Below are 43,875 nucleotides of genomic sequence, written 5' to 3'. Positions count from 1 at the left end.
GGACTGGCGCTGGCGGACTATCGCGCCCGATCGGACCAGAAGACGAGCGCGTCACCGGACTAAACGCCGCACGCGCTAGACCGCACCGGAGCGCATCGTCCCCGGCACGGGCGCGCTGACGCTGGCGCCGCACGACGCCGTGGCGCGGCAGGCGTGGGCGCCGCGCGGCGGCGATGAGTCGGAACAGGACGGCGCCACCGCGCGCAGCGGCGCCGTTGCAGCGCCTGCTGGACAGAACACTGCGCCGCCGGGGCGGCCTCCGACGGCGCCAGCCAATCCGCAGGCGCTCAATCGCTACGCCTATGCGCTGAATAACCCGTTGAAGTATGTGGATCCCACGGGGCATTGGGTCATTACTATCACGCTTCCTTCGCTCAGACTTGGAGCAGGAGTCGGCGGGTCGTTGAATTACGGCATCGCTATTGATGGCTATGGACAGATCCACACATTCAGCGGCAGCAGTCACGGGGTGACGGTGGGATGGATGGCAAGCCTATCCGCTGGCATGATGGTCTATCCGCAACTGGAACGAGTCGACGCCATCGGCGGCGATGGCGTCCAGATTGGGACAAGCGGCGGCTATCTTGGCCGACTCGGATTTGATGTCGCTAATCCTAACGACCCGAACTGGGGCATCGGTCTCAGCCTGGGCGTGTCGCCGCCCGTGGCAATGGGGGAATACCACATCGAAGTCACACACACTCTGGTTGATCCTGGCGGTGAGTATCCGCGACCTGGACAACGTGATCCATGTGTGGATCGACCAGGATACTGTGGTGATACTGGCGTGCCGCTTTCGCCCCGGATCGCGATCCATCCCGCCCGCACTCCTACGCCGCTGCCACCATAGGGTGCATGGGTTGCGAATGGGGCATATGGCAGGACCCAATTCTGCAACGGATTGGAAGCGCTCTGCTGCTTCAGAATGATGATAACCAAGATGATTGCGCTAACGACCCAACTCTCGTTGAGCGAATGCGTCAACCGTATCCAGCAGGCGACTGGCGGCCATGGATTGGCTGGAGGATTCCTCAAGGGCGGCCAGATGATCGGTGATGTGCATCATCGAATGGTGCGTCTTCGTACCACGAAAGGGTACTACGCGAATAGTTTCTCACCGGAGTTCGTAGGTCAATTCGTGGAACGCGACGGAGCAACGCTCCTGGTTGGTCGCTTTCGGCGGCGAACAATTATCCTGGCGCTGATCGCCGGCATTGCCGCAATGCTTCTTTTTATGAGCATCTCTGGGCAATCGCTGGTTCCCTTGCTCTTCCTGCTTTTCTTTGGTCTGTTTGTCCTGGCTGGATTTGGTCTGGCCAAGGATGAAGAACGGCAGATTATCGCGTGGCTCTGCACAACGTTAGATGCAACGATGACAACACCAGAAAACCTCTGACAGAAGCAGATGATGCGAGGCAAACTGAGGCGCTGACAATGCCCCGGCGCGGGCGCGCTGACCCTCGCGCCGCACGACGCCGGGGCGCGGCAGGCATGGGCGCAGCGCGGCGGCGTTCCCGCGACGCCGCAGGAGCTCAACCGGTACGCCTACGCGCGGAACAACCCGCTGCGGTACACCGATCCGGCGGGGCATCATCCGTGCGTCGCGCTGCTGGCGGGCGGTCCGGTCGGCGCGGGCGTCGCTGCGAGTTGTGCGCTCTTCTTCCTGGGCGTCGTTGCCATCGGCTACTTTACGGGCGAGGCGATCCGCCACGCGGTGGAGGAGGGGGCGGGACTGCCGCCGCCGCTCAGCGCTGATACCGGCGGGCAACCGGCGAGTCCGGGCGGGTTGGATCCGAACGATCCCGATAACCTTTCCTCATTGGCAGCCAATCGGGATGCCGTCGAGGTGCGCCAGGCGCAACATCAGACCTCAGGCAGCGGGAAGGAGTACGAAGCGTTTCTCCAGCGCCGCCTCGGTGGATGCGGACCCTTCGAGGCGCGCATCGTCAGGCAAAGCTTCCGTGAATTCGATGGCGCCTATGCCAACAGTCGTATCTGGTATGAAGCCAAAGCCTGGGATTGGTCACAGGTGGACATCCAACGTTTCTTCTCCATTACGGGACAACAAATCCGAATCGCCCACACTGCCGGACGGGAATTTCAACTCGTCTCGCGTCATCCCATTCCTGATGCCGTCAAGCAATGGCTCACAAAACAAGGAGCGACATTTCTGGAAATGCCAATGCCATAATGCCATAACACACGCGGGTTCTTTAGCATCGCTGCAGTGGAAGCGCATTGTTCTCGTTCCATAGCCCTGAATAGGTGATAGTATTCATCAAGGAGCGTCACATGACCTGGCACGCCAGCATTGCGATTGATTTCGAGGATCCTGTCAGCAACCCACTCGATGTGATCGCCGAATTATTAAATCACGGATGGAAAACAGGAGGGATGTATCTTCCTCTCGGAGACGATGGGATGTATAAATGGGAAATAGTCGACCACGATGAATGGACGCACGCAATCGAAGAGATGAGGCATAAAGTTCAAAAAAGAGAAGATATTGGAGTTATTCTTCAGCACAACAGTGCAGATGACATCGTAGGCGTGCAGTTTGTGTTTGTGCAAGAATATCGTCGTATGTTTGCCAATATCAATGGATCAACACGTGTTATGCTGCCCGGGAGCGGCGGAGTGACCGACTTCAGCTGGTATCTCTCAAAAATAATACCATCATTGGTTGCATCACAAGTAACGATTTCTCGTCTGGAATGCATCGATCTCCCCTAACGGACGCAGACCGGCGCGCAGCGCCGTCTGCTTATAGCAGCGACCACAGTGACGGATCTCCCGCGTATAGGCGCTGGCGCCGCACGACGCGGGGGCGCGGCAGGCGTGGGCGCAGCGCGGCGGCGTCCCCGCCACGCTGCAGGAGATCAACAGCTGCCGGAGCGACCTGATCCTGACCTTGATACCGATAAACCGCACGAAGCGCCAACCCGTGTGCGCATTAAGGATGAGTTTGGTGTGCGGTTGCAACGCCTTGATCCGCGCGCCGCAGGGGACTGGGTTGATCAACACGGTCGCGTTTGAGAAGGCGTAACCGCCGTTGTACGACAAAAGGACGCGCAGTTCATTCGTGCTGTTCAGCGTCATTTCCTGAAGGATGTGGACTATGTTGTGATCGATCTCACCGACATAGCCTAGGCGGATTTCAGTCGAGCACTAGTGTTGCGTGACTCGATCCTGCGTTCATCACCCCAATGGAGGCAACGGGCGGGAGAGATCAAGTGGTTAGGCGTGCCGGTTCCATAGCAGTCGACGCGCACCGGCATTGATGGCGGATCGCCGTAGCGCGGCGCATCAACCGTTCCGTAAATAGTCCCATGCCAGTAGAGATAGCGAAGGGTATAAGCATGCTTTCCAAACCCTGTCTTACCTGGTTGCATTGTGTGCTTGTAGGAGGATCCTATGTCAGGAACGCTTATCATTCGCGAAGATGCGGTATGGATGCCTGCTTCGGCATACTATATACCTGTAATGACATTAATTGCAGGCAAAGTGTCAACGGTTGATCCGGCGTTGGCGGCACGGATTGATGTTTCGCAAGCAGGGGAGCATATTTCCATCGAAGATCTGACAACCGAGGAGATGCGCCTGCTCTACCAGTCAGTTAGTCTCATCGTCGTCGATCTGCTGAATCGATCCGATGAAGACAGTCTATGGTACGTGTTTTATCTGATAGAGATGATGGCGTTTCCGGCGAGCGATCATCGCGTAAATATCAATAAGGAGGTCATTATCCCACAGAATAATGATAGTTTCGTTGTTATTCCGGGAATGGTCGTTTTCATTTTTCTAGCGATTTGTATGCTCGTTGCAGCAAAACACCAAGAAGATGTCACTAAATACCGAAAGATATTAAGAGAATGTCTCAAGGATGTTGATCATTTCAGGAGTCAGATGCACAATATTCCACAGGCGCTCTATCTCAGGGCGCTTGAATGGCTCAGAAGCAGATATCGAGAAGGCGGCGATATTCAGGATCCGCAGTTTCTCCACACCCTGCAAGCGGGCATGCGCACGCTGTGGAACGTGCTACATGCTCGTGAGTGATAGATCATCAATCGCGGCGCATTCTTCCGCGAAATACCCTAGACAGGAGGGATGTGTTGAGTCGAATGTGCAGCATCGAGGTCCGGCTCTATCACCGACTGGCGCAGCCGACCCGGGTGTTTCTGCGCCTGCTCGCAAGCGGATGGCGCCTCAGTTATCGTCCTGGCGACCTTTTCCTGTACATCCCGTTTGGTACTGACGATGACGACCTGGCAGCAGCGCCCGCTAACGCCTTTGCTGCGGTGGAGATGGACCGCAAGGTTGCGGCGCAGCAGCGGCTGGGCGTGGAGATGCGTTTTGACGAGACGGGCGCTCTGGTGTATGCGCTTCCCCATACGATCGGATCGGGATGTACATCAACAATCCAGGGAGAAAACGCATGTCGGAGGACTCGCCGGTCACCGATTACAGCTGGTATCTCCGGCATCTCATTCCAGCGCTCGTTGACCACGAGCGGGAAGTTGCCGAAGTGATCTGCAATGATATGACCTAAAACACATTGCCGGGTGCAGCGCAAGACACGGGAAAGGAAACCATGATGCCGCGAGTCTGTCGCATCAAGACACTCCTGGATCACCCCCTCGCGCAGCCGATCCAGACGTTCACACGGCTCCGCGAAGGCGGGTGGCAGCCTGGGTTCGCCCCCGATGGACGGATCCAGTATCTTCCGTTTGGCGAGGATGATGACGATTGGCAAGAGGCTGACTCTGATGCATTTGCCAGGGTGCTGCTGGAGATGGAGCGCAAAGTTGCCGCCCAGCAGCGCTTAGGGCTGGTCATGCACTACGATGCGACCAGTTGCTCCATCAGTGTGCTTCCCCCGTATGACCGGATTGAATGGGTGGGAGGCAGAGGTTGGCGTTATCGCCTACGTGCTTCCGCCGTATGACCGGATTGAATGCCACATCGACAGGCCAGGGCGCAAACGCCTCACGGCAACCTCGGCGATCACCGATTACAGCTGGTATGTGCGTCATATCACGCCGGTTATCGTTGCGGACGAACGGATGATATCCGAGGTGCACTGCCACGACATGGCGTAGAACCGCGATGCTCGCCCGAATCGACATCTGAACCAGGGAAGCGCAACCCTTGCAACGCGCATCCCAACCAGGTATACTGACCGCGCGACAACCCGCGTGGCGAGGGAAAGACGGCTATGACTTCCGTATCGTATACACCACAACTTCGCATAGCCACAGAAGACGATGAAACCATCGTCAACCTCCAACCGCTCCAGGGACTCTGGACGGTGGAGCAATACCTGGCGCTCACCGACCATAGCCGCCGCTTACTTGAGTATGTCGATGGCATCATCGAGGTTTTGCCTATGCCAACCGACCGGCATCAGGTCATCTCGCGATTTCTGCTGTTCGCTCTTTATGCGTACATTCAGCCGCTGGGCGGCACGGTCTTGTACGCTCCCCTCCGCCTCCAGATCCGTGAGGGCAAGTTTCGCGAACCGGATCTGCTGCTGGTGCGCCGCGCCGATGACCCGCGACGTCAGAACCGGTACTGGCGGGGCGCCGACCTTGTGATTGAAATCGTGAGCCCTGATGATCCCGAACGTGATACTGTCGTCAAACGCACCGACTATGCCGAAGCTGGCATCCCGGAATACTGGATTATCGAACCCCAGGACGAACGCATCTCCGTGCTTACGTTGCACGGCAACTCCTATGCAGAGGACGGCGTCTACCATCGGGGTGAACAGATCAAATCTGCGCTCTTGCCAGGGTTGACGATTGCAGTGACTGACCTCTTCGACGCCAGGTGATGGGCGTTGAACGTATCGTTGTCTTCATTACGCCCGTTCCTCCACCCTGGCGTGCAGGCGGTTCATCTCACCGGAGAGCATTGTCCCTGGCGCAGGTGCGCTGACACCGGAGCGAGGAGAGACGGTTGAACTCGGAAGCGCTATCAACGACAGTGCGCTATCTCAAGGTGATGGCGCGCGCAACCCGCCTCCGTATCCTGGGCATTCTTGCCGATGGGGAGCGGCGCGAACTGATCGCAGCCGGGCTTACGCAGCGCGATGGCGGCATCTACTGGCGCGTGGATTGACGTATGCCAGACGGATGGCATGCGATGGCGCAATGATCATATATAATTGCCCTCAGACAGCGCGCACGTTCAGCCTGCGCGCCTGCATCCGCGTCTATCACCCTCCAGGAAGACACCCATGGCGATTGATATCGTTCTGCCGCAGATCGGCGAAAGTATGACCGAAGCCACGATCGGGCGCTGGCTCAAGCGCGTCGGCGACCGCGTCGAACGCTTCGAGGCGCTGGTGGAAGTCGAAACGGATAAGGTCTCAACTGAAGTCACCTCGATCACCAGCGGCGTTTTGCTCGAAATTATCACCCCGGAAGGCGCCACTGTGCCGGTCGGCACGTTGCTGGCGCGCATCGGCGAACCGGTGGAAGCGACTGGAAGTGCGGCGCCGGCGCCGCTTCGGGAAGTAATAGCCACGCCAGAACCGGCTCGCACCCGCCGCGGCAATGGCCCGCCAATCACGCCGGTTGTGGCGCGTCTTGCTGCCGAGTATGGCATCGATCTGAGCCAGATCCGCGGCACCGGCGCCGGCGGGCGTGTGAGCAAGAAGGACGTGCTGCGCTATATCGAGATGCAACAGGCGGCTGCCGCTCCAATGACTGAAGCGCCATCCGCGCCTTCACCCGCGACACGCGAAGCGCCCCCTGCCGCGCCTTTTCCCACAGCGCCTCCTCCGGCGCACGAAGCGCCCCCCGCCGCACCTGTCTCTGAAACGCCGCCTGCTCCGCCAGCCACGCCGCGCGCGCCTGCTGCGCAACCGCTGCCCGATGATGCGACCCTCACACCGTTGACAACCATGCGCCGTGTGATCGCCGATCATATGGTGCGCTCCCTGCGCGACGCCCCGCAGGCAACGACGGTTTTCGAGGTCGATATGGGGCGCGTGCTGGCGCACCGCGACCGGTATCGCGCTTCCTTTGAACAACAGGGCATCCGGTTGACCCTGACGGCGTATGTGGCGCAGGCGGTTGCGACTGCGCTGCGCCGTGTTCCGGCATTGAACACACGCTTCACCGATGAGGGGATCATCACCTACCGGCATATCAATATCGGCGTGGCAGTCGCGCTCGAAGACGGATTGATCGTTCCTGTGCTGCGCGATGCCGACGAGAAAAGCCTGGCCGGTATTGCGCGCGCCCTCAACGACCTGACTGAACGCGCCCGCACACGCCGGCTGCAACCGGACGACACCGAAGGTGGCACGTTCACCATCTCCAACCACGGCGTTGGCGGCAGTCTGTTTGCCACACCGATCCTTAACCGCGGGCAGAGCGGCATTCTGGGAGTCGGCGCAGTGGTCAAACGGCCGGTCGTTGTGACCCATGAGGGGAGTGATGCGATTGTCATTCGTCCGATGTGCTACCTGTCGCTGACGTTCGACCACCGCGCCTGTGATGGAGCGACCGCCGACGCGTTTCTGATGGCGGTCAAAGAGGTTCTCGAAACCTACCCGGAGCAGTGATGCTCTCGCTTACGGCGCCACTGTCGGCGTCGGTTCGGCGCGCGGCACGACGCACATCAATTCAGTTGGAACAGTAGTTGGGGCCACACTGCTGAGATTGATCAACCGCTCCGTGCCATACTGATAGGTGCGGATCGGAAGCGGGCGGTCGCTTAACCGCAAGCGGACGCTGACCTGGTACTCACCCGGCCGCTCCGGTCCAACCAGCATGTCGATCCGGTAGATGCCATTGGGCGCCACGCTTCCTCCACTGACCGCACGCTTTCCAAAGTAGAGCAGAAATGACTCACGCGGCGGTCCAATGCCGGTGATTACAATCCGGTCGCCCGAACGACACTCGAACCGCACCAGTTCCGCCAGCGAAACTTCTGGCGTGGGCGTCGTCGCAGGCGGCGCCGGAGGCGGCTGCGGCGGCGGTGCAGGAGGCGGCGCCGGCGCGACGGTTGGCAGTGGAAGCGGCTCGGCGGTTGGCGCCGCAGTTGGCGGAGGCAGTGTGGCAGTCGGTTGCGGCGTAGGGGTTGGCGTCACCACAGCGACGGCAACCGACGCCTCTGCGCGAATGCCAAAGCGACTGACCGCCAGAATGCTCAAATCGGGAGGAATAGCCGTCGCGTCGAGAAACTCGAAGGTGCGGCGACCGGATGCAGCCGGCGCCGGCACGCCAAGCGGCAACAATTCGACGCGCTGTGCATTGTCGATTTCATAGATCAGGCGCGCCGGCTGACCGGCGATCTGCGGCGAACGCTCAAAGCGCGGATTGCGAATAATCGGCGGGCGCGTCACGAAATAGACAATCGCCAGCAACGCCAGCAGCGCTATCGGGATAAGCCACGGCGGTATCAGTGCGCGCTGCACAAACTGCGCCGACGACGTCTGGGTTTCGGAACGCTTCTCCGTGCGTGCATGGACCGAAAAACTGCGCGGTTGGGGCGATCCAAACCAGCGGATCGGACCACGCACCACCAACCGATGCTTAAGCGATGCGCCTGGTTCCAGCGCAACCGCATCCTCCTCCAGATTGAACCTCAGCGCCTGTTCATCGTCCTCGCCGGCAACCATGTAACGCACCGGCACATTGCCAGCGTTGGTCAAAGTCAGGTTATACGCCGCTTTGCGCCAGCCAGCGACACGACGCGGTTTCAATTCCAGCCGATGCTCGGTAAACGCCTGAACATTCCACGTTGCCTGCGCCGTTCCCGCTTCATTTGGACGGCTGCGCGAGCGGGCATACACCGTGACCGGATATGGACCGGCGCGACTCTCCGGCGTGCGCGGCACATTGATGTTGAGCGCAACCGGCGCACGACCGTTCGGCAACAGTTGCGGTTCTGGAAGCGGACCCTGAATCCAGGTCTCCGGCACACCCTGCACTTCGACGCGCAAATGGTCGACGCTATCACCATAGTTGTGCAGCGTCATGCGTAAAACAGATGGCATGCCAGGAGTAAGGGTCATCACATCCTGTTCAAGTTCGACCCCATAGCGGTTCGAACTGAGCGGCGGTTGGGTCACGCCAATCACATCCGGCAGAGCGCCGCCAGACGGCGATGGCGGCGTCTGTGGCGCCGACGCACTGCGCGCGACGCCAGGCGTCGGCATTTGCGTCGGCGCAGCAGTCGGCGGAGTCATCACGGGGGCGCCGAAACTTGGCGTCACCGGCGCCGGTGGGCGGGGCGCCGGTGAAACAGGTGGCGCGACAGGCTGCGGAGGCACGGCGACCGCCGTCGGACCGGGAGCACCATAGACAGCTGGCGCCACCACACTTGCCGCCTGCATCAGCGGTGGGATCAGTCGCAGCCAGTAGGCCCCGATACGCACCGGAGCGCCGCCCTGCCACGGATACCGATCCTGGGGCGGCAGACGCACACCGGCAACGAACGTGCCATTTTTCGATCCGAGGTCGGTAATCGTCACCTGCCGCCCATCCCAGTCGATAAATGCGTGCTCCTCGGAAACGCTCTCATCGGGCAACGCCAGATCATTGCTCTCCGCTCGTCCAATTGCCAGCCCATCGCCGGTCAGATTGACGAGATGCAACGGAGCGCCATTGTTGTCGAGCACCTGCACCTGCGGCATGCTCGACGGCGGCGGCAGCGCCGGAAAACCGGGCGGCGGCGTCGCGATCATGAGCGACTGTGTGGCCGAGACCTGCGGTAGCGGCGTGCTAACCGCCGGCGCCGGTTCTGGAAGAATCGTCACCGCCTCATCAGGCGGAACCACAGACGCCTCTGCTGCACTACCGGCAGTGACGGGAGGGTGCGGCGCCAGTTCCGGCAGCACGGTTTGCATCTCATCAGACGCTTCTAGCGGCGCTGATGCAGCAGAAGCATCAACCGGAGGCGTCTGAGGCGGCGCTTCATCAGCGATCAGCGCCGCAGTCGCGTCAGCGACGGCGTTGACAGGCGCAGGCTCAACCAGCGTCTCTTCGGCGGATGCCAGCGGCGCTGTTGCTGCTGCTTCGCTCTCTTCCGCCTTGATGGCGGTTGCATCGGCTGAAGTCGCCGCCGGCGCCGGTTCGATCACCGTCTCTTCGCCAGAGACCACCATGGTCGCGGCGGCGGGCGGCGCCGGCGGCGCCTCAATGATCGTCACATCAGCGGGCGCTGGCGGGATGGCATGGGCGGCGACGGTCACATCATCGGCGGCGGGACGCTGCTCGATGATCGTCACATCATTGGCGGCGACGGCTGAAATACGCTCACCCATTGCCGCCACCTGCGCTTCGAGCGCCTCTGCGAGATCGCTCATCCGGTCAAAACGATCCGCCGGCGCCGGCGCCAGGCAGCGCGCAACCAGCGCTTCAATCTCTGCAGGCGCATCAGAGCGCACCAGACGCAACGGCGGAATGGCGGTGAGCGGCGGAGGCGAGCCGACGATCATCTCGTACAGCAGCGCCCCAAGCGCATAGCAATCGGCGCGCGGGTCAGGGTCACTGCCGGCGCGCTGCTCCGGCGCGCGATAGGCGGAGGGGTTGGCGGACATCGGAGCGATCAGGCGTGCGATGCCAAAATCGCCAATCTTCAGCAGATAGCCGCCGCCCGCTTCCGGGAAGAGCGCAACACATTCCGGCTTCAGCGCACCATGGGCAACGCCGCGCACATGCGCCGCACTGAGCGCCACCGCCATCTGACGCGCACATTCAACGCACAAGCGCAGCGGCAGTGAACGTTTTTGCACCATCTCCTGCAGTGACCCGCCGGACGGAAATTCACTGACGATAAAGGCGCGTCCTTCGATGATGTTGAACTCGTACAGCTCGATGATATGGGGATGGTACAGCGACGCGACGGCGCGCATTTCGCGTTCAAAGCGCTCACGGAAGCCAGGCGCAGCAACCCTGTCAGGCGGCAACACCCGGATTGCCACCGGCTGGCCGGTGGGCGTGTGATACGCACGGTAGACGGCGCCGGCGTTGTCGACGCTCAATTGCTCATCCAGGCGATAAGCGCCGATGGTCTGCTCATGTGCAGCGGGATCGGGCATAGAAGCGGCTTTCGTCACAGAAACAGGAGACACTTCATTATAGCCGAATTATTCCATTCAGATACGCTCGATAATCCAGAAACCGGCATTATGCCCGGCAAGATCCCTCCGTGTGATGGTCAGAATATCGCTTGCTTCGTTCGCACCCGGATCGAGCACGTTGAAAACCGAACCATCCGCGTTGACACCGTTGAGCACCATATAGTGACCACCGTAGCTTTTGTCTCCGCCGCGCCGGTTTTGCCCGGTGCAACCACGACATAGGAAAATCACCAGGTTGCCAGATCGAAGCTGATCGACCGCCCGGTCCAATGAGATGCGACGACCCCGGAATCCGGGAAATCCGGTGTGCACGTTGGTGACCATCGTGTCGCCTGCAGTGCCATTGTTGCAGATGCGACCGTGGGTGGCGGCATATTGCGCCGTTTGCGGCGGGGTCACAATTTCGATCTGCCCGCCTGAGGCAAGGCTTTCCGGGTCTTCTTGATACAAATAGTTCAGCACGATCGCCAACGAGGTGGGACCACAACCCGCCGCTGCGATATTTGTACACTCGGGCGAATTGCCGTAGCGCTGAGCGCCCCAGCGGCGATCGAACTGCTCGTACTCGTGGGCCGAGCCAGTCAATGCTGCAGCCAGATGGTTCCGTTGCTGCTCGAGTTCGGTGCGACGCTCGTACAGCAGCATGCTGACTGGATCGTCGGGATCGCAGACATGCGGCAGCGTCGCAAGTTCCGCGTCGATGGCAGCGATCTGCTCGTTGATCTGTCCGATCTGATACCGCATATGCCAGCGGCGAAGCGGAGCGATCTGCTGCTGTGTCCGCTGCATTTGTCGGGTGCGCTCATTCAGTTGATTGCCCAGATCGGTCATCTCAGGATGCTCAGCAGAACATGCAGGATTGGGACCGGTGCGAGTCTGAAGCGACTCGATCTCTTCCTCCAGCAGACGCAGACGCTCTTCCAGCATGTCGAGCAGGCGAAGACGGCCCTGGTCGAGATCGTGTTGTAAACGTTCCCTGTCTGGACCAGATTGTGGCAGATTATCAAGCCGGGTGCGCAGGTCCCGATTTTCCTGGGCTGTCACATCGATCTGGCGCCCAAGTTCATCCAGACGCTCGACGCGCGCTGGATTGGCAGCATCATCGGGGCGACACACTGGCTCGTCAGTGTCGAACTGGCGCTGCACCGTCATTGCGCTGCTGTCACGACGCTGGATCACACGCTCCACAGAATGCATTTCGGGTTGGCGTTCGTCGCCGTCGCGCTCAGGCGCCTGCATAGCATCCGGTGCAGGCGCCGTATGAGGAAACACGAATGGGAGAATATGTCGCCGGTTGCCAGACACGCCAGATACATCCGCCACAGCGTGTTCCTGACTGGAGCACAGGGCGATCTGCTCGAACCGATGACCGCCCCACGACACCGATTCTGACGCAGTCGTCTCCTGGAGGCGATTCTCGTGGCGCCAATCAGAAGGCGCAATTGATCGACGGCGCACTGGCATATGGTCTGGCACAGCCCACCTCCGCATCATGTATCTCTGGTGATCGTCGGCACATCGGCTGGCGTCGAACGATTATCGGCGGCATCGGTGGCAGTAACGACGAAATTGTTGGCGCCGGTTACAAGGTTCACGCTGATGGAGAAACCGGTTCCGCCGCCGGTCAACTGCTGCGATCCAACCACGGATTCGCCCTCATCGATGACACCATTGTCGTTCGTGTCGTTCCAGACCTCGACAAGACTGTTGGCTTCTGCGGTTCCCGAGATGTTGAAGGCGGTTGTCGTGGATGGAACCGTTGTTGCACTGATCGGGTTGGTGACTGTCGGAGAGGAAGGCGGAGTTGTATCGATCACAATATTGCGCAAATCCGCTAGCGACTGGCCTGCCGGAATGGTCAACACAGCGTTATTCCCCGCAGCATCGCGCAGTGTGGCGCCTGCGGTCAACGTGAGCGCCGTGGAGTTGAGATCACCGGTATTCTGCCCCGCGCCGACCACATAGGTTCCGCTGGCGCTGACGCCGCTGAAGGGCGCAATATTGATCGTCACGCCGGTGTTGAGCGTGACCTGGAGCGAACCGCCGGTCAGCACGACCGACTCGCCAAAGTTGACCGTGACATTAATGCTGGCGCCAACCCCATACGTCCCATCCGGCGTCGAAGAGGTCACACTCGTCACGGCTGGCGGTATGGCATCGACCGTCCAGCTTCTGGTCGCTGGGGTTGAGATATTGCCGACCGCGTCGATAGCGCGCACGCTGAAGGTGTGCGAAGCGTCGGTCAGATTGGTGATCGTGAACGGGCTGGTGCATCCGCTGAACGACCCGCTATCAACCCGGCACTCGAATGTTGCGCCTGCTTCCGAAGCGAAGGTAAAGATCACATTCGGACCGGTCGTGCTGCCAGCCGCCGGTCCTCCGGTGATCAACGTGTCCGGTGGAGTTGCATCAACCGTCCAGGTGCGACTTGCCGGGCTGGCATCGACGTTGCCGGCTGCATCGATGGCGCGCACGCTGAAGGTGTGCGAAGCGTCGGTTAGATTGGTGATCGTGAACGGGCTGGTGCATCCGCTGAACGACCCGCTATCAACCCGGCACTGAAACGTTGCGCCAGGTTCGGAGGTGAAGGTAAATGCCACCGTTGGACCGGTCGTACTGCTATTCGCAGGACCGCCAGAGATGGACGTGTCGGGCGGTGCGGTATCGAGCATCCACGTATAGGCTGCCGAGGCGCTGACGTTGCCTGCCTGATCGCGCGAACGCACATTGAAGGTGCGGCTGCCGTCAGCAAGACCGGATGGTGTAAACGGACTGGTGCAGGGCGCAAAACTGGCATTACCAATGCGGCATTCGAAGGTCACACTGGGGCTTACATCGTCGCTGCCGCTAAATGTAAACGGCGCCGCCGGGTTGTTCGTCAACTGCGGCGGCGTATTGCCGATCGCAACGGTTGGCGCCGTCGTATCGATCACAATCTGGTCGCCAGCGTTGAACGGCAGCTTCTCCACCGCATTGCCATCGGCGTTGGTCACACCATTGCTGTTGACAAAATCGAGCCGGATGGTCTTGTTACCGCCGCCGGCATTCACCGTCACCGTCCACTGGTTGGTGGACGTGCCGCTCGCCGGCGATACCGCTGCGATGCTGGCGCCGACCGCGCCGCCAAGCGTGGTCAGGCTGAAGTTCGATGCCGAGACGCCTTTGACCGCTTCGCTAAAATTGACCTGAAACTGAACGCTCGCGGCATTGGTCGGGCTATTGCCGGCCCGCACAATCGAAGCCACTTCGGGGATTTCGGTCCCTGCCCCGCTCAGGCTGACCAGCAAGACCCCGCCAGCGGATGAAGTTTCGATCCGGAGTTGCCCGGTGCGCTGCCCGGCTGCCGCTGGTGTAAACGTCAGCGTAATGGTGCACGAGGCGCCTGCTGCCAGCGACGCGCCGCAATTATCGGCGGCGCCGCTGACGCGCGCAAAATCGGCTGCATTGACGCCGCCGATCACGATCTCGTTGATCGTCAGCGGTGCATTGCCAGTATTTTTTAGCAGCAGTGTGCGCGGTGCGCCGGCTGTTCCTTTTTTGATGCTGCCAAAGGCAATCGATGCAGGATCGACCTCGCCGCTGGCTGCGGCAACGGTCGTTGGCTGCGGCAGCGCCGTCGGCGAAGGCGCGGTGGTCGTCGTCGGGCGCGGTGTGGCAGCGGCTGGCGATGGCGTGACCGCCGGGCGCGTGGTGGGAGACGGCGTACTGCTGGTTGGCGCCTGCACTGCTGCTGTTGGTTGATTCTGGACTGCAGCGGTTTGCGCCAGTTGCGCCTCGAGCGCCGCGCCGGTTGCCGCCAGCGTCTGCGCGTCTGCGGTCTGCACTGCTGCCAGCGAAGTGACCGTCGCCTGAAACGCCACGGCAAGCGCCGTCTGCGCACTCGCCTGCTGTTCGGTCGGTAATGCGGCCACAGCGGATTGGGTGGCCGCCAGCGACGCTCCGGCTACGGCGAGAGCCGTCTGTCCCTGAGCCGCCTGCTGCGTCGCACGGGCTGCGACGCGGGCCGACTCGGCAGCAAGACCACTACCCTGTGTACCGGCAAGAAAACCGCTGCCGGGAACGGCTGACCACACTGCCGATGGAACATTCAGCCCATAGAGCAGGAAGATCAGCGCCAGCAGCGCCAGCGGCGACCACACCGGCAGCAGCGCAGTCTGTACGAAACGCACCTCATCACGTAGGGTGCGGGAAGGCGAACCGTGAATATCATCCCGCTCCTCGATCTCGACGGTCAACGTATGCACGCGATCGCCGCCGAAGGTACGGCGGGGAGCGGCGATCGTCAGCGGTATATCCGCTGTGTCTCCCGGCGCGAGTGCGACGTAATCCTCCGCAAACGCCGCGCTGACCATCTGGCGCTCGTCGCCTGCGCGCAGATGGTACGCCGCCTGAGTATTGCCGTTATTGCGCAGGTGAACAGTCGCCACTGCCTGGTCACGCCCACGCACCCGGTGTGGCGATACGCTCATCTCACCCGCCAGGAATGGCGCCACACGCCATTCCAGCGCCAGTTCGGCGGCGGCGGACGGATCTTCCTGCGGCACAGCGCGCAGACGCACATCGTATGGACGGACCATACTTTCTGAGGCGGCAGGCGCCTCCACCCGCACACTGGTCGTCTTCATCGAAAACGGCGGCACGCGCAGCGTCGGCGCAGGTTCTACCCACGACTCGGGCAGACCCTCGAGCGAAAGCGCAACAGTCAGCGGAGCAGCAGTCCGGTTCGTGACCCGCACCTCGACATCGGCCAGTTCGCCAGGTGTCAGGGTCAGCGCCGTCTGCAATGGCGACAGGGCAAGCGCCAATCCTGCCGGAGCGCTACCCGCGACCCGCTGCGTCGGCGCAGCGTGGAGATCGGCAGGCGCATCCGGCGAGGGTCTGGCAGGCGACGCTGCGCCCATCTGCAGGCGCAACGTGTACGGACCGATATGCACCTCCTGCCCCGGCTCCCACACCTGCGGGCTCTGAGGCGTCAGGCGCACGTGCCCCAATCGCGTGCCGCTCTTCGATCCCAGATCGGTGATGGTCGCGCGGCTGCCATCCCAATCGATGCGGGCATGGGTGCGCGAAATGATCGGCGTATCGAGGTGCAACGCATTGTTCGCCAAGCGACCCACGGTCATTCCAGCGGACGTCAGCGCGATCACGCGAACTGAGCCGCTCTGCGTATCGATCACGACAACCTGCGGCGACTCGTCGCCAGACGGAGGCGCAGGCTGATCGCCGGGGGTGTTGGATGGATTGGTTTCGAGCACGACGCACACCTCCTGAAACGTTGACGGGAAGAAATGTTATGGCGGATTGATTTGCAGATTGATCTGTGCAGTGCGAACCTGGCCGCTGTTCAGATGGGTGACGGTGATGGTCATCCGCGCCTCGCCTGGCACGCCGCGACGGTACTGGAGTCGCGCCAGGCGATCATTGGCCTCTGTCAGAGTCGTTGTAAACATTTGCGGTAACGATGTCGCATTGAAACCGCCGCTTCCAGTAATACGCATCTCTCCCGCGTTATTTAGCGGGGTTACTCCGGCGATGCTCAACTGAACGGTGACAGTATCAGCGGCAGGCACACCGCTGATGGCCACATCGGCGATATTCGCCCAAGGCGCGCTGGCGCCTCCGGTGACATTGACCGACGCTGGCGCAGTCAGGATCAGAGCGACCGGTTCAGGCGTCTCGGTCGGCGTCGGTGTTGGCGTTTCCGTAGGCGTTGGCGTCAATGTCTCAGTGGGTGTCGGCGTCAACGTCTCAGTTGGCGTGGCTGTCGGCGCTGGCGCCGGGGTATTGGTCGGCGTGGCGGTGGCGCCGGGCAGTGGCGTGTTAGTCGTGGACGGCGTCGGCGTAGGAGTGACCGTGGCTGTAGGTGTAGCAGTCGCAATGCCGGCCGCAGGCCGGATCGTGCCGACCGCAATGTTATCGGCGAAATTCGCCCCAGCAGCGCTGGTCAGAACCACCCGGAAGCGCCGATCGGTCGCGGTTGTGGAACTCGGCAACACCTGGACGACGATCACCCGTTCGGTTTCACCAGGATTGAACGCCAGCGTACCGCTGACGCTGCGATAGTCGATGCTTGCCCGGGCAGTGTCATCTTCGGTCGTGTATTCAACGCTCACGGTTGCGGCGCTGCCGATCGACAGGCGTACAGTAAAAGTCATCGTCGTTTCGCCGCTTGCCTGGCGCTGCACCGAGGCATCATCGATGGTCAGTTCGGGCAACCCTGGCGCTGGCGTCTGGGTTGGCGCCGGGGTTGGCGTGAGCGTCGGTGTGCGCGTAGAGGTTGGCGTCGCCGCCGGCGACGGCGCGCCAACGGGGCGGGTGACCGTTGGCGCGGGCAATGCGCCTGGCGGAACCGTTGCAAATGGCGCGTCCACCGGTGGCGGAAGCGTTGGCAGTGCAGTAAACTGGAGCGCAATCGCGGTTGCGGTGGCGAACTGTGCGACCAGCGTCGCCTGGAGCGCCACCTGCTGATCGGCAGGCGCAGCAGTCGCCGTCTGCGCCAGCGCCGCGAGGGTCGCCTGCCCCTGCTGTTCGATGAGTTGCAACTGTTGTGCAGTCGCGGTCGCTTCCACTGCCGCCGTCGCGCGCATATCCGGCGGCGGCTCGGTTGGCGCAGCAAAGATGCCATACCCCGGCAGCGCGCCGGCAAGCGACACCGGCAGCGCAGCAAAACCGCACAGCAGCGCCAGCAACAGCAGCGTCAACACAATCGGGATCCACCAGAGCGGAAACGCTGGCGTCTGCACGAACTGCGCCTGCACACTCAGGGTCTCACGGATCGCCTGCTGCACATCGGTCTCGATCGCCTGAACCGCGAATGGGTGCTGCCGTTCCGCGCCAAACACACGCCGTTCAACGACGACCGTCAGCGAGGTTTCAGCCGTTTCGCCTGGTTCGGCGGTCAGGCGCTCCTGTGTGAACGAGTAGCCCAACTCCTGGCGCTCATCCGTTGCGTTGAGCGCATACGATGCATGAACATTGCCGTTATTGCGAGCAGTGACGGTATACACCGCCTGGTCGCGGCCTCTGGCGCGTTTTGGCGCGATCGACAGTTCTCCCGCCAGGAAGGGGGTGACACGCCACTCCAGCGGCGCCTCGAACATCAGCGTCGGCAGTTCGGCGGCAAATGCCTGAAGAGAAACTGCATACGATCCGGCGCGGCTTTCACTGGAGGCTGGCACATGAACGATCAGCGCGGCTGGAGCGCGTGCGCCAGGTGCAACGATCACCGTAGGCGAAACCTCGACCCAGTCCAGCGGCAGACCATCGATAAGCAACGAAACCGTCAATGGGATTGTCGCGTGATTGGTAACGACGACATTGATCGTGGCATGCTCGCCAGGCGTCAGCGCCAACGCGCGCTGATCCGGCGAAATGGCGAGCGCAATCGGCTCAGCGACGCCCCGATCAGGAACATCAGGCGCTCCACGGCCAGCCGGCGCTATAGCCGGAACCACTGGCGCCGGCGGTTCTGCCGCCTCTTCGAGGCGCCTGGTTGGCGCGTCGGGGACGGCAGGTACGACGCCGGAAGGTGCAGCGGCAGGCGCCGCTGGCGGAGCGCCGGGATAAAGACGCAGCGTATAGCGTCCAATGCGCAGCGGTTGATCGGGAAGCCACTCATACGGAGCTTGCGGCGTCAGGCGTGTGGCGCCCAGGAACGTTCCCAATTTCGAGCCGAGATCAACGACCGTGGCGCGCCGTCCGTCCCACTCGACACGGGCATGGTTGCGCGAGATGGTCGGATCCTCGAGCGCCAGGTCGCTGCTCTTGAGGCGCCCGATTGTCACACCCGTCGCTGTCACCTCTACCGAATGCGCAGGTTGCCCCTGCGCGTTGAGCAAGGCGACAAATGCAGCGGTTTCGCTCATAGACGAAGCAACGACCTGCGTCGCATACGGGTTGGGCGATGCCTCCGACTGAGAGGCTTCATCTGACGACATAAGCATCTCGCTCCACAATCAGACATCGCGGCACGCAACTGGGGACGATCCCGATAAGAGCCTACCCGAATAACCGCAGGATCTAAATCGGCAAGAGCGACGTTTGCACGAATGTGGCCTCTGCCTTTATCGAGCCAACACCTAACACCGCCGCTGTCACCGTAAAACGATGAGTCTGGGCGCCGCCAAAAACACGCCGGTTGCTGCGCACCTCGAGCGACGCCTCGACTGTTTCTCCTGGCGGAAGATGGAGTTCGTGATGCGCAAAATTGTATGCCAGCGCCTGATTGTCATCTTCTGCCATCAATACCACGTGCGCTGTCGTTCCGCCCTGATTCGTCAACTGAACCGTATACTGCGCCTGATCACGTCCGCGCGCCATTCCCGGCGTGATAGACAGGCTCAACAACGGTGGCGCCGCGACGATCCACGTCGCCTGCGCCGATGCGCCGGTCTGTGGTTGGTCAACCGAACGTGCGTGGATCTGCACCGAATACGTTCCGCCGTGCATTCCGGACGTTGCAGGCACACACAGCGTCAGCCGCACTACTTCCTGCGCCCCGGCTTCCACGCGAACCGGCGCCTCCGGCAGACGTATCCAGGGCGCGGGCCATCCTTCAACCGCCAGCGTCAGCGTTTCGGCGGACGTCCCGCGATTGACCAGCGTCACCTCGACTGCCACGTCCTGACCGGCGACGACCTGAAGCGAATCCTGACCAGGCGCCAGCGTCACGCCAATCTGATCGTTGCGACGTTGCTCCAGTTCCAGTGTGAACGGACCGACTTTCAGACGCTGCCCGATTTCCCAGGTATGCGACTCGTGCGGCGTGATTGGCGCGCCATCGAGCAGCGTTCCGCCGCGCGATCCCAGGTCCTTCACGCGCACACGCCGTCCGCTCCACTCGATATGCAGATGATTGCGCGACACTGCCGGATCGTCGAGCACAATCCGATGCCCTGCACGGCGTCCAACGGTCAACCCCTGCTCTGTCAACGGCGCCTGGTGCACCGCCTGACCTGCCGCATCGAGCACCCTGACGATCAAACCTTCGGGCGCAGGCGATGGAGGGGGAGGCGGCGCCTGCATCACCTGGCGGAGCGCCTGAGCCAGTTCCGCGCCGGTGGCAAAGCGCTCCTCCGGTTTTTTTGCCAGGCAGCGGAGGATGATCGCCTCCACTGCGACCGGCAGATCGGGCGCAACCGTGCGCGGCGACGGCGGTTGCGCATAGACATGTTTCTCGACCGCCTCGCTGATCCGGCTGACGGTGAACGGCAAATAGCCGGTGGCAACTTCATACAGCACAATCCCAAGCGAATAAATGTCACTGCGTCCATCGACCGGCAGCCCCTGGCACTGTTCCGGCGACATGTACGCCGGTGTGCCGACCGTCATACCGCTAGCGGTAATGCCTCCACCGCCTTCGACCACCCGTGCCAGACCGAAATCGGTCAATTTGACCACATAGAGCGAGCGCCCGCCAGGACCGGCATGCCGTTCGATTAGCATGTTGTCCGGTTTGATATCACGATGCACAATTCCGCGAGCATGGGCAAAGTCGAGCGCTTCCGCCGCCTGCCGGATCAGATCGAGCCCGAAGTTGAGCGGCCACTTCGTTCCCTCGCGCGCACGACGGTCGAGCAACGTGCGCAATGATCCATCGGGCAGGTATTCCATTGCGATGTAGTATCGCCCCTGCTGCTCATCAAAATTGAAAATGCGCACAATATGCGGATGCTCGAGCGCTGCAATCGCCTGCGCCTCCTGGCGAAAGCGCGCCTGAAAGCCGGGATCGCTCGCCATGTGCGGGTGCATGATCTTGATCGCCTGCAAGCGATCGAGGTGCACGTGGCGCGCACGAAACACCTGCCCCATGCCGCCCGCGCCAAGCAGCGCTTCGATACGGCAATTTCCGATAATCTGTCCAAAAAGATCGTTCGTCATTATCGCAAATAGGTAAAGACCCACCAACCCGTCCGTGGTCCCTCACGACCACTGGCATCGACTGCCGAGATCCGCCAGCGCCCCGGCTGCGCCCCGACCCAGTTGAACTGATACTCGGTTGACGGCGTATTCGTCACACTCCAGGTACGACCGATATCGGTGCACCAGGCATTGAACTGGCAGCAGTGGAAACAGTCGATCTCCACCCGGTACGAGGCAGCGCCCGGCACCGGAGACCATTGGAGCAATGTTGTGCGTGGAAAGATGTCGAATGTAGCGCCGTTCGGCGGCGACAACTGCGTTGGCGGCGTCGTCATGAGCACGTCTGGCGTTGGCGTCGGCGTACTGGTTGCTGTTGGCGTCGGCGTACTGGTTGCCGTCGGCGTCGGCATCTCGGTTGGAGACGGCGTTGGCGTTGCAATCGGCACATCGGTAGGTGTTGCAGATGGTTCCGGAGTGCTGGTCGGTTCCGGTGTGCTCGTTGGCAACGGCGTGGCTGTTGGCGCAACGGTTGGACTCGGCGTTGCTGTGCGAGTCGCGGTTGCGGTTGGCGTATCGCCAGTTCCGCCGGTTCCTCCTGAACCACCTGCGCCCCCCGAACCTCCGGTTCCGCCGGTCCCGCCGCTTCCGCCCCCACTGCCGCCTGCGCCGTTGTCACCGCCGGTTCCGCCAGACGCAGCGACCGCCGTTGCAGTCGCCTGGTCGTCGGTCGTGACTGCACCGGTCTCAACCGTTGGCGTTGCCACATCGATGGTAGCCGTCGGCGCAACCGACGCGGTCGGTTCGACCGTCGGTTCTGGCGTTGTCGTCGGTTCTGCTGTTGGTATGATTCCTGACTGGCCGGCAACGTCTGCATTGACGTTCCCGCCACTGCGCAGAACGGCGTACCCCGGCAGCCCGCCCGCCAGTGATGCCGGCAGCGCGCCAAAGAGGTGCGACACCCCAAAACCAACCATCAGCACTGCCGCAATCAGGCTCCACACCGGCAGCAACGCTCCCTGGATCCACATCCCATTGGCGCGCAGCGTCGCCCCATGATCCGCCGTCGCCGTAATCGTCACACCGTGCGTCGTCTCGCCGCCAAACGGAGTGGGCGGACCTTCGACCATCACGGTTGCGCTGCCGCTTTCACCCGCCTCGAGCGCGAATTCCTCCGGTGTGAGCGTTGTCTGGATGCCTGCTTCGTCCGCCTCACCCTGCAATCGGTAGCGCACCGGCGCATTCCCCAGGTTGCGCACAGTCGCCTTCATCACGCCACGCAGCCTCCCGCGCGCGCGCCCTGGCGTCAGCGCCAGTTCTTCGTGCACATACGGGCGCACCGTCCAACGCGCCAGCACCGACCCGCCCTCCCCCGGGCGCGCGCGCGAGCGCGCCGTCACCTCGACGGGATACTCGCCGGCGCGCGCATCTGACACGGCGGGAGGTTGCACCGACAGCATTACTGTCGTCTGTCCACGCGGCGGCATCTGAGCAGCCGGCGGCAGCGTCACCCATTCCGGCGGCACACCGGAGACGCCGACCGTCAGATGATCGACCTGATCACTCAGATTCACCAGCGTCACCGCCACGGTCGCTGTCTGCCCCGGCATCACCGCCAGCGTCTCCGGTTCGAGCGTCATCCCCACCATGCCGGTGGTCACAAACGCCTGGGAGTACTGCAACGGCATTGCGCCGCTCACCGGCGGCGGCACCGTCATCACGCCGCCTCCTGGCGTCGCAACGGTCTGCGGGGTCGTCAGCGCGACGCCGGGCGGCGTCGCGGTTTTGCCGCCCTCAGCGCCTTCCGGCGGATCGAGGCGCAGCCAGTACGACCCGACGCGCAGCATAGTGCGCCAGGGCCAGGCAACCGATTGCTGCGGCGGCAACGGTTGACTCTCCAGCAGCGTGCCATTGCTCGACCCCAGATCGGTGGCCATTACCTGCGTGCCATCCCACTCCAGGCGCAGGTGATGCCGCGACACCCCTTCACCCGGCAGGACCACATCGTTGCGCTCGACCCGCCCGACCGTCAGCCCGCCGGGACGCACCGCCACCACCTGGAGCAGCGTGCCGGCGTCGTCCAGCACCTGGATGCGCGGCAACGAACCGCCTCCCATCAACGTCGGTACAGATGGCGCTGCACTCGCGGCATGCAACGTCTGGATACGAGTGCGTGCCGCGATCTCGGTCAGCAGTGCGCCTGCTTCTTCACTTCCAATCGCCACATCGGGCGCAATCGCGCTGATTGCCTCATACAATGCAGCCGACAGATCGGCGGCTGTGGCGAAACGCTCCTCCGGCATCTTCGCCAGACAGCGCAGCACAACCGCCTCGACGATTTCGGGAAGATCCGGGCGCACCTGGCGCGGTGACGGCGCCGGGACGTAGACATGCTTGAACACCGCCTCGCTGATCGTTTTGACCACGAACGGGAGCGTGCCAGTCGCCACTTCGTACAGCACCACACCAAGGGCATAGATGTCGCTTCGTCCATCGAGCGGCTTGCCCTGGCACTGCTCCGGTGACATATAGGCGGGCGTGCCCATCGCCATACCGGTCGCCGTCAGATTGCTCCCTTCGGTCATCCGCGCCAGTCCGAAGTCCGCCACCTTCATCGTCGGACCCCGACCCATCAGACCGGGTTGGAGCAGCAGGTTATCCGGCTTGATGTCGCGGTGGACCATGCCCATCGCGTGAGCGTATGCCAGCGCGTCCGCCGCCTGGCGCACCAGTTCGAGCCCCTGCACCAGGCTGCCGCCAGTCTGCTGAGCTGTCGAGCGCAACCAGCCGCGCATCGAGCCGCCGGTGACCAGTTCCATCACCAGGTACGCCATGCCATCGTACTCATCGAAGTCGTACACCTCGACGATATGAGGATGCCGCAGTTTCGCCGCCGCCTGCGCTTCGTGGCGGAAGCGCGTCTGGAACATCGGGTCCTGCGCCAGATTGCCATGCAGCAGCTTCAGCGCCGCCGGACGGTCGAGGTGGATGTGGCGGGCGCGAAACACCTGCCCCATGCCGCCGCTGCCCAGTAGCCCTTCGATGCGGTAATTGCCGATGGTTTTGCCAATGAACTCAGTCATGATGGTGTATGGCTCCTGTGGCGAGCATTCCTGCGGCGTTGCTCCAGAGCGCGGCAGTCCGATTATGGCGTCGGCGTCACCAGAATAATGGGATTCAGAATATCCGGTCGAATAATGATATCCGGGCGCAAGATCCACTGCCGGCGCAGCACATAGTTGGTTGTCCGGTCGGGACGCGGATCAGACGGACGGTAGTCATCGAAGACTTCCGCCTGCATATCCTCACCCTGTAGGCGCACGGTAATCCGCGTGGTTTTGAAACCGAAGTCATACACGCCAACCAGTTGTCCCGGCGTATATGGCACCTGGATCTCGCCCCAATCGCAGTCGCTCGGCGTGCATTTGCCATAACCCTGGAAGGTGTACGTCGTTTCGGTCTTCTTATCGATCACCAGGCGCGTCATTCCGCTCGTGTTGGTGTCGACGTTGACCCAGTTGCCGATAAAGGCGTTGAACGCCGCCGCCTGCGTTGTTGCCGTCGCAGCCACTGATGTTTGCTGGGCGGCAACGGCGGCTGCAGTCTGCGCCAGGGTTGTTTGCTGGGCGGCAATGGTTGTGGCTGTCTGGGCGTTGGCGGCTGCCGCCAGGGTCGCCTGCGCATCGATCGCCTGTTGGGTCGCCTGCGCATTCAGCGCCGCCTGAGTCGCCTGTTGCGCGGCTGCGGCGGCGGTCTGCTCAATAGCCGCCTGCTGCGTCGCCTGTTGGATCGCCTGCTGCGCCTGCTGGGTCTGTTGCGCTGCCTGCTGCTGCTGTTGTTGCGCCTGTTGCGTCGCCTGCTGCTGTTGCTGCTGCGCCTGTTGCGTCTGTTGCGCCTGCGCAACCTGCGTGTTCTGCTGCGCCTGGAACGCAATTTGGGTCTCGATCGGCGCGGCGGCGATCGTCTGCTGCTGGATGAGCGCAACCGTCTCCTTGGTTTCGAGCGTCGCCTGCGCTGCGGTGCCGACGACTGCCGCGGTGGCGGTGTTCGCTGCCGCAATCACACCGGCGGCTTCGGCGGTCGCCGCAGTCGCAGTCGCTGCTGCGGGGCGCACCACGAACATTTCGTTCCCAAAGAACACCCCGCCCAGGCACAACGGGATGAGCAGGAACAGCGCCGTGATCGCCCACGCCGGAATGATCGGCATCTGGACGAACTGCCCGGTTGCCACCGGCGGTCCCTCGCCGCCCGCGACCGCCGCGCCGACCGTGAAACTGCGTGTCTGTTCACGCCCAAACCAGCGTCGCGGACCGGTGACCGTGGTTGGCACATTGACCTCGGCGCCGGGATCGAGCGTCACTTCTGGCGGCTCGAAACGGTAGCGCAGCACGTGCTCATCATCCTCGGCGCGCAGGGTGCACTGGATCGGAGCATTCCCATTGTTGCGCAGCGTGGTGGTAAAGCGCGCCTGGCCGCGCCCGGCAGCCCGTTTTGGTGCGAGGGTCAGCGACGGCGCCATAAACGGCAGCACCGTCCAGCGTCCGTGCGCCACGCCGACTTCCGCCGGATTTTCGCGCGACCGCACCCGCAGCGTCACCTGATAATCACCGGCGCGACTTGCCGATGCACGCGGCGCTGTGACGGTCAAGACCACCGGCGCCTGCACGCCTGGCATCAACTGAATCTCATCAGCGGGGCGGCGCACCCACTCTTGGGGCGCACCTTCCACTTCGATGCTGAAGTGATCCACGACCGTTCCCAGATTCGCCAGCGTCAACCGCAGCGGCGCCGGCTGCCCTGGAGAAAGGGTCAGCGAGGTATCCTCCAGCACCACGCCAATTCGCCCGGTGCTGACACTGGCGGTCGCCATGCCGGTGGGCATCGGGCGGGTCACAGCGGCTGGCGGCGGGGTGGCAGTCGGTTGCGCATCGAGCAATTGCTGCAACAACGCGCCTCCCTGTTCGGCGAGATGTGCTGGCGGCTCCAGGCGCAGCCAGAACGGACCGACGCGCACCACCTCACGCCATCCCCACAGGTGCGCCACCTGCGCCGGCAGGCGCGTTGCGCCCAGCAAGGTGCCATTGCTCGATCCCAGATCGGTCACTGTCGCCTGCCGGCCGTCCCAATCGACGCGCAGGTGCGACCGTGACACTCCCTCAGATTCGAGTACAAGCGCATTGGTGGACTGGCGCCCGACGGTGACACCATCGCTCGTCAGTTCGACGACGCGCAGGAGATTCCCGGCGGTGTCGCGCACCTGGATGCGCGGCAGGTTCGAGGCGCCGGGAAGCGACGGAATAGCGGGCGGGAGCGTCCCACTCGATGGCGCCATAGCGGTTGGCTGCGGCGTTGCCACTGCGGGAGGAGGTGGCGTGGGAACGGCGCCTTGCGGCGAGACTGGCGGGGCTTCGTTAGGATGCGCCATCACCGTTGCGTGGGTCAGGGTTGGATCGGGGCGCGCCAACAGCGCTTTCAGGCTGGCGGCGACCTCGGCGGCGCTGGCGTACCGATCGTCGGGGCGCTTCGCCAGGCAGCGCAGCACAATCACTTCCAGCGGTTCCGGTAGATCGGCGCGCACCTGGCGCGGCGGCGTGGGTGGAACGAACACATGCTTGTACGCTGCCTCGCTCAGAGTCGTCGCCGTAAACGGGAGATAGCCGGTCGTCACCTCGTACAGCACCACACCCAGCGCATAAATGTCGCTCCGGTGATCGACATGCGCCCCCTGGCACTGCTCTGGCGACATATACGCGGGTGTTCCCATCGCCGTACCGGTCGCGGTCATCATCGACCCTTCCGCCATGCGCGCCAGTCCAAAATCGGTAATCTTGAGCGCATAGCGCCCTGGCGCGCCGGAAACTGCGCGGAGCAGCATATTGTCGGGCTTGATGTCGCGGTGGATCATGCCCTGGCTATGGGCATATGCCAGCCCTTCCGCCGCTTGCTGCACCAGGTCGATTGCCAGCATCAGGGGCCAGGGTTTGCCCTCGCGGGCATGCTTCTGCATCAACCCGCGCAGCGACCCATCGCTCAACAGTTCCATCACCAGATACATCAGGCCATTCTGCTCGCCGAAGTCGTACACCTCGACGATATTGGGATGCTGGAGTGCGGCGATTGCCCGCGCTTCCTGACGAAAACGCGCCTGAAAACCGGGATCGTGCGACAGATTGGCATGCATCACCTTCAAAGCAACGGGGCGGTCGAGGTGAATATGCCGCGCACGAAACACCTGCCCCATGCCGCCAGCGCCAAGCAACGCTTCGACCCGATAATTGCCGATGGTCCGACCGACGAGATCCGTCATAAGGAGATGCTCCACATTTTATGCAACCAACAGCGCTGCCTGAGCAAACCAGCGGAGCCGTTGTTCGATTTCGACCTCAAGACCAGCACGGGGAGCGGAGACATGTGCTTCGTTGACGTATTGTACTCTACCTGCGGCGATCGCGCCCGTCATCTCGCGCACTATCGCCGCCCGATCGCGCTGACCGTCGAGCAACTGGAGCAGCAACCGATCGAACGGATCGAGCTGCAACACATCGTGGTAGAGATTGGTCACCTCGATACCGGTCTGCGCTTCCAGGCGCGCCAGGGCGGTCGCTTTCGGGCGTTCGCCCGGCTGTGTCGCCACAAGCGGCGGATGGAGATGAAACGACACCAGCGTGGTCGCTATCGCAAACGCGCGCAGCAGGTCGCCCCCCAACCGGCGCGCCAGCGCCGATGGTTCAGCATCGCGCAGCGCCGCTCCGCCTTCTGCAGCGCGACGCCGCGCTTCGGCCACCAGCGTCTCGAACGGGACCGTGCGCGGCGACGCTCCCGCCAGATAGAGCAACGCCGCCTTCGTGATCGGCGCTGTGACCGTAAACGCCACATCGTGCAGATTCCGAAACACGACCGGCGTCTCGTTCGCCAGATCGACCGGTTGTGTTTCGGGGCGCATCAGCGCAGCGACGGCCATGCCCGTCAGTCGTTCTGGTCGCAATGTGCGCCGAATCTTCAGATGATCGTGGCAGAGGAGCGTCTGCCGGAACTGCCGACCGCGAAGAAAATCCATGTACTGCTCCAGGTCGATACCGCTTCGAGAAAAAGAACGTATCGCATCGACCGTTTCGGGCTTCAACCCCTGCGGCAGCACCATTGGAAACTCGGTTTCGCAGAGATACTGCAACCCGTGCTGCGCAGCATGCGCGGCGAACTGCGCAAAAGAGACCGGTTCGTTTACCACCTCGAGCGCATCATGGAGTAGAAACGCATGGCTCAGCGGACCCAGGCGATCCAGCATCGCGCGAAACCGACCAGCATATGCGGCGATAAAACTGTTGAAGGCGCCAGCATGCTCCGAGTCGCTTTCTGCCAGCATGTCGAGCAGCGCCCGCGCCATGCTGGCGCGATCCTGCGGATCCTCGACACCCCTCACGGTATAGAGCATCAGATCGCGGATCGCACCGAGAATATACCAGCCAGGGTAGGTGTTGTAGCTGATGTACGCGATACCGTTTGGCGTCAGGCAACGTTTGATCAGCGCCATGAGCCGGTCGCGCACCGGCGCCGGCGCCCACGAATAGACCCCGTGCGCGATGATATAATCGAACTGCCCCAGTTCATCACCGACATCCTGCAGATCGCGCGCCAGCAGCGTGATATTCGTGATGCCGAGCGCGTCGATAGTCTGCTGCCCCTTCGCAATCTGGCGTGGCGAGAGGTCGATGCCGACGAACGAGGCTTTGGGCAGGCTCACCGCCATTGGCATCAGATTGGCGCCGGCGGCGCAGCCAACTTCCAACACGCGACAACGTGCGATCGGCGGTGGCTTCAAGCCGAGCAGCGTCGCCAGAACCGCCACGTAGTCCGGATGGGTATGCGCATAGGCGCGCCCTGGATAGGGCATGTCGTCATAACTGCGCGCCAGAGTTGTCACCATATCGTTCACTGTTGAACGTCCAGAATATAGCCAGCGTGCGCCGGTTTATGCGTGCGCACCAGATCGTCGATCAGGCGCGCATCCACGTCACTGCCAGGCGGAATAGTCAGCGAAATACGAAAGACGAACGGTTGCGACGGTTCTTCGGTGATGGCAGGCGTCAGTCCGGTCACCACCTCGATCAACCGTTTGAGACCATACGCCGTGCCACGCCAGCGATAAAGATCGGCAGCCTCGGCGATCAGGCGACGGATGCGCGCTTCGGGCCAGTACGGATTGATTGCCATATCGAGCCAACCCGCCAGCCATGGCAGAAACGACGGCGGGCAGGTGCGCGGGTCGAAGTAGAGGTTGATATGGTTCTGACGCCACTCCAGCGGCTCCCAGATCGTCTCGAAGATCCGCAGGTAGCGCCCCAGGAACTCATTCTCCTGAAAGATCGAGGGCAGATACCGCAGGTAGCGACTGTCCAAACCGTCTGGCGGCGCAGTGTAGCGCACCGGCAGGCGTTCGGGAAACTCCTGGGCAATGATGACCGGCGCTTCAGGCGGCGGTGCGGATGGCGTCTCAGGCGGGGGCGGCGGCGGCGCCGATGGCGCTTCAGGCAGGGGCGGCGGCGGTGCGGATGGCGCTTCGGGCGGCGCAACCATCGCCGCTGTTTCGTCAGCAACGCCTTCTGACGCTTCACCCGGCGTCGCCTCTGCCGCAGACGGCGGTTCCGCGACAACCGGCGGCGGTTCGGGCGCTTCTGCGACCGGCAGCGCGACCTCTTCGGGCGGATAGGATACGCCGGGAGGCACATAGATCAGCACGAACGGCCCAATCCGCACTTCTTCACCGGGAACCAGCGGGTACGGTTGGTTCGACGGAAGGCGGCGTTCACCGATGAATGTACCATTCGTACTGCCGAGATCGATCAACTGCGCGCCCTGCGGTCCCGCCTCGATCCGGCCGTGCATATTCGACACCACTGGCGAGTCGAGGTGCAGATCGCGCGCCGGGTTGCGCCCGATGGTATACTGCGGCTGCCGCAGTGGTACCAGTCGTTCGCCGTCGGCGGAGCGGATGATCAGTTTGCCAAAATCGGGTTCCATGAGATGCTCCGGGTGTTAGAGGTTAGTGCCCGTTGGTGACAGTCACATCTCCTCACTCGCCACCTGCGCTGACATTGCCAGGATGACCGGCAGCACACGTCAATCCTGCGCCCCCCGCGTGACTGTCACCTTTATGACGCGCTGACCGTCACACGATGCTGCCAGGAGCAGATCAAGGCATGGCGCGGCACATCGAGGCGTGGTGAAACCACCTGCGGCTTCGCCGTGCTCCCCGGTTCGGTCAACCCGATCTGCACTTCCTCGACGAACTCGATCGAAGGGAGACGCTGCATCAACGCATAGATTTCCGACACGTGCAGATCGCGACCAAAGGGCCAGCCGTTGCCATCGGGTCCGCCGACATACGGATTGAGATAGCGATAGAGCGTCTCTTCCGCCTCCTGCTGCACGGCGCGCACAAGCGCCTGATCGCTGCGCGCCGGAACGCGCAATCGCACCTCGATCGACACCCAGAGGTACTGGATCGGACGCACATCGAGCGCAATGCCCAACGGACGCCGCCGATCCAGATAGTCGAGTACACGGGCGCGCAACTCAGCAGAGAGCGTCAGCGCCTCTGGCGGAATCCGGCCGGCGGGGTTATCGGTCTGCGGCAGAACGTAGACGATCACCTGACCGGGGCGCGGCTCCGCCGGACCTCCCGGTTGTGCGCCGGGTCCGATGCAGCACGCACGCGCCACCCCGACTACTTCCTGCGCCAGGTGTTCATAGTCATCAACGGTCACGGCGCGGGTGCGGGTACGGAGGATCTGCGGCGCACGGGCGCGCGCATCATCGAGACCCTGCGGATCACGCCCGCCTTCGGCGGTGCGGCGGTTCGTCACCCGTGACACATACGGGATCGACGTCTTCAGCATCACCAGCGTATTCGCCTGAACGTTGCCGACCACGCCGCCGCCATACTGGTAGCGCGTCATCGTGATGACGCCGCCATGGGGCGGCACACTGCCGAAGTTACGCACCGACCCATCGGGCTGAAGCAACGCCGGACCAAAACTCACCGTGCCGCTCAAACTATCGAGCGTGTAGTGCTGATCATCGGGACCAGAGGCGGCGAAGTCGGGAATCTCGACCCATTCGCGCGGACGACCGGGGAGTGGCGGATCGACGATCAGGACATCGCGCTGTGGATTGCGCGCCAGCACCGGTTTGTTCAGCAGATGAAACTCCTGACCGGGCGTACCGTCGCTGCGCCCGATGACCTCGTTGCGCACGGTGACCGCATGGCGGGCATTGACCGTCCCGCCACGCGACTCGATCCGCAACGCCAGCAGTTCGGGCGAGACCTTGTAGCGATTGTGGCGATTCTCGGGTGTATCCGCCTGCGCATCGGTCAGGCGGCAGCGCAGCCAGTGCGCCGTCACACCCTGGATCGTATCGGGCGCCATCGGCGGCAGGTGCAGCACAATTTCGCCGGGCATATTGAAGCCGCCGGTGCCGTCGAACTCGACCTCGCACGACGACCAGCGCGCCACGCCCCCCTGCCATACCTCCCATGTCAGCGGCGGATTGGTTGGATCGACGCCGGCGCCACGCGCCACATCGCAATCGATCACCAGCGCCAGCACGTGATTGCCGTGGTTGTGTCGGAGTGGAATGTAGAAGGCGTCGTGCGGCAGCGGGTTGGGCGCGAACATGGCAATCCGCCCGTTGGGCAGCAGCAACTGGCGCAACTCATGCGCGCGCCAGCTTGCCGGAACATTCGGTCGCTCCACCTGGCGCACGTACACTTTATCATCGGCCACCACCGCCGGATGGATCGTCAGGTCGGTCTCCGTTGTGAAAATGACCGCCGGGCTGGTTTCGGTGCGTACCGTCGCCACCTCGGTGTCGGCGGGAAGAGTAATCGCCGTCTCCTGCGGCGCTGACAGATAGAAGGTAATCGGCGCCACCGCCGACTGCGGCGGCTCCAGTCGAATGCCGATCAGATTGAGCAGCGTGATATACACCTTATCGGGCACCTGATTAACCCGATAGAGCAACAGATCGGTCATCCAGGCGAACAACTCGATCAGCGCCACTCCCGGATCGCTGACGTTGTGATCGGTCCATTCCGGGCAGAAGCGCGGAATCAGTCGTTTGGCTTCATCGACGATGTCTTGAAAGTGGCGATCATCGAGATTGGGTGTTGGCAGCGACATGCAACCCTCATCTATTCACCCGGAAGACGGTAGAACGGAAACACCAGCGATCGGCGATCATGGGTCGCCTTGATACGATACTCAATCGTGATCAGCATCCGTTCTGGCGTCTGCGGATCGGTATCGATCTCGACATTCAGCACATCGATGCGCGGCTCCCACATCGCCAGCGCCTCTTCAACGTAGTACACGGCAAGACCGGCGGTTGCGGCATCATTCGGCGCAAAGACCAGATCGTGGATCTGGCAGCCGAATGTCGGACGCATCAACCGCTGGCCCTTCGGCGTCAGCAGGATCATGATGATCGCCTGCTCGATATCGACTTCCTGGCGCGCCAGCGCAAAGCGACCACGCGCATCCAGCCCGACCGGAAACGCCCATCCGACGCCAAGAAAATCGCTCATTGCATTTCACCCGCCAATATCAACCTGCGGAAATCCACTCACAATCACACCGCCGTGCGCTGTCTGATCTCCCATGCGTGCCGCCGGCATCCCGCCGATCAGCACCGTTGCGCTTCCTTTGATAATCGTGTCGGGCGGACCCGCGCATGTCGCCATGCCGCTAACCACTGCCGCCGGCATACCGCCGATCAACACCGTCGGCACGCCAGGGGGCATGATCGGACCGCCAATATGCGGCTTTGGACCATCAGACAGCGGGCAGGTATGCATATCGCCAACGCGTGCGGCAGGAGGCATCGCTCGTTTCCTTTCAGTTGATTTTGACCAGCGTCCCCTGAATCGTCAGAATCGCCGACGATTTCACGTCGAGCGTCGCGTTCGCCTGCAAGGATGCAGTCGCATTGGACTTCAGATCAAGGCTGGCATTCGCCTGCAACGAGGCGCTTGCATTCGTCTTCAGATCAAGACCAGTGGCGCCTTCGATGGCCATCGCCTGCTGCGACTTGATGTCAATTTTGCCCTTCGCCTGGATCGTCAGGTTGCCATCGGCGCTGATCGTACCATCTCCTTTGACCTTGATCGTCAACTCGTTCTTCTTGCTGTCGAGTTTGATGATGTTACCGCTCTTGTCCTCGATGGTGATCGACGGCTCGCTGTCGCTATCGTCCAGCGTGATCACGTGACCGGAGCGTGATTTGACCACCCGCTGCTCGACTTTCCCGCCTTTGACGATCTCGCGGGTCTTCTTCGGCAGTCCATCCTTGCCGTTCCACAAGCCACCGATCACATACGCGGCGCGCATATCGCCAGCCTCGAACCCTACCAGCACCTCATCGTTCACTTCCGGCAGAAACTCGATCCCGCGGTCTTTGCCCGCACCAATACCGACCACTCGCGCCCAATGGCTCTGTTGATCGGAGAGGGTTGGAAATTTGACCTTCACGCGCCCCAGGTTATCCGGATCGTTGTTGTCGGTCACAATCCCGATCACCAGACCTTCGATCCGCAAACGCGGCATCTCCGGCTGCACTAGGTTCAACAAGGCATCGGGATTGACCCCCGACACCGAGAAGTCGGTGGCGTACCCGGCGGCGTTATAGCGGTGCGTCGCGCTGGTGACAACGTATGTGCCACTGAAGCGATTGCCGATGTTGGAGATTTTGACTGCTGCGCCCGCCTTGATCTTCGGATTGCCGGAGGCTGTGCCGTCTGCCTCGATGTAGCGGCTTTCGTGCTGATTGAGCACCGCTTTTGCGATTTGCTCCGCTTCCGATTGTGAGCGCACAGCGGATTCGATCAACAGGTCCTTCGCTGTGATGTTGAACGCTTTCTTCGCCAGCGCACCGCCCTTCTCAGAAACGCCGATCGCTGGCGTTACGGCGCCGTTCGTCTCCCGACCGATCACCGCTTCTTTTTTTTGAGGATCCCAACCGCGCACCGTTACCTCATTCACCTGATCGATCGTGCTCAGACGCGGACGAAAGGCGACCAGGTCCTCACCCCATTTCAACTCGACCGGCGCTCGCGCAGCAGGCGGCTTGACACAGCAGAGTTTCCGCCCATCGACATACAGCAGATAGCCGAGCGCCGCCGCACGTTCACGCAGAAACTCCAGGTTCGTCTGGTTCCATTGCACCACATAATCGTGCACTCTGGTCGTCGCGTCCACCTGCGTCTGCAAACCGGCCTCACCGGCGATCTGCGTGATAATGTCGCCGTCAGTCACGTTGAGAAACGTGCGCGCCTGACGTCCACACGCCAGGCGATGGAGTCGATCAAAGGCGCGCACCACAACCTGCACCCCTTCTGCCCCGAAGTGCGGTTCGACCTCGACGATCTCGCCATCGAAGATCGTCTCGGTTGTGCGATTGTCACGGACATTCACCACCAGCGTTTTGCCTGGCGTCAGCCGCTGGTCATCGACCCATTTCAATCTGCGGTCGTTGATGATCAGCGTGGCGACATCGGGCAGATGCAGACTATTCTCGACCGTGATCTCGAGCGCATCCTGAACGAGTTCCGGTGGCGCATCGGCGCCGTCGAGCTTGAGGTAAAAGTCGGAAACATGCCGATTATCACTCATTGGGAATCACCAGCACTGCTCCCGGCGTCAACTCGCGCACCCGTTCCAGACCGTTGGCTTCGGCAATCGGGCGCCAGCGCGTTGCATTGCCGTATGATTTGTATGCGATCCACGACAGAGTGTCGCCTTCGCGCACCCGCCAGACCCGCTCGCCTCCAACGCCGCCGGACGTCGGGTTCTGCGGTTGCAGATTGGCGGTATCTTCGATTTGCTGGAATGTTACGTCAAGTTCGGCGCGCACCGGTGTTCCATCGACCAGAAAGAGGGTGAACTTCTGCGTAATGTTGGTGATAACCGCCTTGAACGACCAGGATGTTCCCCACTGGAAACGCACCTTTGGCGGACGCCCGCGGGTGCTTTTGGGGTCTTTCAGGTCAGGATCGATCATCATGAATGACCAGAGTTTGTCGGTATAGACCTTGCGCACATCCCGCGGTTTCGAGCCGGGGCGCGCGCTGGTGTAGGTGTCGAACAACAGGTGCATTGCCAGAGTCGCCGGTTGCCCGCCGCTAAACTCGAGTTGTGGCACGTTTGTGCTCGGCGTTTCACCGCGGCTCCAGCTGTTCTGCTTGGTGAAGGTATACTCCTTTGGGTTGAACAGGCACTCGACTTCCTGCGAGGGGTTGTCGAGGTTGATAATCTTGGCTTTGACCAGGCTCGTATCGGGCATGCAACGTTCCTCCTATCTACCAGCCGCTGCGCCGCCGCTCGGCTGCCAGCCGGCGCTTCAGCACAGCATAGACCTGGCGTGCAAGTTCGTCGAGATCGGGCGCGGGAGATTGCTCCTGCGCTGGCGCAGTCGTTTCCGGTTGCTGAACCGCAGGCAATGTGCGCGCGGTCTCTGCGGCGCGCGCGACTGGCGCTCCCGGCTGCGGCGGCGCAGTCAATGCTGGCGGCGCAGGCGCAACCGTCACCACCGGCAAAGGCGGCGCTTCCGCCGCCGAACGGGGAGGCGCCAGCCAGTCCGGCAGCGGCTCCCAGGGCGCAGGCAGATTGCCCCAGTGCGTGCGTTCCGGCGCAACCGGCGCATCTTCCGCCTGTGGGGCGGCGCGGGTGTGTTCTGGCGCCTGAACCGGAGGCGCTGTCGAGACGCCTGTACGGGTGGGTGCGACCGGCGGCGCAAAGCGCATCCGCGCAGCCTGAATGGTTTGCGCCTCGACGGCGCGCGCCAGCGCCTCTTCGTCGGTTGCCGGTCCCGGCAGCGCAGGACGGAAACCAGGGCGCTGTTCGGGCGGACGCACAATCGGCGGAATGGCGGTTGGGTCGCGCTGGCGCGCCACGTGGGTCAGTTCGTGCGCCAGCAGACCGAGACCTTCGGCGGTTTCGTCGCCCCTGCCGGGCGCCAGCGCCACATCGTCGCCAAGTGTTACGGCGTCGGCGCGGTACGCCGCCGCCACACGACCGGCTTCCGGGCCGCGCGCGACGCGCACGGTTGCAGGATCGACCCCAACCGCAGCGCGCAGGAAGCGCCGGTTCGACTCGGAGAGGGGCAGCGTAGATGGCGCGAAACGGGCAGCAAACCGTTCACTGCCTGGTGTTGCGGGGCGAACGGTGTTGCCCACCGGCGGCGCAAAGCGCGTCGCGGTCGTCGGAGACGCGGTAGCACCTGGCTGAGGCTCACCGGTCGGTTGCAGCGCAGAACGTCGCTGTTCGCCTCCTGACGCTGCCCATGTTGCACCACCCGACCAGAGCGAGCCAACTGGCTGCGCGGGCATTGCCGGGGGCGCACCGGGTAACGGTCGAGCGGCTTCTTCAGGAGAACGATCTGGCGCCTGTCCAGCTGCTTCTTTCTGGCGGCGGCGACGCTCATCGGCGCGCAGGCGTTCCATCCATGCTTCCACCGAGCGATCAAAGGCGGGCGTCCCAGCAGACGACGGTTGATCCGTCTCGCGCAGCGTCTCCGTAGCCGGAGCAGGCTCCGGCAGCGGCGCGTCAGCGCCCATAGCGCTGCCTGAGCCTGTCGAAGGCAGCGCCGTGCGTTCTTCGACAAAACGCGGCGGCGCGTCAGCGCCCATAGCGCTGCCTGAGCCTGTCGAAGGCAGCGCCGTGCGTTCTTCGATAAAACGCGGCGGGCGGGCAACCCGCATCTCAACCGGGGTCTGAGGTTGCGGTTGGGGTTTCGGCGCAGCAGGCGGAGCAGGCTGCGGTTGCACCGGCGATGAAGAACGCTCCTGCGTGCGTTGTGCAACCCAGGCGCGCGCTGCATCCACAATGGCGGCAGCAGGATCGACGGGCCGTGATGTGTCCCGCGCTGCGGTTGGCGCAGCGCGGGCGGGAGGGGGCGTGGTTGGCAGCACTGGAGCGACTGGCGAGTCCGCCTGATCGGGAATGTGCATTTCTGTTTGCATCGAAATGGCAGACGGCGTTTCTGTCATCTCGTCAGACGCAACGAACGGCGCGATTTCGGGCGAACCGGGCATGCCAGACGTACTCCCTTCTCCCGGCAGCGCCGCAGCGGATGTCGTGGAAAGCCCGGATGCATCACCAGAGTCGGGCGCCATCGGCGACATAGACGCAGTCTCAGACGCAGGCGCTGGCAGCGCTGACGCTTCCCGCCGGCGCCGTTGATCATCGGCGCGCAGGCGTGCCATCCAGGCGGCGGATGAGCGGTCAAACGCCGCAGCGCCTGGTGTCGCAGAGGACGCGCCGCCTTCGGCAGGCTCAGGCGGCGCGGCGGCAGGCTCAGGCGGTGTTGCAACCGGCTCAGGCGCGGCGGCAGGCTTACGCAGCGCGGCGGCAGGCTCAGGCGCGGCGGCAGGCTCACGCGGCGCGGCGACCAGCTCAGACGACAGTACGGGGGAAGACGCGCCCTCGCCTGTCGCTGGTCTGGACGAGAGCGTTTCTCCGCCTGCGGCTGACTCTGGCAGAGGTGCGGAGAACGGCGCCATTCCAGCCGCAGCAGGCCCCGGCGGTGCACCCCCGCCTGCGGTTGACTCCGGCAATGGCGCCAGGGATGGCACAACCCCGCCCGCAACCGGCGCCGGCAGCGGCGCGGAGAGCGGCTCAACCCCGCCTGTGACAGGCGCCAGTGCGATCTCGCTGGCGCCTGGTTCTGGCGGCGCCACAACAAAGACCGGCGCGCGCGCTCGCCGGGGAGGGTTTGCCAGACGCCCCATCGTCCAGAGGATCGGCTGGTCCACCGCCGCACGCGACGTAAGCGGCGCACGCCCGGCGAGCGCGCGCGCGAGGCGCGTATGGCGGCGCAAGCGCATCATGAGCAACCGGCGGATCATGGCATCACCCAACCGTCATTCCGTTGTGCGTCAGTTCGAGCGTCTCCACCGCCGCTTCCGTTGACGCAGCCGTAAATTGTGGACCAGTCCATTTGACGGGATACGCCTCGATGAAATTCCAGCGAAACAACTCTTTCCCTGCCGAGTCGTACATAATGACCGTCACATTCCGCCGGTCGATCGAGCCGCGCGCAATTTTGAGAAACCATTGCAACAGTTCATTCGAACTGGTCATGCCGCGCTTGAGGGTGATGTTGCCGATCTTCGTGCGCCCCGGCAGACGGTGAACGAAATCGTTGTTGCCCCCCTCCTCGAGTTCGGTGACCTCGGTTTCGAGTTGCAGCCCGCTTACCTCGGTGAACACTGCCTGCGGCACGCCGGCAATTTCTACGTAGAATCGATAGGACGGATATGCTTCTTCAGTCGTCGGCACGCTTCACCTCTTCCGTCGCTGTTTTCCGGCGATCACGCCCCTGGCGTGTTCCAGGCGCGCTTCTTCGCGCATCAACCGGTAGACCCGCTCCGCCAGCGCCTCGATGTCAATCGCAGCGGGACGCTGTTCGGATTGTTCCTGCGATGGCGCCGAACCCGATTCCTCATCAGAACGCCGGGAAGGTGATTGAGGCATAACCGCTATCCTGTCATCTCGCCAACCCCGACATCAATGGCAAACCGCGTCCCGCAGGCGGGGCACTGTGTTTCGACCAGATGCGGAGCAGCGGCGTTGATCTGAATGTACATGTCTTGCAGATAGAGAAAATCAGTTGCAAACAGGCGCTCCACGATGGCTGGCGTGATGGCGCCGATCGTGCCAAGGCGGGTAATCACCCGGCTCAGCAGCAGAATGCTGAGATATGCCTCGTTGCGCTGCACCCGCGGATCGTCGAGCGGCTCGATCTCGTCGATTGCCATGGCGCGACGCATCGATCCTTCGCGGTGCAGGTTTCCCTGCTCATCGACATAGCCGCAGGGTAGCACAAATGAGAACTCAGTTTGAAGCATCATGTCATTGCCTGTTGGTGACAGTCACATTCAGGCGCCGGGTCTGCGCGGATTGTCCCCCAGCACCCGGCGTCTCCGATGTGACTGTCACCTCACCCGCGCCTACTGGACGCGCTCGTACCCTTCGTGGACGATTTCGAGGGTTTCGATCGCCACTTCGTTGTTGGTCGCGTTCGCGTCGGGTCCGGTCAGTTTGCTGGGCCAGGCGTTGACGAACTTCCAGCGCGCGACCGGTTCGCCTTTAGTATTGAACATGGTGATGGTGCCATTGCGCCGCGCACCCTGGATGTCTCCCTCCTCGACCATCTTGCGCCACTTCCACATGTCCATGGCGTCGGTGATGCCGCGTTTGAGGGTGACGTTGTTCCACTTCATACGACCGGGGATTTTCTTGATGATGTACTTCCCGTCGGGTCCGCTGGCTTTGCTCTCGACCACTTCGTTCTCGCTGCCGAGACCGGTGCATTCGCGGAAGGCGCCCACGACGCCGTCGCCGAAATCAACACCGAACCATGCTGAAATCAGAGGGTCTTTGTCGGTCATTGGTTCCTCCTCTTATCCTTACGCCCCGCCGCCAGCGAACTGGCTGAAGCGGAAGATGACGAACTCGGCGGGCTTGACGGGCGCCAGCCCGACTTCGATGATCAACTTGCCCTGATCGCGCACTTCGGGCGGGTTCAGTTCTTCGTCGCACTTGACGTAGAACGCTTCGCGCGGCGTCAGACCGAACAACATACCGTCGCGCCAGCAGACGGTCAGGAACGCCTCGACATCGCGCTTGACTCGCGCCCACAGGTTGGGGTCGTTCGGCTCGAAGACCACCCACTGCGTCCCGCGTTCGATCGACTTCTCAACGTAGTTGAACAGACGCCGCACATTGACATAGCGCCAGGCGGCGTCGCTGGCGAGGGTGCGCGCACCCCAGACCCGCAACCCCATGCCGGTGAATGACCGGATACAGTTGACGCCGATCGGGTTGAGCGTATCCTGCTCGCCTTTTGTGATAGCAGTCCCCGGTCCAAGCGCTCCCTGGACGACCTCGTTCGCCGGCGCTTTGTGGACGCCGCGTGTGTTGTCGTTGCGCGCCCAGATGCCCGCGATGTGGCCGCACGGCGGGATCTCCATCTCGGTCTTGCCGTCTGGTCCCATGATCTTGATCCAGGGGTAGTAGAGCACGGCGAACTTCGAGTCGTAGTTCGTGTCGCGCTCGCGCCACTGTTTGACCTGCTGCGGCGTCAGACCGGGCAGCGGATCGAGAATAACCATGCGATCCTGCATGCGCTCGGCGTGAGCGATCATCGCCAGCTGAACGGCTTTGACCCCTTCCTTCGTGATCGCGCCCGACTGATAGGCTGCCATCAGGTCCGGTGCGCAGATCATCGTCACGTCCTCGGCGATCTCCAGCCCCTCGACGCCGCTGCGCTCGGCGGCGCTGCCCACAAACGTCGTGGCGTCCACGCGCGCAGGAATGATCGGCGCTGGCGGCTTGATGACCGACATGCCGAACTCTGGCACGCGGTCCGCCAGCGAGCCAGTCGCCGGTCCTTCGGCAACCTGCACCAGCGTGCTGGAACTGTTGATCTTCTCGACAACGTAGGAGGTTCCGTCCTTTGGTCGCTTGTTCAATGAGACATTCTCATGGACTTCCTGCACCTCCCCCATGCTGATCTTGACCGTGAACGCTTCCGGCGGCGGATTTTCACCGACGGGCGGACCGATTTCGACCTGAATGTCGCTGGCGGTTTCGCTCTTTGGCGTCACGATGAGCGACGTCAGCGCCTTCGAGGCGCGCGTCGGCAGTTCGAGTCGCGGCTGAGGGGGCGCTTTGCCGTCCGCCTGTTGCGGGATGCGCGTCACATAGCAACGACCGCCGCCATTGAGGAAATACCCGTAGACGGCATGCGAGAGGTAAGCGCCATCCATGTGCGGATTGCGCCGCCCGCTCTCATCGAGGCGACCAAACTTCTCGACATACTGCGTCCAACTGGTCACCAGCACGGGCTGATTGACGGGACCGGCAGCGGCGAACCCGACGAACGCCGCCATCGCCGTGCCGACCCCTTCAATCGGGCGCGGACCGCTGCTGACTTCTTCGATGTAGACGCCGGGCGAGAGATACTCTGGCATGAACCGCTCCTTTCAATCCAGCAAGATATCGTATGAGTCCGACGGCGTTGCGAATGTTGTAATGTGAACGCTCCCATCGGGGCGTATCACCCGCAGGGTCACTTCCCTGGCTGGAATGTGACTCAGCGCATATCTGCCTTCGCTATTCGTAACCGTTTCGATTGCACCTCCTTCGATGGCAACCGTTACTCCTGCAAGCGGCGCACCGGTACGATCGCGCACTGCTCCGCCGATCCGGATGAACTCCGTGGGCGTACCGGCATCGGTTCGCTGCCGGACGCGCAGCGTTCGCGTCAGCACCAGCGGCGTATCAATAACGACCTCGAGATCGACCGGCACGGTCACCACGTACAGCAGCGAGGCGCGCGGCGCCTGTTCGAGCGCGTTCCACACGTCGAGCAGACGCATACTTTCCTCGGCAGTGGCGATTTTAGTCGTCACCTGCGGTTCATCGGTCAGCGCCATCATCGCTGAACGCGCCGCTGGTCCGACCTCGGCGGAGGCAAGGGCGCGGCGCAGGTCGGGCAGCGTGGTGCGATCGCCAGCCCCGGCGAGCGCGGTGAAGCGCGCCTCTTCCGCAGCGTACCCCTCGCGCCCCGCGATGATTGCCATCGCCGCCGCCAGCGACGCCGGCGGCAACGACGAAAAACGCAGCAATGTGGCGAGCACGCGATAGATCAGCAAATGCTCGTCGTCGGCGACTGTGGTGAATGCCGTCACCATGTAGCGCAGATCGAAGCGGCGCGCTGGCATACGATACGATACGCCGCTTCCGCCGCGCATCACCGGCATGTTCGTCTGGCGCAGATCGACGTTCTCATCAATATCGAACAGATACAGATTGATCGTCGGGCGCACCAGCGAATGAACCCACTCCTTCGTCGGGCGCTCGAAGCGTATGTCGACCTCATCCGCCGGGATCAAGCCGCGGTTCAGGATCATATGGCGAATGGCAAGATGGACATCTGCAATCATCGTCTGTCACTTCCGGGAGGCAGCGCCGCCCGCCTGCGCGCGAAACACGATCAGGTTGCGCACCTGAATGAGCCAGCGCACCAAATTGCGGTAATCGTTTTCATCGCGGCAGGCGTCGATGGCCGCACGCACAATGCGCGCAATCTGCGGGAACCCGCGTTTCTCCAATTCTTCGACCAACTCTTCGGGCATGGCGCTGGCACGTTTCAGGCTGATCTCGTTCGCGGTCGTCAGCATGCGATTGAACATCGGCAGCGGCACGCCCGCCTCTTCGACCTGCAGCGCCATTGCTGCGCTGCCGATCCCCTGTAATACCAGCGGCAGCCGTCCCTCTTCATCGCGCAGCCCTTCGGCAAACAGCCCGGTCAGATCGAGGTCGAGCTGCTCCTGGCGCGTGTAGTCGCGGTGCGGATCGATTGGCATGGTTACTCCTCGCTATCAGCACGCCTACGGCGTCGCGGGTTGCGGCTGCGCCGCCAGCACAGCCGATGGCACGTCGATGGCGGTCAACATTGTGTGCCCGCTCGGCAGGTTCAACGTGCTGTCCTTGAAATCTTGCTCGGTGCGCCAGACGGTATCGCCGGTGGCGACGTCGTGAATCTGGATGCGGTTGCCGCTGATGGCCATTGCCATCACATAGTGCGCTGTATCGCCAACGCTGCCGCCAACAACGATTGGCACGAAAATCCCTGCGGTCAGATTGGTTCTCAGCACATCGAGCGCCGCATCGAGCGTAATCTGTGTGCCAACGATACGTGTCTGATAGGTGACCCCGGTCGCACCGGCGAGCGCATTCATTTCCGCCTCGACCCACGCGCCGCCGGTGGGCTGGGTGCGATCGGTCGCCGGATTGCCGGTTCCCGTCGCGGCATGCGTGTCGAGGATCGCTCTTTGCTCGCCGGCAAGCATCTGATTGGGAATGGTGTCCGGGGCGCTAACGGCATGTTCCGATGCCTGTTCAATCGGTCCGGCGGAGCGCAACGCCAGTGCATAGATCGGGTCGGCAGAGGCGCGGATGACCTGCACCGACGTGGGACCGCAACTGTTGCCGTACTGCTGAATAATACCGCGCTCGACGCCATCCGCTTCGTTCAGGTCCACCACATTCAGGTTACGCAACAACCAGTTGTCGCTCAGTCCGCGGATCGTGGCGGCAAACTCGGCGATGTCGCTCAGTGAACGGCTCGCTGCCAGCGCCTTGCACAGAAACGCGCGTTCCATCTTGGAGCCAGCGCTCTGCAGCAGCGCCCGGAAGGCGGTGTACTCATCGTCGGAAAGCGCCGCGACCGCCGGTTCGATCCGCTGCGCCTGGTACACCGTCAACACGCCGGGCTGAATATGAGCAGCAATCATCGCACGGTCTTCATTCGTCCAGCGTTCCACCGGCTGCGGCTGCGGTCCGGGCGGTTGCGGCTGTGGTCCGGGCGGTTGCGGCTGCGGTCCCGGCGCTCCCGACTCCAGCGCGCCCCAGGTCAACGGTCCAATAATGCCGTCGGGCGCAAGACCGCGACTCTGCTGAAACGCAATCGTCGCCTGGCGCGTTTTTGGTCCAAAGATGCCGTCCACCGCCAGCGGCGGCGCTGCGCCGTGCTGGTTGAGCAACTGCTGCGCATCGGCGACGTCCTGTCCCCGGCTGCCGTAGCTGATCATGCGTCGTCCGCCGCCGCCCTGCGAACCGCTGGAGGAGGGGGTCTGCATATTGCTGGGAAGACCCAGATTCGCACCACTGCCGTGCAGATCAGGCGGCGTCTGGCGCTGCACTCGCGCCGCCCCGCCGGTCTGCTGGATGGTGTGGGTCAATTCGTGCGCCAGCAGCGCGCGCCCGGCATCGCTGCCTGGCTGATACTGCCCCGGCGCAACCGCGATGTCATTGCCGACGGTGAACGCCAGGGCGTCGAGCGACCGCGCGACG

33 protein-coding genes are annotated in these 43,875 nt (G+C 62.7%); 10 read left to right on the top strand and 23 right to left on the bottom strand.

The genetic code is table 11. From position 1 onward, the window contains the following. The first annotated feature begins 139 nt into the window (after positions 1-139). The 10 genes from AC3EA7_RS18730 to AC3EA7_RS18685 all read left to right on the top strand — a co-directional run bounded on the left by AC3EA7_RS18730 (position 140) and on the right by AC3EA7_RS18685 (position 7,576). On the top strand, positions 140-850 hold the full coding sequence (locus tag AC3EA7_RS18730; protein WP_488615595.1) for a hypothetical protein: 711 nt from the start codon (positions 140-142) through the stop codon (positions 848-850). 90 nt (positions 851-940) lie between these two features. Continuing rightward, positions 941-1,396 carry a hypothetical protein gene (locus AC3EA7_RS18725; protein WP_488615594.1) on the top strand — a complete coding sequence of 152 codons (456 nt, stop codon included), beginning with the start codon at positions 941-943 and terminating at the stop codon, positions 1,394-1,396. 318 nt (positions 1,397-1,714) lie between these two features. After that, a complete protein-coding gene (locus tag AC3EA7_RS18720) occupies positions 1,715-2,191 on the top strand; it encodes a hypothetical protein (protein ID WP_488615593.1) in 477 nt (158 codons plus the stop codon). Positions 2,192-2,292: 101 nt separating this feature from the next. Beyond that, entirely contained in the window at positions 2,293-2,733 is a 441-nt protein-coding gene (locus AC3EA7_RS18715; protein ID WP_488615592.1) for a hypothetical protein, read from the top strand. Positions 2,734-3,414: 681 nt separating this feature from the next. Beyond that, positions 3,415-4,059 carry a hypothetical protein gene (locus AC3EA7_RS18710; protein WP_488615591.1) on the top strand — a complete coding sequence of 215 codons (645 nt, stop codon included), beginning with the start codon at positions 3,415-3,417 and terminating at the stop codon, positions 4,057-4,059. 56 nt (positions 4,060-4,115) lie between these two features. Next, positions 4,116-4,532, top strand: a complete 417-nt coding sequence (locus tag AC3EA7_RS18705; RefSeq protein ID WP_488615590.1) for a hypothetical protein — start codon at positions 4,116-4,118, stop codon at positions 4,530-4,532. Positions 4,533-4,883: 351 nt separating this feature from the next. After that, the gene (locus tag AC3EA7_RS18700) at positions 4,884-5,102 is read left to right on the top strand and encodes a hypothetical protein (RefSeq protein ID WP_488615589.1); all 219 of its coding nucleotides are present in this window, start codon (positions 4,884-4,886) and stop codon (positions 5,100-5,102) included. Positions 5,103-5,218: 116 nt separating this feature from the next. Continuing rightward, positions 5,219-5,836, top strand: a complete 618-nt coding sequence (locus tag AC3EA7_RS18695; RefSeq protein WP_488615588.1) for a Uma2 family endonuclease — start codon at positions 5,219-5,221, stop codon at positions 5,834-5,836. 125 nt (positions 5,837-5,961) lie between these two features. Continuing rightward, positions 5,962-6,123, top strand: a complete 162-nt coding sequence (locus AC3EA7_RS18690) for a hypothetical protein (protein WP_488615587.1) — start codon at positions 5,962-5,964, stop codon at positions 6,121-6,123. Positions 6,124-6,241: 118 nt separating this feature from the next. Beyond that, on the top strand, positions 6,242-7,576 hold the full coding sequence (locus AC3EA7_RS18685; protein ID WP_488615586.1) for a dihydrolipoamide acetyltransferase family protein: 1,335 nt from the start codon (positions 6,242-6,244) through the stop codon (positions 7,574-7,576). Between the two features lie 9 nt (positions 7,577-7,585). Here the strand turns inward: AC3EA7_RS18685 and AC3EA7_RS18680 are convergent, their stop codons facing one another. The 23 genes from AC3EA7_RS18680 to AC3EA7_RS18570 all read right to left on the bottom strand — a co-directional run. After that, entirely contained in the window at positions 7,586-11,059 is a 3,474-nt protein-coding gene (locus tag AC3EA7_RS18680; protein WP_488615585.1) for a protein kinase domain-containing protein, read from the bottom strand. A 57-nt stretch (positions 11,060-11,116) separates the two neighbouring features. Beyond that, the gene (locus tag AC3EA7_RS18675; protein ID WP_488615584.1) at positions 11,117-12,577 is read right to left on the bottom strand and encodes a C39 family peptidase; all 1,461 of its coding nucleotides are present in this window, start codon (positions 12,575-12,577) and stop codon (positions 11,117-11,119) included. Positions 12,578-12,591: 14 nt separating this feature from the next. Continuing rightward, the gene (locus AC3EA7_RS18670; RefSeq protein ID WP_488615583.1) at positions 12,592-16,356 is read right to left on the bottom strand and encodes a choice-of-anchor D domain-containing protein; all 3,765 of its coding nucleotides are present in this window, start codon (positions 16,354-16,356) and stop codon (positions 12,592-12,594) included. 36 nt (positions 16,357-16,392) lie between these two features. After that, positions 16,393-19,044: an FHA domain-containing protein gene (locus AC3EA7_RS18665; RefSeq protein WP_488615582.1), complete on the bottom strand. Its 2,652-nt coding sequence runs from the start codon at positions 19,042-19,044 to the stop codon at positions 16,393-16,395. A 76-nt stretch (positions 19,045-19,120) separates the two neighbouring features. Beyond that, entirely contained in the window at positions 19,121-20,980 is a 1,860-nt protein-coding gene (locus AC3EA7_RS18660; protein ID WP_488615581.1) for a protein kinase domain-containing protein, read from the bottom strand. Further along, on the bottom strand, positions 20,980-24,042 hold the full coding sequence (locus tag AC3EA7_RS18655) for a protein kinase domain-containing protein (RefSeq protein WP_488615580.1): 3,063 nt from the start codon (positions 24,040-24,042) through the stop codon (positions 20,980-20,982). The genes AC3EA7_RS18660 and AC3EA7_RS18655 overlap by 1 nt, the downstream gene beginning before the upstream one ends. A gap of 62 nt (positions 24,043-24,104) precedes the next feature. Further along, positions 24,105-27,266, bottom strand: coding sequence for a protein kinase domain-containing protein (locus AC3EA7_RS18650; protein ID WP_488615579.1), 3,162 nt, complete (start codon positions 27,264-27,266; stop codon positions 24,105-24,107). Between the two features lie 18 nt (positions 27,267-27,284). Continuing rightward, the gene (locus tag AC3EA7_RS18645; RefSeq protein WP_488615578.1) at positions 27,285-28,883 is read right to left on the bottom strand and encodes a methyltransferase regulatory domain-containing protein; all 1,599 of its coding nucleotides are present in this window, start codon (positions 28,881-28,883) and stop codon (positions 27,285-27,287) included. Between the two features lie 5 nt (positions 28,884-28,888). Then, positions 28,889-29,977: a phage tail protein I gene (locus AC3EA7_RS18640; RefSeq protein WP_488615577.1), complete on the bottom strand. Its 1,089-nt coding sequence runs from the start codon at positions 29,975-29,977 to the stop codon at positions 28,889-28,891. Between the two features lie 131 nt (positions 29,978-30,108). Beyond that, positions 30,109-32,139, bottom strand: coding sequence for a putative baseplate assembly protein (locus tag AC3EA7_RS18635; protein ID WP_488615576.1), 2,031 nt, complete (start codon positions 32,137-32,139; stop codon positions 30,109-30,111). An 11-nt stretch (positions 32,140-32,150) separates the two neighbouring features. After that, on the bottom strand, positions 32,151-32,543 hold the full coding sequence (locus tag AC3EA7_RS18630) for a GPW/gp25 family protein (RefSeq protein ID WP_488615575.1): 393 nt from the start codon (positions 32,541-32,543) through the stop codon (positions 32,151-32,153). Between the two features lie 6 nt (positions 32,544-32,549). After that, positions 32,550-32,840 (bottom strand): PAAR domain-containing protein, encoded by a 291-nt coding sequence (locus AC3EA7_RS18625; RefSeq protein WP_488615574.1) that lies wholly within the window; start codon positions 32,838-32,840, stop codon positions 32,550-32,552. Between the two features lie 13 nt (positions 32,841-32,853). Next, positions 32,854-34,626, bottom strand: a complete 1,773-nt coding sequence (locus tag AC3EA7_RS18620) for a VgrG-related protein (RefSeq protein WP_488615573.1) — start codon at positions 34,624-34,626, stop codon at positions 32,854-32,856. Continuing rightward, on the bottom strand, positions 34,619-35,296 hold the full coding sequence (locus tag AC3EA7_RS18615) for a CIS tube protein (protein ID WP_488615572.1): 678 nt from the start codon (positions 35,294-35,296) through the stop codon (positions 34,619-34,621). The genes AC3EA7_RS18620 and AC3EA7_RS18615 overlap by 8 nt, the downstream gene beginning before the upstream one ends. Before the next feature lie 16 nt (positions 35,297-35,312). Then, entirely contained in the window at positions 35,313-37,871 is a 2,559-nt protein-coding gene (locus AC3EA7_RS18610; RefSeq protein WP_488615571.1) for an eCIS core domain-containing protein, read from the bottom strand. Beyond that, entirely contained in the window at positions 37,864-38,292 is a 429-nt protein-coding gene (locus tag AC3EA7_RS18605) for a phage tail protein (protein ID WP_488615570.1), read from the bottom strand. The genes AC3EA7_RS18610 and AC3EA7_RS18605 overlap by 8 nt, the downstream gene beginning before the upstream one ends. 3 nt (positions 38,293-38,295) lie before the next feature. Continuing rightward, entirely contained in the window at positions 38,296-38,487 is a 192-nt protein-coding gene (locus AC3EA7_RS18600) for a hypothetical protein (protein ID WP_488615569.1), read from the bottom strand. Positions 38,488-38,492: 5 nt separating this feature from the next. Next, positions 38,493-38,864: a phage tail assembly protein gene (locus AC3EA7_RS18595; RefSeq protein ID WP_488615568.1), complete on the bottom strand. Its 372-nt coding sequence runs from the start codon at positions 38,862-38,864 to the stop codon at positions 38,493-38,495. A 99-nt stretch (positions 38,865-38,963) separates the two neighbouring features. Next, positions 38,964-39,404: a phage tail protein gene (locus tag AC3EA7_RS18590; RefSeq protein WP_012121317.1), complete on the bottom strand. Its 441-nt coding sequence runs from the start codon at positions 39,402-39,404 to the stop codon at positions 38,964-38,966. 18 nt (positions 39,405-39,422) lie between these two features. Beyond that, positions 39,423-40,988, bottom strand: coding sequence for a phage tail sheath subtilisin-like domain-containing protein (locus tag AC3EA7_RS18585; RefSeq protein WP_488615567.1), 1,566 nt, complete (start codon positions 40,986-40,988; stop codon positions 39,423-39,425). A 12-nt stretch (positions 40,989-41,000) separates the two neighbouring features. After that, positions 41,001-41,963: a Pvc16 family protein gene (locus AC3EA7_RS18580; RefSeq protein WP_488615566.1), complete on the bottom strand. Its 963-nt coding sequence runs from the start codon at positions 41,961-41,963 to the stop codon at positions 41,001-41,003. 6 nt (positions 41,964-41,969) lie between these two features. Next, entirely contained in the window at positions 41,970-42,386 is a 417-nt protein-coding gene (locus AC3EA7_RS18575; RefSeq protein WP_488615565.1) for a hypothetical protein, read from the bottom strand. Positions 42,387-42,410: 24 nt separating this feature from the next. After that, positions 42,411-43,875: eCIS core domain-containing protein (locus AC3EA7_RS18570; protein ID WP_488615564.1), on the bottom strand; the 1,465-nt coding region annotated here is incomplete at its 5' end.

The organism is Roseiflexus sp. (assembly GCF_057785375.1).
This window is presented reverse-complemented; position numbering and strand designations above follow the sequence as displayed.

Bases quoted from the DNA above. Each gene is read 5' to 3' on its own strand.
- AC3EA7_RS18725 (WP_488615594.1), top strand. From the start codon at position 941: ATGATTGCGCTAACGACCCAACTCTCGTTGAGCGAATGCGTCAACCGT.
- AC3EA7_RS18715 (WP_488615592.1), top strand. From the start codon at position 2,293: ATGACCTGGCACGCCAGCATTGCGATTGATTTCGAGGATCCTGTCAGC.
- AC3EA7_RS18635 (WP_488615576.1), bottom strand. From the start codon at position 32,139: ATGTCGCTGCCAACACCCAATCTCGATGATCGCCACTTTCAAGACATC.
- AC3EA7_RS18680 (WP_488615585.1), bottom strand. From the start codon at position 11,059: ATGCCCGATCCCGCTGCACATGAGCAGACCATCGGCGCTTATCGCCTG.
- AC3EA7_RS18685 (WP_488615586.1), top strand. From the start codon at position 6,242: ATGGCGATTGATATCGTTCTGCCGCAGATCGGCGAAAGTATGACCGAA.
- AC3EA7_RS18615 (WP_488615572.1), bottom strand. From the start codon at position 35,296: ATGCCCGATACGAGCCTGGTCAAAGCCAAGATTATCAACCTCGACAAC.
- AC3EA7_RS18645 (WP_488615578.1), bottom strand. From the start codon at position 28,883: ATGGTGACAACTCTGGCGCGCAGTTATGACGACATGCCCTATCCAGGG.
- AC3EA7_RS18640 (WP_488615577.1), bottom strand. From the start codon at position 29,977: ATGGAACCCGATTTTGGCAAACTGATCATCCGCTCCGCCGACGGCGAA.
- AC3EA7_RS18580 (WP_488615566.1), bottom strand. From the start codon at position 41,963: ATGATTGCAGATGTCCATCTTGCCATTCGCCATATGATCCTGAACCGC.
- AC3EA7_RS18575 (WP_488615565.1), bottom strand. From the start codon at position 42,386: ATGCCAATCGATCCGCACCGCGACTACACGCGCCAGGAGCAGCTCGAC.
- AC3EA7_RS18650 (WP_488615579.1), bottom strand. From the start codon at position 27,266: ATGACGGATCTCGTCGGTCGGACCATCGGCAATTATCGGGTCGAAGCG.
- AC3EA7_RS18700 (WP_488615589.1), top strand. From the start codon at position 4,884: ATGACCGGATTGAATGGGTGGGAGGCAGAGGTTGGCGTTATCGCCTAC.
- AC3EA7_RS18590 (WP_012121317.1), bottom strand. From the start codon at position 39,404: ATGACCGACAAAGACCCTCTGATTTCAGCATGGTTCGGTGTTGATTTC.
- AC3EA7_RS18600 (WP_488615569.1), bottom strand. From the start codon at position 38,487: ATGCCTCAATCACCTTCCCGGCGTTCTGATGAGGAATCGGGTTCGGCG.
- AC3EA7_RS18620 (WP_488615573.1), bottom strand. From the start codon at position 34,626: ATGAGTGATAATCGGCATGTTTCCGACTTTTACCTCAAGCTCGACGGC.
- AC3EA7_RS18595 (WP_488615568.1), bottom strand. From the start codon at position 38,864: ATGATGCTTCAAACTGAGTTCTCATTTGTGCTACCCTGCGGCTATGTC.
- AC3EA7_RS18665 (WP_488615582.1), bottom strand. From the start codon at position 19,044: ATGCTTATGTCGTCAGATGAAGCCTCTCAGTCGGAGGCATCGCCCAAC.
- AC3EA7_RS18660 (WP_488615581.1), bottom strand. From the start codon at position 20,980: ATGACGAACGATCTTTTTGGACAGATTATCGGAAATTGCCGTATCGAA.
- AC3EA7_RS18585 (WP_488615567.1), bottom strand. From the start codon at position 40,988: ATGCCAGAGTATCTCTCGCCCGGCGTCTACATCGAAGAAGTCAGCAGC.
- AC3EA7_RS18625 (WP_488615574.1), bottom strand. From the start codon at position 32,840: ATGCCTCCTGCCGCACGCGTTGGCGATATGCATACCTGCCCGCTGTCT.
- AC3EA7_RS18710 (WP_488615591.1), top strand. From the start codon at position 3,415: ATGTCAGGAACGCTTATCATTCGCGAAGATGCGGTATGGATGCCTGCT.
- AC3EA7_RS18695 (WP_488615588.1), top strand. From the start codon at position 5,219: ATGACTTCCGTATCGTATACACCACAACTTCGCATAGCCACAGAAGAC.
- AC3EA7_RS18630 (WP_488615575.1), bottom strand. From the start codon at position 32,543: ATGAGCGATTTTCTTGGCGTCGGATGGGCGTTTCCGGTCGGGCTGGAT.
- AC3EA7_RS18655 (WP_488615580.1), bottom strand. From the start codon at position 24,042: ATGACTGAGTTCATTGGCAAAACCATCGGCAATTACCGCATCGAAGGG.